We start from the raw sequence: 52,574 nt of genomic DNA, 5'->3' as shown, positions 1-52,574 counted from the left end.
GCCCTCCAGCGCCGATGGTACTGCACTCGGGAGGGTGTGGGAGAGTAGGACGCCGCCGGACAACCATTCCAGTAGGCCCACCCCATCAGGGGTGGGCCTACTGTTTTTATGCATGCGGATCCGGTGCGAATGCACGGACCGTGCGGAGCAGGAAACCGGGGAGCGAGAGCTTCCGGCCGTCTGTCTCCGCGGCCACGTCGATCTCCTCGACCTCCGTGTCGACCCACTCCGGCTCGGCGAAGCTGGCCCGCAGCAGCTCCTCGGTCACGCCCCAGCCGTGCCCCGCCGTCCAGGACACCGCCAGTACGAAGACGGTCGCGCCCGGCGCGGCGAGGCCCGGCAGTAGCGCGAGATATCGGTCCATCTCGTCGCCGCTGCGGCGGTGGAGGCTGTGCAGCAGGCCGGAGTCGAACACCGAGTCGAACGGCGCCGACGGCAACGACAGGGCCGTGGCGTCCTGGACCTCGAAGTGCACGGTCAGGCCCTCGCCGGCGGCCTTGGCGCGGGCCATGTCGATCGCTACGCGCGAGATGTCGACCGCCGTCACCTCGTAGCCGCGGCGGGCGAGGGCTACCGCGAGGTCGCCTGTGCCACAGCCGACGTCGAGCACCTTAGGGCCTCGCACCCCGTCGTCGAGCACTTCGGCGAGTGCCGGCTGCGGACCGCGGATCTCCCAGGGCGGCCCGCCCGAGTCGGCGGTGTCGCGGTAGAGCTCGTCGTAGTCGTGGTCGTAGGGCTCGTCGCCCTTGACCTCGGTATTGCCTGCGGTCACCGCAACCCCCTGGACAACTCGCTCGTCGGCATGAATCTGAGCTCGCCCCACACAGGTCATGCCGTGGCATGACGCGGGTAGGAGACGATCCTACGTCGCACAGGGTGAAGCGGCCCGCCACCTCGGTAGCCGACGCCCGCGCCGGCATCGACGTCCGCGACGTTTCGGTCCGCCGCCCGAGCGGGGCGAGCGGTGGGCCGTCCACATGGGTAGGCTACCCATCGTGATCGATGGGTCCTACGTGGAGCCCGCGGCGTACGCCTTGACGGTAAAGGGAATGGGGTGCCGATCAGGTGAGACCCGTGCCGGCCCTCGCGGCCGAGGTCACCTCCACCGCCATGACCGTGCTCGATCCCGACGGCCGCTGCCTGTGGTCCAACGCGGCCGCCCGACGGTTACGGGTCGGGCCGGAGGAGCTGGCGCGGGCGCGGGTCGAACCCGACGGGTCGGCCGTCGAGGTCCCCTGGCCGGATGCCGACGGCGCGCCCCGCTGGTTGCAGGTGCGTTGCCATGCCATGGACCAGGACGGGCAGCCCGTGCACCTGTACGAGGTGCGCGACGTCAGCGTCGAGCGCCGGGAGCGCGAGTGGGGGCGCAGCTACCGGTGGCGGCTGGCCCACATCGAGCAGCTCGCCAAGGTGGGCACCTGGGAGTGGGACGTGCCGTCCGACACGGTGATCTGGTCCGACATGCTGTTGCAGATGTTCGGCTTCCCGCCGGGCACCGCGTTGGACTACCCGTCGTACCGGCAACTGCTGCACCCCGACGACGTCGGCCTGATCGAGCGGACCCCTGGAGACGGCGCTGCGTACCGGCGCTCCCTTCGCCTACACCCACCGCATGTATCTCGCCGACCGCATCACGCTGCGGGTCTTCGAGTGCTACGGGGAGGTCTTCGTCGACGCCTCCGGCGCCCCGGTACGCGTGCTGGGCACCGCCCACGACATCACCGAGGTGCGCCGGGTCCAGGACGAGCTGACCCGGTTGGCGGAGCGTGATCCCCTCACCGAACTGCCCAATCGACGGGCCCTGCTGGCGCGCCTCGCCGACCTGTTCGCCGGCGGCGAGCCGTCCGGCGCGCTGCTGCTGATCGACATCGACAACTTCAAGGACATCAACGACGTGCACGGGCACGCCGTGGGCGACGACGTGTTGCGCGTGCTGGCGCGACTGCTCGTCCGCCACCTCCCACCCGACACCGTGCTGGGCCGGCTGGGCGGCGACGAGTTCGCGGTGGTGCTGCCCGACACGTCGGCGGCCGACGCGCTCGCCGTCGCCGAGAGCCTCTGCAACGCCGTGGTGCAGACGCCGGTGCCGTTGGCCGGCGCCGGGTTGCGGCTCACCCTGAGCATCGGGGCCGCCTCCGTGGAAGCCGGCGACACCCGCGACGCGGTGCTCGCCCACGCCGACCTGGCGCTGTACGAGGCCAAGGACGCCGGCCGCAACCGGGCCCGGCTCTACCTGCCCGAGCAGTACCGGCACGCGGTGCAGCGGGTCAACGTGGTGACCCGGGTCCGCAACGCGCTCGACGAGCGCCGGATGCACCTCGACGCCCAGCCGATCGTCGACCTGCTGACCGGTGAGGTGGTCAGCCACGAACTGCTCATCCGGCTGCGTGACGGCCGGCAGCCACCGCTGTCGCCGGCCGACTTCCTGCCCACCGTGGAACGCGACGACCTCATCGCCGAACTCGACCGGTGGGTGGTCGCCACCGCCACGTCGGCGCTCGCCGAACCGTCGGCCTGCGCCGCCGGGATGCGGCTGGACGTCAACATCTCCGCCCGGTCCCTGGAGTCGCCCGGGTTCGGCGACTGGGTGGTGGGCCGGCTGCGGGCGGCCGATGTGGACGCCTGCCGGCTGGGCCTGGAGGTCACCGAGACCGCGGCGATCACCAACGTGGCGGCGGTGCGCCATCTCGCCGGCACGCTGCGCGACGCGGGTTGCCGGCTGAGCCTGGACGACTTCGGCGCCGGATTCGGCTCGTTCGCGTACCTCAAGCACCTGCCGTTCAGCACCGTCAAGATCGCCGGGACTTCGTCCGGCACGCCGACCGCGGCGGCGCCGACCCGGTGCTCATCGACGCCGTGGTGCGCGCCGCGCACGGGCTGGGCATGCGCACGGTGGCCGAGTCGGTCGAGCACGGCGCGCTGGTGCCCGCCCTTCGTCGGCTCGGCGTCGACGCGGGCCAGGGCTACCACCTGGGTCGCCCCGTCCCGCTGGACATCCTCCTCGACCGGTTCCGCCACGAGCGGCACCCCTCCGCCGCCGCGGCCGGACACCCCGACCGCTGACCCCTTGGAGACCCAGGTGAACGCATCCCCCTCGCCGGCGGTGCCCGACAGCGTCACGCTCGTCACGGCCGACGTCGACGCCGCCCGCGCCTTCTACGCCGACCTGCTCGGCTGGACGTACACCGACTCGGCCGACGGGACCGCCGCGCTAGCCGGCGGCCAGCCGGCCGCCGAGCTGCGCGTCGGCGACGGGCCGGCGCGCTGGTGGACCACCTTCGCCGTCGACGACGCCGACGTCGTCCGCGACGCGGCCGCCAGGGGTGGCGCGCGCGTCGACGGGGACGACATTCACGACCCGTTCGGCGGGGCCTTCCGGGTCCGCGTCGGGTCGCCGGTCGGCGTGCCGGGGCCGGGACGTCCCTGCTGGTACGAGTACATGACGACCGTCCCCGGCGACGTCGAGCGGTTCTACGCCGACACCCTGGCGCTGCGGGCCACCGTGCCGCCCGGCGCGCCCGACGACTCGTACGCCCTGCTGATCTCCGGCGGCCGCCCGGTCGCCGGCCGGCTGGCGCTGCCGGCGCCGCTGGACACCCTGCTGCCCACCGGTTGGCTGGTCTACTTCGCGGTGGCCGACCCGGACGGTGCGGCCGAGCAGGCGCAGCGGCACGGCGGACGGCTGCTGGTCCCGCCGCGGGACGTGGCCACCGGTCGGGTCGCCGCGCTCGCCGACCCGACCGGCGCGGTGTTCACCGTCATCCGACCGGCGGCCGGCCCGGCGTAGGCAGGACGGCGCTCAGGTCCGGCGCGACGACTACCGCGAGGCGGACGTGATCTTGCGCGAGATCCGATCCGGGGCGGTCGGGGCATCGGTGCGGGGAGCGGTGTCCGCCCCGACCGCGGCGAGGACGCCGTCACCCTGGCCGGTCTGACCGCCGGACGGGGCCTCGCCGATCATGCGTCGGCGCGCTCGTACGACGGCGCCTGCCGCCGCCGCCGCGGCCAGCGAGATCACCGCCGCCTGCAACAGCGGTCCCTTCCTGCTGCGTCGACGCTTCATGTCGGTCACCCTTCTTCCTGTCGCGATCGGTCTCGCTCCCCATGGTGCGAAAACCCGAGGGGCGGCAGACGCTCCTTCCCCGCAATCAACCCGGTCGTGTCGCCGACGCTGGTGTCCGGGTTCACCCGATCGGAGCCGGGGCATCGGCCGTTCGGCTGGTACTCCGGGGTCCTTATGGTCTAGTCTCTGCCTCGACGGATTCCGCTGCGACTGCCGGCGGCGTCCGGCGGGTTGCGGAGGACCCGGCATGACCACCAACATCACGTCCGACGTGTCGCGCGTCCCGGCCGCCGGTCCCCGGGGCGTCCCGGCGGACCTGGTTCGCGCCGCCTCCCCGTCAGGCGCGGCCCGGATGCGGGAATGTGTCGAAGCGCGAGGTCGACGATGAGGTGTGGCCCCGGGTGACCAACCTCAACGAGGAACTGTTCGACGTCGGCAGCGCCACCGGCCGGCTGATGGCCCGGCTCGACTGGTCGGCGACCCCGCTCGGCCCGGTCGAGGCCTGGCCGCAGAGCCTGCGCGCGGCCGTACGCATCGTCCTCTCCTCTCGGTACCCCATGCTGCTGCTCTGGGGGGAGCAGTTCACCCAGCTCTACAACGACGCCTACTCGGCGCTGATCGGCGACAAGCATCCCGGGGCGCTCGGGGACGACGTCCGGACGACGCTCGCCGAGGGGTGGGACGTCCTGGCGCCGTTGATCGACGAGGCGATGGCGACGGGCGTGGCCAGTTGGGTGCCCGCCCTGCAGTTGCTCCTCGACCGGTCCGGCTACCGGGAAGAGGCCTACTTCAGCGTCTCCCATGCTCCCGCGCGGGACGACGATGGCCGTACGGTGGGCATCTTCACCGTGTGCAGCGAGGTCACCGAGCAGGTGGTGGGGGAGCGGCGGTTGCGGCTGCTGCGGGACCTGTCGGTACCCGGCGACGGGCGCACCGTCGACGTGGCCAGCACCTGCACGAGCCTGGTCGAGGCGATCGGCGGGCACCGGCTGGACGTGCCGTTCGCCGCGATCTACCTGCGTGACGGCGCGGCGCTGCACCGGGTCGCCGCCACCGACGACGCCCCGGTGACCGCCGCGCTGCCCGAGGTCGTGCTCGACGGTGATCCCGCCTGGGGGCTCTGGGCCGCCGCCGGTGGCGCCGCCGCCGAGCTGGACCGGGTGGCCGACACGCTGACGTTGCCCGCCGGGGCGTGGGGCGAGCCGGTGGCCGGCGCCTTGGCGCTGCCGCTGCCCTCGGCGGGGGCCGGCCAGCCGCTCGGGGTGCTGCTGGCGGCGGTCAGCCCCAGCCGCGCCCTCGATGAGGCGTACCGGTCGTTCTTTCAGCTGCTGACGCAGCAGGTGGCGGTCGCGGTGCGCAACGCCCGGGCGTACGAGGAGGAGCGCCGACGGGCCGAGGCGCTGGCGGAACTCGACCGGGTCAAGACCACCTTCTTCACCAACGTCAGCCACGAGTTTCGCACCCCGTTGACGCTGATGCTCGGCCCGTTGGCCGACGCGCTCGCCGACGATCAGCATCCGCTGCCGCCGCAGCAGCGGGAACGGGTGGACATCGCCCGCCGCAACGCCACCCGCCTGCTCACCCTCGTCAACAGCCTGCTGACCTTCTCCAGCCTGGAGGCGGGACGCGCGAGCAGCCACGTCCGCCGGGTGGACCTGGCGGAGCTGACGGCCGAGTTGGCCGGCGTCTTCCGATCCGCGGTGGAGCGGGCGGGGCTGCGCCTGGAGGTCGACTGCCCACCGCTTCCCCGACCGGTGAACCTCGATCCGGCCAACTGGGAGCGGATCGTCACCAACCTGCTGTCCAACGCGCTGAAGCACACCTTCGTCGGGGGGATCAGGGTCGGGTTGCACGCCGACCCGACCGAGCTGCGGTTGACCGTGACCGACACCGGTGTCGGCATCGCCGAGGAGGAACTGCCCCGGCTCTTCGAACGCTTCCACCGGGTCAAGGGCGTCCGGTCCCGCAGCCACGAGGGCAGCGGCATCGGGTTGGCCCTGGTCCGCGAACTCGCCCGGCTCGAGGGCGGTGACGTAGGGGTGCGCAGCCGCGTCGGTGCGGGCACCACCTTCACCGTGGCCTTGCCCTGGGCGGCGGTGGCGGCCGGCACGGACAGCTCGGCGCCGGCGGGCGACCTCGGTGACTCCGCCCGGGCCGCCGCCGAGGAGGCCACCGGCTGGCCGGCGGACCACTCCGGCGGGAGCGGGCTCACCGCTGCCGTACCGGGCGGGACGGGTGGTGAAGGCGGCGCCCGGATCCTGGTCGCGGACGACAACGCCGACATGCGCGCGTACCTGACCCGGCTGCTGACCGAGCGCGGGTGGCAGGTGCAGACGGTCGGCAACGGCCGGGAGGCCCTCGCCGCCATCCGGCGGGACCCGCCGGCGCTGCTGCTGACCGACGTGATGATGCCCGAGGTCGACGGCTTCGCGCTCGTCCGCGCGTTGCGGGGTCGTCCGGAGACGCGGGCGCTGCCGGTGCTGGTGCTCTCCGCCCGTGCCGGCGCGGACGCCGCCGCCGAGGGGCTCGACCTCGGTGCGGACGACTACCTGGTCAAGCCCTTCACCGCCGCCGACCTGGTGGCCCGGGTACGCGCCGCCCTGCACGCCGCGGCCCGGCGGAGGTCGGCCACCCCGGCCGATGGCGCGGAACCCCTGTCGCCTCCGGCCGGAGCCCCGGCGGCACCCGCCTCGCCCACCCGGCCGGGCGACACCGGGCCGACCGGGCCGACCGTGACGCCGGCAGGCACGGTGACGCCGACCGTCGAAGGTCAGCAGCTGCCGGGCGCCGGCGCTCCGGGCGCGAGCGGGTCGCCACCGGCCGACACGGTCTGGAGCTACCCCTCGGCGGCAATCTCCGCCTCGGCGATGCGTCGCGACCTGCGTACCCTGCTCCAGACCTGGCAGGTGGATCCGGACGTCGTGCAGGACCTGCTGGTGGCCGCGTCCGAGGCGTTCAACAACGCGGTGGAGCACGCGCAGCAGCCGACCCGACCCGAGGTCCAGGTACGGCTCGAGATGGTCCACGGGACGGCCCGCGTCACCGTCCGCGACTTCGGCACCTGGCGGGACCGGCGGCCGGCGATGGACCGCGGGCGCGGCGCGACCCTGATGAACGCCTACGGCGAGGTGCGACTGGTGCCGGGCGCCGAGGGCACCACGGTGACCATCGAGCGTCGGCTCGTCGCCGACCCCGGCTGACCAGGGCGGGGAGGTTTCGCCACCACGGCGCCGGGTAGCCGTCGCCGGACAGACCCGCCACCGACGGGAGACGACCGTGGGGTACCAGGCGCGCGACGGAGAGCTGCCCGTCGATCCGGAGCATGCCGAGGATGAGGCCGGCCAGGCCCGGCTCGTCCAGGTGGAGGCGGACACCGACATACCGGCAGCCGAGGGCGCCGGGCCGGACGTGGTCACCGAGGACGACGGTTCGGGTGTCCCCGGTGGCGCGTCGGGCGGCAGCGCGGGCGGCTCCGGCATGCCCGGGCATCCGGACGCCGCCCGCTGAGCCGTCCGTGCGCCGGCTCGCCGAAGACAGCCGACGGCGGCTGCGGTGAACGCCCGCCGGCCGTCGTGTCTTCTCCGCCGGACCGGGTAACCGGTCGTCACCCTGTCCTCGGCCGGTGGAGGTCCGATGTCGCAGCAGCCGCACGAGAGCGAACGGGCGATCGCGGATGAGGCGGACGACCTCCGTCGTCGCCTCCCCCGCTCCGGTGAGCGGTCGAACGATGCGCTGACCGACGAAGACGCCCGGACGTCGGACAGGGCGCCGTCGGAGGACGAGGAACAGTAGGAGTTCCTCGCGGACCGCGCATCGGCCGCACGGGACCGAACGGGTCGGCGAGCGCCGCCGGATCGTCGTGGGACACCGCCAGGACGACCGCGCCGACCTGGCTGGTGGCCAACGCCCGTGCGGTGGGATTGGGTACGTAACCCAACTCGCGGACGGCGCGCTCGACGGCCTTACGGGTGGCTCCGCTGACGTACTGCGCGTTGTTGATGGCCCGCGATGCGGCGGAGCGGGACACCCCGGCGCGCTCGGCGACCTCGGCGAGCGTGGCCGTCTCGGCACGGGCCTGTCCATGGACCGGTGGCACCTTCCTGCGGTTCTGGACGAGCCGCTGTTCCGTCGTGGACTCCGCCGCGTTGGTGCCGAACAGCCTAGCGTGCGCTCACCGCCTGCCGATGACCCTCGCCTGTGGGCGTGGAATCCCGCCCCGCTCGCTGCGACCACCAGACGCGGCACCGAAAGTTTGCCGGTCGGGGCCGGGGGAAGACACCGGTGCCGAGCGGGCCGCGCCGCCCGCCCGGCCGCACAGGGACCGGGCCCGCCGGCCGCATCATCGGCGCGGGCTTCAGCAGACACCCGGAGGAGGAGCGACGATGGCCGACGCTCGACGGAGCACGACCGGAGCCGCCAGCCGGCCCACCGGCGCCCGGAAGTCCACCGGGGCGCCCAAGGCCCCGATGAATCGGAAGGCGGCGGCGAAGAAGGTCGCGACCGCCACGAAGCGGGCCACCGGGGCGAGCGCGGCCAAGACGCCGGGGGGAAAGCCCACCCCGACCACGGCGCGCGTGGCCCGCAAGAAGGACACCGCCGCGACGGCGGCCCCGACACGCACCGCGAAGGCGCCCGCGACCAGGGCGCCGGCGAAGAAGGCGCCGGCCAAGAAGGCCGCGCCGGCCCGTGCCCGGACGACCACGGCCACCCGGGCGCCGGCGAAGAAGGCCACCACCATGGAATCCTTCGGCAGCCGGCGGACGCCCCGCACGACCCGCTGACCCCGAGTGGGTCACCCGACACGAAAGGCGGGCAGCGCGCGCGGCACCGGCGGGAACCGCCATGATGATCCGGTGAAGATTCTGTCCATCCAGTCCTCGGTCGCCTACGGCCACGTGGGCAACTCGGCGGCCGCCTTCCCCCTCCAGCGGCTGGGGCACGAGGTCTGGCCGGTACTGACGGTCCACTTCTCCAACCACACCGGGTACGGCGCGTGGCGTGGGCCGCTGCTGGCGCCGGCCGACGTGGCCGACGTGATCGCGGGCATCGCGGACCGCGGGGTCCTCGGCAGCGCCGACGCGGTGCTGTCGGGCTACCAGGGCGACCCGGCGATGGGCGCGGTGATCCTCGACGCGGTGGACAAGGTCAAGGCGGCCAACCCGGACGCGGTGTACTGCTGCGACCCGGTGATGGGCGACGCCGGCCGGGGAATGTTCGTCCGGCCGGGCATCCCGGAGTACCTGCGGGACACCGTCGTCCCGCGCGCGGACATCATCACCCCGAACCAGTTCGAGCTGGAATTCCTCGCCGGCCGTACGACGAACTCGCTGCCCGAGTTGCTGGAGGCGGTCGACGTGGTGCGCGAGACGGGCCCGCGGCACGTCCTGGTCACCAGCGTGCTGCACGGCGACGTCCCGGCGGGGTCGCTGGAGGTGGTGGCCGTCTCGGACGAAGGCGCCTGGGCGGTGACCACGCCACTGCTGCCGATCAGCCCGAACGGCGGCGGCGACGTCACCGCGGCGCTGTACCTCGCGCACCTGTGCACGACCGGCTCGCCCGCGACGGCACTGGAACGCACCATCGCCTCCGTCTTCGCCGTACTCGAGGCCACCCTCGCGGCGGGCACCCGGGAGATCCAGCTGATCGCCGCCCAGGACGCGATCGCTGAGCCACCAGCCACCTTCACCGCCCGACGGCTGCGCTGACGCGACGTCCCGCGGGCGTTGCCGACGCGCTCAGGCCTTCCGCATTGCCGGCGCGTTGCGGGTGCGTTGGATCAGTACGACGCAGGCCAGCACCACCAGTGCCGCCGCGATCGAGGCTGGGGTGACGACCTCGCCGAGCAGCAGCGCCGACCAGACCAGGGTGAGCACCGGCTGCGCGAGCTGGATCTGGCCGACCTGCGCGATGCCGCCCCGGGCCAGCCCTGCGTACCAGGCGAAGAAGCCCATGAACATGGAGACCACGGTGAGGTAGGCGAACGCCGACCAGGCGACGGCGTCGGCGTGCGGAGGCTCGGCTACCGCAGCGACGACCGTGACAGGCACCGTGACGGGCAGCGAGAGCAGCAACGCCCAGCAGATCGTCCGAGCGCCGCCAAGCTCGCGGGCGAGTGCGCCGCCCTCGGCGTACCCGAGGCCGCAGAGCACGACCGACGCGAGCAGGAACAGGTCGGCCGGGGACAGGGCACCATGGACCGCGCCGCTGACGCCGAGGAACAGGAACACCGCCAGCAGCCCCCCGGCGCTCGCGGCCCAGAACAGCAGCGGCGGGCGCTCGCCGGCCCGCAGCACCGCGAACACGGCGGTCATGGCGGGCAGCATCGTGATGACGACCGCATTGTGCGCGGAGGTCTGGGTGACAAGCGCCAGCGAGGTGAACAGCGGGAAGCCGACGACGACACCGAGGGCGACGATCGACAGCCTCCGCCACTGACCGGTGGGCCGCGGCGCGCCGGTGAAACGCAGGTATGCACATGCCAGTAGCGCCGCGCCGGCGGCCCGACCGAAGGCGACGAACCACGGGTCGAGCTGCTGCACGGCGACGCGGGTGGCGGGCAGCGACATGCTGAAGGCAAGCACACCAAGCCCGCCGAGGGCGAGGCCGCCCGTCCGATCCACCGTTACTGGGATCTTGACGGTAGCGCTACTCTGGACACTCATGAACTACGGTAGCGCAGCTGAACGCGTTGTCCAAGATCTGCGTCGGCTCGTGGCTGTCGCCGACCCCGGCACGCAGCTGCCCTCGGTGCGCGAGATGACTGCCCGGCACCAGGCCTCACCGGTCACCGTTGCTGAGGCGCTCCGGCAGCTCGTGGGGGAGGGGCTGATCGAGACACGCTCCGGCAGAGGCACCTTTGTGGCCGCCCGGCCGGACGAGCGGCGCGCCCCCGACCTGTCCTGGCAGACCGTCGCGCTCGGTCCCCGCCGATCCGGCGAGGATGAGATGCAGGCGTTACTGGCGTTACCGCCCGCAGGGGCGATCCCCCTGTCCGGCGGCTACCTGGACTCAGACCTGCAGCCGGCCGCCGCGCTCGGCGCCGCGCTCACCCGGGCCGCCCGGCAGCCCGCGTCCTGGCAACGCGGACCGGCCGAGGGACGCGAGGACCTGCGCGCCTGGTTCGCCCGCGAGGCCGGGATCGGGCTGCGCGCCGACGACATGGTGATCTGCCCGGGCGGACAGGCCGCGCTGTCGTCGGCGCTGCGGGCGCTCGCCGCGCCTGGCGACACCCTGCTCGTCGAGTCGCCGACCTACCTGGGCGCACTGGCCGCGGCTCGGGCCGCCGGTCTACGGGTGGTGCCCGTGCCCGCCGACGCCGACGGTGTACGGCCCGACCAACTCGCCGCCGCGTTCGCCCGCACCGGCGCGCGGCTGTTCTACTGCCAGCCGCTCTACGCCAACCCGCACGGCGCGACACTGGCAGCACACCGCCGGGCCCAGGTCGCGGAGGCCGTACGCCACGCCGGGGCATTCCTGATCGAGGACGACTACGCCCGCGACCTCACCATCGATGGGCAGGCCCCGCCACCATTGGCCGCCGACGACCCCGACGGGCACGTCATCTACCTGCGCTCGCTGACCAAGTCAGCCGCTCCCGGGCTGCGCGTCGCCGCGATCGGCGCCCGAGGCCCGGCAGGCGCCCGGTTGCGGGCGGCCCGGCTACTCGACGACTTCTTCGTCGCCGGCCCACTGCAACAGGCCACGCTCGAGTTCGTCACCGCCCCGGCGTGGGCGCGTCACCGCCGCGCCCTGCGTACCGCGCTCCGGACACGCCGCGAGGCGCTACTGACCGCGCTCCGCCGGCACCTCCCACAACTCGCCGGGCAGGCCATCCCGCACGGCGGCATGCACCTCTGGTCCCGCCTGCCCGAGGGCACCGACGACGTCGCGTTGGCTGCCGCCGCAGCCGCCGAAGGCGTCATCGTCTTTCCTGGCCGTCCCTGGTACGCCGCCGAACCCCCGGCCCCACACCTCCGCCTCACCTACGCCGCCGCCCCACCCGACCTCATGGACGAGGCCGTCCGTCGCCTCGCCCGTGCCTTCCATAAGGGAACCGCGCCTTAGCGCTGGGTAGCGCCGCACAGGCCGTCGTGACGGAAATCCAGGCTTCAGCCGCCGACGGGCCAAGCGCCTGGCGGGGATGGCGCGACGCCGATGCCGGTTCTCCCGCAGGGGGCCGCCGTACGCAGGTCCGGCGGCCCCGTCACGGACGGTCAGTACGTCAGGCCGTAGCCCTGTGCGAAGAGCGGCAGTTGCCCGTCGCCGGCGTTGATCGGCTGTTGGCTCACCGAGTTCATCCAGGTCATCGGGAGTTTGCCGGTCGGTGCCGCGGCGCCGAACAGGACGTCCGCGACCCCGTCACCCTCCGTGCCGGGCAGCCAGGACGCCAGCAGCGCGTCCCAGCGGGGCAGCTCGGTGGCGATGTCGAGCGGGCGGCCCGACACCAGCACCACGATCACCGGGACACCGGCGTTGCGCAGCGTCGAGATGGTCCGCAGATCGTCCCGGTCCAGGCTCATGCTGCCGGTCCGGTCGCCCTGTCCCTCCGCGTACGGTGTCTCGCCGACCACCGCGATGGCGGCCCGGTAGGTGCGGTCGATGCCGGTGCCGCGCTGGTTGTAGGTGACCGTCGTGGTCGGACCGACCGCGGCTCGGATGCCCTGCAGGATGGTGGTGCCGGGGGTGATGTTGCCGGAGGACCCCTGCCAGGAGATGGTCCAGCCGCCGCTCTGGTTGCCGATGTTGTCGGCGTTCTTGCCGGCCACGAAGATCTTGTTGTTGTCCCGGGCCAGCGGCAGCACTCCGCCGGCGTTCTTCAGCAGCACCTGGGACTCCCGGACCGCCTGGCGGGCGAGTGCCCGGTGCGTCGTGCTGCCGACGCTCGGCGTCCAGCTCCGGTCGGTGTACGGGCGCTCGAAGAGGCCCAGCTCGAACTTCTTGGTCAGGATGCGCCGGTTCGCGTCGTCGATCCGGCTGAGCGGGACGTGGCCGTTCTGCACCTCCGCACGCAGCGTGCTGATGAAGGTCTTCCAGGCGGTCGGCACCATCACCATGTCGATGCCGGCGTTGACGGCGGCCGTGACCTCGGCGGCGGTGAAGCCGGCGGCGCCGTCGATCTGGTCGATGCCGTTCCAGTCCGAGACGACGAATCCGGTGAAGCCGAGCTCTCCCTTGAGCACGGTGCTGATCAGGTACTGGTTGCCGTGCAACTTGACGCCGTTCCAACTGCTGTAGGAGATCATCACCGAGCCGACGCCGCGCTGCACCGCTGCCTGGAACGGCGGCAGGTGGATCGCCCGCAGCTGCGCCTCGGACAGCTCGGTGTTGCCCTGGTCGTCGCCGCCGGTGGTGCCGCCGTCGCCCAGGTAGTGCTTGGCGGTGGCGAGCACCGACGTGGGCCCGTTCAGAGTGGTGCCCTGCAGGCCGGTGACCATGGTGGTCATGTCCGACGGGAGGTCCGGAGTCTCGCCGAACGACTCGTACGTACGACCCCAGCGGTCGTTGCGGGCCACGCAGAGGCAGGGCGCGAAGTCCCAGTCGATGCCGGTGCCTGAGACCTCCTCGGCGACCGCCTGGCCGATCCGCTGCACCAGGGCCGGGTCGCGGGTCGCGCCGAGCCCGATGTTGTGCGGGAAGATCGTCGCGCCGACGACGTTGTTGTGCCCGTGCACGGCGTCCACGCCGTAGATCATCGGGATTCCCAGCGGCGTGGCGAGGGCGGACCGCTGGAACGTGTCGTACATGTCCGCCCAGCTGGTGGCAGTGTTGGGGGAGGGTGCGGAGCCGCCGCCGGAGAGGAGCGAACCCAGCCGGTAGGTCGTCAGGTCGGTGGCGGTCACCGATCCGCGCTCGGCCTGGGTCATCTGGCCGATCTTCTCGTCCAGGGTCATTCGGACGAGCAGGTCGGTGACGCGGGTGGCGACGGGCAGCGTCGGATCCTGGTAGGGGTAGGTCGCGGCGGTGGCCGGCACCGGCACGGCCAGCGCGGTGACCGCGACGAGGAGCAGGGCGAGGCTGAGTGGACGGCGGACGTGGCGGTGGTGGGTCACGGGTCACTCCTCTCGGAGGAACGTTCATGCCGTTGATCGGCACCCTAGGCCACCACGACAGCGATCGACACCGCTGATTGGTTGGAGCTGTGAACAATCCTTCCCGGTTCCGGGTAACGCAAGGTCCGATCGCCGCCAGCAGCCGTCGCCTGATTCGGGGAGAGTCGTTTACGGCTCGCGCACCTCATGGCGGGTCTGTTCCGCTCACATCCCGCGAAAGGCTGACGAATGCACGTGGTCCCCGGGCTCAAGGTGTTGTACTTCGGCACGCCGGTGGTGCTGATCAGCTCGTGTAACGAGGACGGCACCGCGAACCTCGCACCGATGTCCTCCGCGTGGTGGCTGGGTCAGTCCTGCATGCTCGGTCTCGGCAACAGCGGCCAGACGACCGCGAACCTGCTGCGCGAACGCGAGTGCGTGCTCAACCTGCCGTCATCGGCGATGGTCGACGCCGTCGACCGGATCGCCCTCACCACTGGCAAATCGGCGGTGCCGGAACACAAGGTGGCGCAGGGCTACCGGTACGAGCCGGACAAGTTCTCGGCCGCGCAACTGACCGAGCAGGCATCAGAGCTGGTCCGGCCGCCTCGGGTCGCGGAATGCCCGGTCCAGCTGGAATGCAGGGTCGTCTCGACGTACCCCTTCGGCAGTCCCACCCCTGATGCCACCGCGTTCCAGGTCGAGATCCTTCGCGCCCACATCGAGGAGGACCTGGTCATCCCGGGGACGCACTACGTCGACCCGCTCGGCTGGGACCCGCTGATCATGAAGTTCTGCGAGTTCTTCGGCGGCGGACGCAACGTGCACCCGTCGAAACTCGCCGAGGGCTGGGACATGCCCCATCAGCTCCAGCCGGCGGCCGTCTGAGCTGGTCGTCCCGGCCCGGGGTCCGGGCCGGGACGACCGCTCGGCGGTCAGAAGGTGGCGACGTTGAGCAGCTTCTCCTGGATGCCGTCCGGGTCACCGGCCGGCCAGCTGTAGCTGGTGGTGCCCGCCGCCTGGAGGGCCGACTTGACGGCGCTCGGGGTGGCGGTGGGGTGGGTCGCCTTGTAGAGGGCGGCCCCACCGGCGGCGTGCGGGCTGGCCATCGAGGTGCCGGAGATGGTGTTGTAGCCGCCGCCCTTCCAGGTGGAGTAGATGCAGACACCCGGCGCCATCAGGTCGACGTCGGCGCCGAAGTTGGAGAAGTCGGCGATGGTGTCGTCGACGTCGCTGCGGCAGGTGGGCGCCGCGCCGCCACCGGGGAGGCCGTTGAAGTCGGCGAGGGCGCTGACGGTGATGACCTCGTCGTAGGCGGCGGGCACGTGGTTGGCGGCGTTGTCGGTCTCGTTGCCGGCCGCGACGACGTAGGTCACGCCGGAGGCGACGGACCTGCAGATCGCCTCGTGCATGGCGTCCTTGTTGCTGCCGCAGGCGCTGTCGGAGCCGGACCCGCCGAGGCTCATGTTGGCGACCTCGATCTCGCTGGCGTGCGCGGTGACGTAGTCGATGCCGCAGATGATGTCCGAGAACGTGCCGCTGCCGGCGTTGTTGAGGACCCGGACGGGCCAGAGCCGGGCGCCCGGAGCCATCCCGACGACGCCGATGCTGTTGTCGAGCGCGCCGATCGTGCCGGAGACGTGCGAGCCGTGGCCGTTGCCGTCGTTCGCGCTGGCGCCGGTGGAGCAGTTCTTGGCGCCGGCGGTGTAGACGTTCAGGTCCGGGTGGGTGAGGTCGATGCCGGTGTCGATGACCGCCACGTCGACGTTGACCCGCTCGTCGGCACCGTTGATCTTCGCGGTCGGGCTCAGCTCGGCGTCGGCCCGGTTGATGCCGGTCGGCGTGGTCTGGGCGTCGGCCGTCGCCACCCCGTCGGGCTGGACGAAGAGCACTCGGGCGTCCCGGGCGATGCGGGCTGCGGCGGTGGCGCTCATCCGCGCGGAGTAGCCGCGCAGCGCGTGCTCGTAGACGTGGCCGACCGTGGCGCCGTTGGCCCGGGCCTGTTCGGCCGCGACCGACGACGAGTTGGCGTCGGCGCGGAGGACGACGATGTAGCCGCTGTCCGACTCGGCGCGGGGGGCGGCGGTGGCGCCGGTCGCCGAGGCGGCGACGACGATGCCGGTGAGCATCGCGACGCCCAGTGTCTTGCGCATGGGGGTTCCTCTCCACGTGCGGTTGGGGCGGTTGGCCCATGCCGAGGCTGTCGCAGCCGGAGCGTCTCAGCCAGGGAGAAGAAACATTCGTTACTAGAAATATATAAATATGGACAAAGTGGCCCACGGCACCGGACCCGCCGTGCGGCGGGCCGGGTGGACGGGGCACTCTCGCCTCTCTCGTCCGGGTTATCGGCGGATGTCGCCGCGGTGTTACATCAGCGACCTGTTGGCGGCGGAACCTGAGACAGCTACCGTCGACCCAGCTGCAGCAGAAGGGCCAGCGACCGCGATGGACACACCGCCTCCCGACGTCGTGCGCCGCGCCGCCGCCGGTGACCCGGCCGCCGTCGCCGAGGTCCTGACCCGGATCAGGCCGATCGTCGTGCGCTACAGCCTCGCCCGGCTGGGACATGTCGGGGCCGGTAGCGCCACCGCCGAGGACGTCGCCCAGGAGGTCTGCCTCGCCGTGCTGGGCGCCCTGCCGCGCTTCACCGATCAGGGTCGTCCCTTCCTCGCCTTCGTCTACGGCATCGCCGCCCGCAAGGTCGCCGACGCCTACCGGGCGGCGAGCCGGGACCGCGCGGAGAGCGTCCCCGACGTCCCGGACGTTCCGGACCCCGCCCCCGGCCCCGAACTCCGTGCGGTCACGGCCGACCTGGGCGTCAGGCTCAGCGGACTGCTGGCGCAACTGCCGGCGACACACCGGGAGATCCTGGTGCTGCGGCTGGCGGTCGGCATGACCGCGGACGAGGTCGGTACGGTGCTCGGTATGACCGGAGGTGCCGTGCGGCTGGCGCAGCACCGCGCCCTGACCCGGCTGCGCGCCGTCGCCGGCACCCTCGCCCAGGTGGTCATATGAGCGACGTGCCCGCTCCGCCGCCGTCGGACCCGGTCTCGCGCGACGACCGCCTGCTCGACGCGCTCGCCCGCGGCGAGCAGCCACCTCCCGACCACTCCGCCGACGACCCGGTGACCGCGCTGCTGGCTGACTGGCGCGCCGAGCTCGTGGCGAGCTCGGAGCAGGTGGAGCAGGCGCTGGAGCAGAGCCAGCCCCGCGGGGACGTACCGACGGCACCGCCCACCACGCCACGCCCGGCCCGGCCGGTGCTCCGGCGGCGCAGCGCCGCGACCGTCGGACCTGCCACGCCGCGACGCCGGCGGACGGCGCTCACCGCCGCCGCCCTCAGCGTGCTCACCGCCCTTGGCGGCCTCTGGCTGGGCGCGGCCCGGGCCCAGCCGGGCGGCCTGCTGTGGCCGGTCGCCGAGCTGGTCAACGCCGACCGGGTCCAGTCGGTGCGCACCGAACAAGAGGTTGGCCGGACGCTCGACAAGGCCCGAAAGGACCTCGCGGACCGCCGGTACGCCGAGGCCCGGATCCACCTGGAGCGCGCCGTGGCGCTGCTGGGCACCCTCGGCGACGACCAGAGCGTCACCCGGCTGAGAGCCGACATCGACGAACTCCGGCACCTGCTGCCGCCCGCGGCCCCGGCCACCCCGTCGACACCCGACGCCCATGCTTCCCCCGGCGCCGTGCCGGTGCCGCCCGCCCCGGGCCCCGCCATGTCCACCGCTCTTGAGCCCGCGTCGGTCCCACCCACCTCGGCCCAGTCGACACCGACCGGGCCGGCACCGGCGGGCCGGTCGCCGAAGTCGCCAACCGGGGCGTCCGCCGGTCTGCCGAGCACCCCGTCGGCGGCCCGGCGCGGGCAGCTGCCTTCGTCGCCAACTCCCACCGCCCCGGAGCCGACCGCGAAACCTCAACGGGACGACAGCGCCGCAGCCCGCCCACCGGCGCCCGGTCCCCGCTCCGCCGGCATGGCCGGCAAGACCCGTCCGCGCCGGGACGCCGCCGACCGAATCGGACCCGGCCAACCGGCCACCGTCGACCCGGGCCGCCGAGCCGCCGACACTCAGGACGAATCGGCGGAACCCGGGGCTTCGACCGCGGGGTCGGAACTCGGCTGAGCGACGGACGACCCGTCCGGTCGGCCGCCGGGCCGTCCGCAACCCTTGCGCCACCGGCGTACGCTGCCGCGATGAGCGCGCCGTCCCGCATCCTGATCTACGGGGTGTACGGGTCCGGCAAGTCCACCCTCGCGGCGCGGTTGGCCGAGCGCCTCGGGTTGCCGTGGCATCCGGTCGACGAACTGCTCTGGCAGCCCGGCTGGGTCGAGGTGCCGGTCGCGCAGCAGCGCAGCCGGATCGAGGCGATCTGCCGACGCGATCGCTGGATCCTCGACGGGGCGTACCACGGATGGCGGGACGTGCCACTGGCCCGCGCCGACCTGGTCGTCGGCCTGGACTACCCGCGCTGGCGCTCCTTCGGCCGGCTGCTGCGCCGCACCCTCCGCCGGCTGTGGACCGGGGAGGAGATCTGCAACGGCAACCGCGAGTCGCTGGGCAGTGTGCTGTCCCGGGACTCGATCCTGCTGTGGCACCTCACCGCGTTCGGCCGGGCCCGCCGCCGGATGCGCGCCTGGCAGGCCGACCCGTCCGGGCCGCCGGTGCTGCTGTTCCGCACCCCGGCCGCCCTGGACCGCTGGCTGGCCGGACCGCCCGGTCGGTGAGATGTTCGCTCAGGCGTTGCCCTGCCGCTGGACGCGCCCCTCGCGGTCCACCTTGGAACGGTCCTGGTCGCGTTCGGTGCCCGACGTCCCGGTCGCTGTGCGATCACGCCGTTGATGCGGGGAATGCTCGACCGGGGAGCCTTGGCGGCCTGCCGCGCCGCTGCCCGAGTGCCGCCCCGCACGGGCCGACTCGCCGCCGCTGTCGTGCTTGTTCTGCTTGTGGCTACCCATGCGCCGCGGGTACCCGGGCAGTGCGGAGATAGTCACGGCACCATCGTGGGGGCGGTGGAGTTTCCGCGTGTCGATAACGGTGTGCCCCGGATTGCATCGTTCCGTCTGGTTGCCCCTGGACCGTGGGCCGGATGCGCCGCGGACCACTAGGCTCGGTGCGGAGGTGCCGACAGTGAAGCTCGGGCTGCACTACTGGACATACTCGACGCCGGCGGACCCGGCGGCGATCGCGCCGACCCTCGCCGAGACGGCCGTCACCGCCGAGCAGGCCGGTGTCGCGTCCTTCACGGTGATGGACCACTACTTCCAGATGGACGCGCTGGCTCCGGCCGAGGAGCCGATGCTGGAGGCGTACGCCACCCTGGGCTATGTCGCGGCGAAGACCGAGCGCATGACGTTGGGCGTGCTGGTCACAGGGGTGATGTACCGGCACCCGGGACTGCTCGCCAAGATCGTGACCACGCTCGACGTGCTCTCCGGCGGCCGGGCCCGACTGGGCATCGGCGCCTCCTGGTACGAGCGGGAGCAGCGCGGCCTCGGCGTACCCGTGGTGCCGATGGCCGAGCGGTTCGAGCGGCTGGAGGAGACGCTGCGGATCTTCCGGCAGATGTGGAGTGACGACGACGGTCCGTTCGACGGGCGGCACTACCAGCTCGCCGAGACGCTCAACTCACCGCAGCCGTTGAGCCGTCCGCACCCGCCGATCATGATCGGCGGCGGCGGTGAGAAGAAGACCCTGCTCCTGGTGGCCAGGTACGCCGACGCCTGCAACCTGTTCGGCACCAGCCCCGCCGAGGTGGCGCACAAGCTGGACGTGCTGCGGAGGCACTGCACCGCCGAGGACCGCGACTACGACAGCATCGAGAAAACCGTCATCGTGTCCCGGCCGGCGCTGGCAGACGTCGACGGGTTCCTCGCCGAGGTGGCCGAGTACGCCGCGCTCGGGGTGACCGAGGTGCAGGTCACGCCGGACCGCCACCCGGTGGAGTTCACCCGGCGGATCGCCGACGAGGTGCTGCCGAAACTGGCCACCATCGGCTGAGCCGTGTCTCGACCTCGGGGGAGCGCCGTCAGCTCTGCTGGTAACAGACGGCGGCGAGGCCGCACGGGGCGTGCAGTTGCAGGTAGTAGGCGCCCTCGCCGAAGTCGAGATCCGCGCCGCCGACCAGGGCGACGTAGTCCATCGGCTGGCCGCATGCCGCGCAGTCGGCGTGCTCGGCGTCCTGGATCCACTGGGGGTGGCCGCCGAGCGTGGAGCCGCCCTCGTCCCACGCGCTCGCCTGGTACGGGGTGGCCCGCGGCTCACCGATGGTGGGCAGCAGGGCCGGCGGGTCCTCGGTCGAGCGCGGCAGGTAGCTCGGCGGCGAGTTGTGCGGCGACCAGACCGACCCTCCGTCCGGCGTGACCCGGCTGTAGAGCGTGGTGTAGCAGGCGCAGAGGGAACAGGTGGTGACTCGCAGGCGTCCCTGCCAACCGGTGTGGGCCAGTGCCTGGGCGGCTCGCGGATCGTCAGTGTCGAGGTTCAGGATCGGCCACAGCGGCGAGTCGCACCATGGGCACGTCGCACCCCCTGCCGCCTGCGGTGCGGCTATCGGGATGAGGCGATAGGCGACCGGGCCGCACAGCTCCCGGCGGGTGCCGTCGGGGTGCAGCGTCCAACCGCCCTGCCTGGCGTACTCGAGCGGCCCGACGTGGAGCTTGTCCGTGCCGGGCGGGGGAACCGTGGACCAGCGTCGGAACGCGGCCTCGGCGAGCGGGTCACGGGTGTGGGCGAGAACGAGCAGCAGGTGGTTCAGGTCGGCGTCATGCCGGCCGCAGTCGATGCGGTCGATGACGCGCTGGACCACGCCGCTGTCGGCCGCCCGGAACAGCGTCGGCGGCCACACGATGCCGAGATCCAGCAGCTGGTGCAGGTGCGGGGCCAGCCGGTCGGGCCCAGCGGCAGCGATCTTCTCCAGCTCGTCGATGGCGTCGTAGTCGCCGTGTGCCGCAGCCGTCAGCAGATCCTGGATCATGCGCCGGATCGTAGCCGCGCCGCCTGACATGGCCTCCTGCGAGCCGGCGGGTGGGCGTCACCTCTCGGAAGAGACGACGTGGTCACGGCAGGCGCGGCCGGCTGGGCCGCCGCCGTCGCTGCGGTGGGGCCGTGTCGTCCTCCGACGGTTGGGGACGTTCGACGCGGGTGGGGTTGCCGCGGACCAGCTCGTCGTGGATGTGCCATCGGGCGGTGGTGACGGCGCGCCGCGCCGCCTCGTCGCCGTCCTCGATGCGCTGGCGCAGCAGGTGCAGGGCGATCCGCCGGTTGAGGCTGAACTGCCGCTCGGTGTCGACCACGACGACGAGGCCCGAGGGACGGTGGGTGGCCCGTACCGCCGTGCTGGCCTTGTTGCGGTGCTGACCGCCGGGCCCCCCGGTACGGCAGCCGACGATGTCGACGTCCGCCTCCGCGAACGTGGTGGCCGGGATGTCGACCTGGCAGGGTCGGGCGGTGACGTACCAGTTCTTCCGGCCGGTGCTCGTCCGGTAGGGGCTGGCGGCCTGCCAGCACAGGGTTCCCGTCCACGAGGCGGCGAACGCCTCGGCGTCGGCACCGGCGATCCGGATCAGTGCGGATCGGTAGGTGTCGGGCCGGTCGCCGGGAACGCTCTCGACACGATCGGTCGTCAGATCCCGACGGGCGGCGTCGGCTTCCAGGCGGTGCAGCAGCCGGGCCAGCGCCCAGGCGCACTCCTGCGGGCCACGCCCGGCCGACATGAGCAGGTGGACGGTCACGGCCGCCCTCGCCTGCGGCGGGGCTCCCCGCGGTCGGGGCGGGGCGTGGAGCCGACGTCCGGCGTCTTGTAGGTCACCAGGGGAACCGTGGTGGCCACGGGCGTGGCCAGGTCGTGGTCGACGAGGTCCGTGATCACCTGCTCGATGCGTTTGTAGGCCGTCGGCGCCTCCTCGAAGAGCAGCTGGCGGTCGCCGCACACCACCAGCGACCCCACCGGCGTGCGGCGCAGCTCGTCGACGGTGTGCTTGGCCCGGCCCCGGCGCAGGGCGTCGGCGCGCGACATCTTGCGGCCCGCGCCGTGCGCCACGGAATGGTTGGCCTCCGGGCCGGCGTGGGCGGCGACGAGGTAGGAACGGGTGCCTCGCGTACCGGCGATGAGCACGTCGCGGCCGTCACCCGGCGCGGCGCCCTTGCGGTGCAGGTAGCTCCCGTCGCGGAGCTCGACCAGGTTGTGGCACTGGTCGACGATCGGCTCGGTGGGTTCGGCCCCCAGGGCGTGGGCGACCCGGGCGGCCATCAGCCGTCGGTTCAGCGATCCCCAGCGTACGGCGTCGTCATGCGCCGCCAGGTACGCGGCGGGATCGGCGGCGGGGCCCGCGCCGTGGACCTCGGTGTGCGCCCGCAGGATCCGCTCGCCCAACCCGCGGGAGCCACTGTGGACGATGAGGACGAGGTCACCGACGTCGAGCCCGAGACGGCTCGCGTGACTCGCCTCGAAGACGGTCTCGATCCGCGCCAGCTCGACGAAGTGGTTACCCCGGCCGACCGTGCCGAGGCCCTCGAGGTGACCGGCGGGCACATCGCCCTCCACGACGGCCCAGGCCGGGTCGTCGGCGTCCCGTTCGGGGTCCAGCGCGCGGTCGAGGTCGGGGAACCGGGCGGCCAGCCGCTCGGGTACGGCGCGCTTGAGCCTGATCGGGAACACCGCGATGCCGCAACCGATGTCGGATCCCACCAGGAACGGATACAGCACGGTCGACGCCATGGCGGCGCCGATGGGGGCGCCCTTGCCCGGGTGCAGGTCCGGCATCGCGGCGACGTGGATCATGCCGTCGAGGGCGGCCACCTGCTGGCACTGGGCGAGGGCATCGGACTCGATCCAACTGGTGGGGGAGGCGAACACGGTCACGGTGGCCGGGGTGGACTGCGGCAGGGACTCCTGCCGGGAGTGCTGGGGAGACAAGGACGCTCGCTTCTCGCGGAACGGTATGGACGGACGGCATGACGGCACCGGCCGGCGCCGTGGAGCCTGGGAGCTACGGGGTGCTGTCCATCAGAACGTCATGGACACACCCTCCCGGAGCCCGCCGTACCCGGCAAGCGACTTTCGGCCGTGGAAGCCCGAACCTGACCGTGAAGGACGTCGCCGGGATCGGCTACCCGTCTCGTCCGGTGTAGAGCACGCGACCATCCGCCGCGACCGAGCGCCGTTGCCGCTTCACCCGGTAGAGGCGCTGGTCGGCGACCTGCATCAGGGTGTCGAGGGTGTTGCCGTCGTGCGGGGCGGTGGCCGAGCCGATGCTGATGTCGGCGTGCTGGCGTACCGCCGCGTCGATCCGCGTCGTGACCGTCCGGGTGGTGGCCTCGTCGGCGTCAACCAGGACGACGACGAACTCGTCGCCGCCGATGCGGGCGATGGCGTCCCCGGCGCGCAGCACCTCCCGCGTCGCCGCCACCGTCCGCCGCAGCAGCTCGTCGCCGGCGGAATGCCCGAGGCGGTCGTTGACCAGCTTGAAGTCGTCGAGGTCCAGGCAGAGCAGGGACGGGCCGGGGCGGCAGCCGTTGCGAAACAGGTGGGTGGTGAACTCGGCGAGGCCGCGCCGATTCAGCGCCCCGGTGAGCGGGTCCAGCGACGCGAGGGCGCGCAGCTGGGAACGCTGCCGTGCCAACACCCGGGTCTGCGTGGAGCAGACCGAGATCAAAACCACCATGCCCGCGACGTAGATGAAGACGTGACCCGGCGGCGCCGGGCGGCCGGTGGCGGCGACGGCGAGGTACGCCCCGAGGGTGAGCGCCTCGAGCCCCATCATCAGCCGCAGGTGCGGGGTGTGGCTGGCCACGAAGACGGTGGTGGTCACGAAACCGAGGGCCGCCGGTGAGGCGGCACCGCCGTCCCAGTACGCGCCGATCGCCACGATGAAGAGCGCGATCAACAGGATCGTGAACGAGATCCGGTACCCCCACGCCTTCGTGGTCACCCGCTTCGCCGCCCACAGGCCCGCGATGCCGCACCCAATGCCAGAGCCGTAGGCGGCGAGCATGGGAACCCGGTGTCCCTCGCCGAGGGTCAGCAGGCAGTAGACGACGGCGACCCCGTTGGAGACGACGTGCAGCGCCGCGCCGAACAGCATCCGTCGGCGCCGCTCGTTCATCACACTGTCCATCGCACGCACGGCACCCTGACCACTGCTCCAGGCGGCGCTAGGGAAGATCGGCTGACGTGGCCCTGCCGGCGGTCCGTGTCCGGGGACGCTCCGGCGAGGCACCTCGCCATCCCGTCATTGAATGTCGTGCATCACACCTAGTCAACACCCGAACCGCACCTTGGACCCGCCCGTCACCAGGCGAAACGTGGACGTGACGGATGGTGGCGGAACCGTCCATCCCGCGGGTGTACGGGCGGCGCGAGCGGGTAAGGACGCCTGTCCGACCGGCCCGCGGCCGGGCCGTCACCGCAGATCAGGGGGTGCCACCGATGCCACTCGCGCAGGCAGCACCCGGTCACCGCGCCCGGGCCGCCCCGGTCGACGTGCCGTCGCGCCGGCCGCGCGGCCGATGAGCGGGGTCCGGAACCTGCGCGTCCGCCCCGATCTGCTCTACGTGGCGAGCGGGTGGAGCACCCTGGTCACCGACGTACGCGGCCGGATCACCGGCGCCGACCCGCAGGGCTTCTTCGCCCGCAACACCCGAGTGCTCAGCGCGGAGCGGCTCACGATCGACGACCGCGAGCCGGTCCCGTTCAGCACGGCCAACGTGGGGGCACACGCCCAGCTCTCGTACGCCGAACTCGGCGACCGTGAGGTGCTGCCCGGCCGGGCGGCCTACCTGCTGACCGAACGCTTCGTCGGCGAGGGGCTGCGGACCAGGCTGACCGTGGTCAGCTACGCCCAGCAGCCGCTGACCCTGCGGATGCGGATCCACCTCGCCGCCGACTTCGCCGACACCAGCGAGGCCGAGACGGGACACCGCCTCCAGCGCGGCGACACCGCCGCCGGCTGGGACCCCGAGCGCCAGGAACTTTGCCTGACCTACCTGCGTGACGACCTCGACCGGGCCGTCGCGATCCGGGTACGCGCCGACGCGCCGGTGCGGTACGCGGATCACGCGCTCGCTGTCGAGATCGCGGTACCGCCCGGCGGGAGCAGCCGGGTGGAACTCGTCGTCGAACCCGTCTTCGACGGGCAGCGGCTGGCCGCGCCCCCGCCCACCTTCACCGAACCCGACGACGTCGCCGCCACCGCCCGCGCCCGCCTCACCCGCGAACTCACCCGGCTGAGCAGCACCAACTTCGACGTCACCGCCGCCTGGCGGTGCGCCGTCGACGACCTGGCCGTCCTCCCGCTCGGCGAGCCGGCCGGGCCGACGGCCCCGATGGCCGGGCTGCCGATCTACCAGGAGATCTTCGGCCGGGACACGATGACCGCATCCTGGCAGGCCCTGCTCGCCGGGCCGACGATGCTGGGGGACAGCCTGCGGCTCAACGCCCGCCACCTCGGGCAGCGCGTCGACGACCGACGCGACGAGGAGCCGGGCAAGCCGCTGCACGAGGCCCGCCTGGGGCCGGTGTCCGTGCTCGGCATCAACCCGTTCACCCACTACCACGGCGACTGGTCGACGGCCCCGGACTTCCTGGTCTTCCTCGGGCAGTACCTCGCCTGGACGGGGGACCTGGACACAGTCCGGGAGCTGCTGCCGACGGCCCGTCGCGCCCTCCACTGGATCGACCGGTACGGCGACCTGGACCGCGACGGCTTCCTCGAGTACCACTGCCGCGCCCGCTCCGGCCTGAAGAACCAGGGGTGGAAGGACTCCGACACCGCCATCGTCGACGAGCACGGACAGGTGGTGGCGAACCCCATCGCCAGCAGCGAACTCCAGGCGTACTGGTACGCCGCGCTGCGGCACGCCGCCGTGGTGTTCGCCGCGACCGGCCACCCGGCCTTCGGCGCCACCCTGCTGGCCAGGGCACGCGCGTTGCGCCGCCGCTTCCACCGCGCCTACTGGATGCCCGATCAGGGCTGCTACGCGATGGCGCTCGGGCCGGACAAGCGGCAGGTGCGGTCGGTCAACTCCAACGACGGCCACCTGCTCACCACCGGCATCGTGCCGACCCGGATCGCTCCCGTGGTGGCCCACCGGCTGCTCGCGCCCGACATGTTCAGCGGCTGGGGGGTGCGTACCCTCTCGGCGGCCCATCCGGCGTACAACCCGTTCAGCTACCACCGGGGCAGCGTGTGGCCGGTGGAGGCGGGCACCATCGGTCTCGGCCTGGCCCGGTACGGCTGCTGGCCGCAACTGCACCGGCTGGCGGAGGGAATGTTCGCTGCGGCGGCGCTCTTCGAGGACCACCGGCTGCCCGAGGTGCTCAGCGGCCTGCCCCGCGACGCCACCCATCCGCACCCCGGCATCTATCCCGACTCCTGCTCGCCGCAGGCGTGGTCGGCCAGCTCGGTGATCGCGCTGATCCAGGCCCTGCTGGCGCTGCGCCCCGCCGCGACGCTGCGGACGATCTTCGTGGACCCGCACCTGCCCGAGTGGCTGCCCGACCTCACCCTGGAGGGCGTACAGGTCGGCCGGGCCACCGTCGACCTCACCGTCCGCCGCCGACGCGGCGGCCGGACCTCGATCCGCGCCCGCGGCGGCCGGATAGCCGTGGTCCGGCGCCCCACGCTGCAGGCGATGTCCGCCGCCCGGCACCGTCACTGACCCGGCGGTACGCCGTCGACGCCCTCGGTTGGGTGTTGTCGCCGGGCAAAGGTGTAGCGACGACGTCAGGGGGAATCCGCGCCCACCTGGGGGGAGACTGGAGGACTGCAATGGAAAGCCGCGCCAAGGCGATGGGTCACGGGATCCACCCGATGCTGATCGTGTTCCCGCTGGGGCTGCTCGCCACCTCGGTGATCTTCGACATCCTCTACCTGATCACGGATCGGGTGGGTTTCCAGATCTCGGCGGCGTACACGATCGGTGCGGGCGTCATCGGCGGTCTCGTCGCCGCGGTCTTCGGCCTGATCGACTGGCGGTCCATCCCCGCGGGCACCCGCGCGAAGCGGGTCGGCGCCGTGCACGGCGCCGGCAACGTCGTCGTCGTGGCGCTGTTCGCCGTGAGCTGGCTGCTGCGGGCGGCCGCGGACAACTGGGATCCGAACGCCCTCGCCCTGATCTGCAGCTTCGCCGGCATCATCCTCGCCGGGGTGACCAGCTGGCTCGGGGGTGAACTGGTCGAGCGGCTGGGCGTCAGCGTGAGTGACCAGGCGAACGTCAACGCGCCGAGTTCCCTGTCGCGCCGGGGGGCCACCCGTCAGGCGCCGTCGCGGGGCGTCTGACCGGTCACACCGTCCCTGACGGGCGACACCGGCCGTCTTCATGGGGTCGGTGTCGAGGCGCCGAGGACGCTGCCGAAGAACATCATCACGGTGAGCGTGATCATCGGAACGACGAAGACGTAGCCGAGGACCAGCCCGGCGACGGCCATGCCGCGGCCGGCCTTGCGACCCTCGCGGGTCTCGTGCAGGCCGACGTGGCCGAGGATGACGGCGAGGATGCAGGGCAACCCGAACACGCACCAGCCGCCGAGCACCCCGATGATGCCGAGCACCATCGCGGCGGTGGCGGTGCCGGACGTGGGCGCCGCCGTGATCACGACAGGTGGCGGATAGTGCAGGGCGGGCAGGTACGGGCCGGCGGGCGCGGCGGAGAGCGGTGGCAGTGGCCGGGTCGGCTCGTGGCGCGGCTGGGGGTGGGTCATCGTCGGGTTTCCTTCTCCGTGAACCCCGGCCCGGGTCCGATCCTGACGGTGCGTTCCGGGATCAGCTCGACCAGGGGAGTGGTGGGCTGCGGGTGCTGAGTCATGGTCGTCTCCAGGCGCGTGTGTCCGCGGGCCGACCGGCTGGTCGGCCCGCCCGGGTGAGCGGTGGATGTGCGGGGCGGAAGCTTGTCGGGTCAGACGGTGGCGTTGCTGTGCCAGTCGCGCAGGAACGCGTCGACCAGGGCGTACGCGCGCGGGCGCAGGTCGAAGGACTCCTCGCGCCGGCGGCGGGCCATGTGGGACAGGCCGTCGGCGGCCTCGTTGAGCGCGTGCCCGGTGTGCCCCTTGACGTGGGCGAACCCGAGATCCGGGCGGCGGGCCACCAGCTCGGCGAGCCGTACCAGGGTGGGCTGGGCGGACCAGCGGCGCTGCCGCAGGCTGTAGCCGGACGGCATCGCCGCGGCGTCACCTGCCTGCCAGCGGTGCAGGTAGCGCAGGGCGCCGAGGCTGTCCAGCAGCACGGTCATGCCGGCCGGCGGCTCGTCGGAGGCGGTCAGCAGGTAGTCGACCGCCCGCAGCTCGTCGACCAGGACCCGGGAGGCGCCGGTGGGGTCGAGGCGGCCGGTGCCACGACCGAGCAGTCCGTAGTGGCCGTCGCTGACCACGTACCCGATGCCGCCGGCGCGACCCTTCCAGCTGGCGTCGGTCGCGGCCACCAGCGGCGCGGACGTCCCCGTCCAGCGGGCCACCCGGCCCCGCCCGCGCTGCGGATCCAACCCGGCGTGCTCGCCGTGGTCGGCGGCGAGCTGCTCGGCCGTGTGGAGCAGCTCGGCGGCCGAGGCCAGCTCGTCGTAGTGGGCGGCGGAGAGGGCCAGGTTCACGGCGTCGCCGATGCGCTGGCAGTCGTCGCAGCCGGTGCGCCGGGTGTGGGCGCGCAGGGCGACGGCGCGGTCGTGCAGGGGAGCGGGGAGCTGGGACAGGGCGCGAAGGAACTCATCGGGACGCACGACGCCTCCTGACGTCTTTTCGATCAACTGAGGGGTTCGGAGCGTCGGCATCACCGGACGGGGCGCCACTCACCGCACCGCTTGGAGCTGAAGGCGTAGTCGGAGGAGCGGATGGTGACCTGGACGCGGCGCGCGCCGTTGGTGAAGTAGTTGTCGATGATCCCGCCGGAGCTGTTCTGCCGCTCCCAGTAGCACCCGTCGACGTCGGTGGTGACGTACGTGCCGGGCTTGATCTCCTTGCCCACCCGGAACGTGCCCTCACCGAAGAGCCGGCCCTGCGCGGTCAGGTCCGCGTCGGCCTGGCCGCGCTTGACCGCCTGCCGCCACTTCGCGGCCTGCGGGTGTTTCGGGCAGAGGACCAGGGCCGCGTTGATCTCCGGGATCTGTGTGGGGCTCGCCGCGAATCCAGCCTCCGCATAGGTGTCGTCCGGGTCCGCTCCGGCACACATCTCGTAGAGGGTGGCGATGTCGTCCTCGTCGTACTTCGAGGTCTTGAATGCGGTCTTCTCCGCCTTGGTGACGGGGTGGATCGCCATCTCGGTGTCGCAGGACACGGGCTTCCTGGCCCAGATCGGGGTGAAGTCGGCGCGACCCTCGGAGCCCGTCGTGGTGATGGTGTAGGCGTCGCTTTCATTGAAGGCGTCGGTGAGGTAGCAGGTCAGGGTGAAGGGTGCCTGCTGAGGGGTGTTCTTCGGGTCGTCCGGGTAGGTGTCGGCGGAGTCGGCGATGCCGTCACCGTCCCGGTCGGGCTCGGGGGTGGGGCTCGGGGTCGGCGAAGGGCTGGGGGAGCTGGACGCGCTCGGGGAAGCGGATGCCGATGCGGCAACTCGTTCGTCGTCGCCGCAGCCAGAGAGTGCCGGCGCCAGCAGGACGGTCGCGAGCAGGGCGCCGGACACGCGGACCGCCGGGCGCGGGTGGAGGGCACTGATCGCGGGGCGGCGGGTGCCGTGCGGGTGGGCGAGGGACATGGTCGTCTCCAGGCAGGGGAGGTTCCCGGACCGTGGGCAGCCGGACCGGAGAGGAACGGGATTCGGAAGCTACGAACTTGATGACGTGAACGAATCAGTCGGAGAGGGTCAGGATCATCTGCAGGCCGCTGTCCGGGTGGTAGCTCCAAGACGCGTGGATGTCACCCCAGGCGCCGGCCTGCCGCCCGTCGAGGGCCCGGGTGGCGCCGACCTCGGCCTTCACCGAGTCCGGCATGTCGAGCTCCGACCAGTAGCACTCCAGCGTGGAGTAGCTGAGACCAAAGGCCTCCTTGCCGTCGCCGCGCAGCGTGAGGGTCTTCCCCTCATCGCCCAGTTCTGCGCCTCCGGAGGCGGCGGTCCCACACTTCTCCTTCGCCATCACGAACGGCTGTTTCGCTTCGGCGGAGGCGGGGGACGGTTCATCGCCGCGAGTAGCTGCGAAGACACCGAGACCGCCCAGGAGAAGGGCGACAGCGCCGGCCGCGCCGATCAAGGGGAGACGCCGCCGTCCACTCTCGGACCCTTCGGCATTCAGCTCTTGCGGCCCGCTTTGAACGGTCTGCTCGTCTACCGGAACAGCCGACAGGTTCGTGGTGGGATGCGCTGCCTGGTCCTGTGGCGTCGGGGTGTTCTGGTCGGTCATGGCGGCGCTCCTTCTGTGAACAGGTGGGGGTGTGAACAGCCGGGGCGGACGGGTCGGCGTCCGCCCCGGGAACGGAGTGGGGGAGAGGTCAGGCGAGGGAGACGGTCACGCCGCCGGAGAACGCCGAGTCGTGGAGCTCGAGCTTGGTGAGCTTCACGTTCTTGGGGATGTCGAAGACGAACACCCCGGTCACCTGGTTGCCGGGGTTGATCTCCTCGAAGAAGGTGCTCTGGTCCTGGTTGGCGTAGAGGCCGGCCTCGGTGTCGGACGAGTACTCGGTGCCGTTGGCGGCGTAGGCCTTCTGGCTGCTGCCGTCGAGGGTCTGCGCCTCCTTGCCGATGTTCTTGACGTTGACCGTGATCAGGCAGAACTGGCCCTGGGCCTTGTCGCCGAGCATCGAGGTGCCCACCTTCGCGACCCCGCACTTCGACGACTTCACCGTGAACTCGAACTTCCCGTCCCGGGCCGCCTGGCCGATCTTCGCGGTCTTCGCCGGCTTGTCCTCGCTGGTGCCGCTGGCGTCGGCCTTGCTGCCGGTGGCGTCGTCGGTGGCGCCGGAGCCGCAGCCCAGGGCGACGAGGCCCGTGGCGATCAGGGCGAGGGTCGTGGTCTTGCGCATCGTTTCCTCCTGCTGTGACGTGGCGGCGTCAATGAGAGCATCATCTGTGAACGCTGTCAACACACATGATGCTTGACGGGTGTGACACACTCTGGAGGTGCAGGAGACACCGACCATCACGGCTGCGGAGATCGCCCGGCTCGCCGGGGTCGGTCGGGCCGCGGTCAGCAACTGGCGCAAACGGCACGCCGACTTCCCCACCCCGGTGGGCGGCACCCCGGCCAGCCCCGAGTTCGACCTGATCCAGGTCGAGCAGTGGTTGCGCGGCCAGGGCAAGCTCCCAGAGGTTTCTGCCGCCGACCGGCTCTGGCGACGCCTCGCCGCCGCCAGCGACTCACCGGCCGCCGGCCTCGCCGGCGTCGCCGCCCTGCTGCTGGCCCGACAACGCGGCGAACGCCCCGACCCCCGGCAGGCCGACCCACACCTAGCGCCGCTGCTGCCCGACGTCGACGCCCTGGTCGACGAACTGGGCCCACAGCGCGCGTTCGACGAGCTGTGGCAACGGTTCTCCGCCCCCGGCCCCGGCCGGCCGTTCGCCACCCCCGACGAGCTGGCCGACCTCATGGTCGGGCTCGCCGGCGTCGGCGGTGGCGCCGTCCTCGACCCCGCCGCCGGCTCCGGCGCCATCCTCCGGGCCGCCGTCCGCGCCGGCTGCACCTCCGCGTACGGGCAGGAACTCGACCCGGACCTCGCCCGGCTCGCCGGGCTGTGGCTGGCCCTGCGGGACGTACCGGGGGAGGTGCGCGTCGGTGACTCGCTGCGCGCCGACGCGTTCGCCGGGCGCGCCGTCGACGCTGTGGTCTGCCACCCGCCGTTCGGCGTCACCAACTGGGGCGACGAGGAACTCGGGCACGATCCGCGCTGGATCGTCGGCACCACCCCACGTACCGAACCGGAGCTGGCCTGGGCGCAACACGCCCTCGCCCACCTGCGGGTCGGCGGGCACGCCGTACTGCTGATGCCACCCACGGTGGCCAGCCGGCGCGCCGGCAAGCGGATCCGCGGCGAGCTGCTGCGCAAGGGCCACCTGCGCGCCGTCATCGCACTCCCGTCGGGGGTGGCCGCGCCGCACGGCGTACCCCTGCATTTGTGGGTGTTGCGGCGGGCCGCGACCGACGCGACTGCGCCGACCCGGGCGCTGCTCGTCGACGCCGCCGAGGGTGACCTCGGCGCGCTGTCCGCGCGGATACTCGCCGCCTGGCGGGCCTTCACCGCCGCGCCCGACGACGAGCTGGAGGAGGTCGGCTTCGCCCGGGCGGTACCGGTGATCGACCTGCTCGACGAGGAGGTCGACCTCACCCCCGCCCGCCGGCAACCCGCCGTCGGGGGCGAGGCGACCGGAGAACATCTGGTACGCACCAGAGAGCGGCTGGCCGCCGTCGTCGGCGACCTGTCGGCGCTGATGCCGCAGGTCACGCCCGCGCCCGACGGGGTGGAAGGCCTGTATCTCACCGTCGGCGAGCTGGCGCGCGCCGGCGCCTTGCAGTTGATCGGGCCGGTCCGGGCCGGCACGTCGGAGGCGTCGCCGGACGGGCCGCCGGTGCTCACCGTGCAGGACGTCCTCGCCGGCGCGGAGGCGTCCGGTCGGATCGACGACCGGTTCGGGCAGGAGATCCCGCTCGCCGTGGGGGACGTGGTGGTGCCGATGATCGCCCGGCAGTTGACCGCCCGGGTGGTCACCGCCGAGGGGGCCCTGCTCGGGCGGAACCTCCATCTGCTGCGGCCCAACCCAGCTGCCCTCGATGCGTGGTTCCTGGCGGGGCAGTTGCGGACGTCGGCGAACGAGAAGCAGGCGTCAAGCCTGTCCGGGACGCTGCGGTTCGACATCCGGCGGGCGCAGGTGCGGCGGCTGCCGCTGGACGAGCAGCGGGCGCACGGAGAGGCGTTCCGGCGGCTCGACGCGTTCGAGTCGGCGATCCGGCAGGCGGCGTCCCTGGGCGCCGAACTGGTCCAGCTCACCGCCGACGGCCTGGCCCGGGGAGCAATCCGCCCTGACCGGGAGACGCGGTGAAGTCAGACCTCGACGATCGGCCAATCGTCGCCGAGCACCTTGCGGACCTGATCGGCCCGAGACGTGATGAAGCCCGCAGCGCTGCTGATCGCCACGAACGCGGCATGACCGGCGCCGAGCCGGCCGGTCTGCCGCGCCATGCCCCCGATGACCGGGCAGTCGTCGGCCCGGTCGACGCGCAGGGCCGGCGTGACGACCCGGACGGACGGGTTCCGACGCAACATCCGCAGGAACTCGTGCTCGGCATGGTCGAGCAGGCTGTACGCCTCGAGCAGGCAAACCAGCGGCACGGCCACCGTCGCGCCAGCGTCGGCCGCCTCCACCACCGCCTCACCGACCGCGTCAACGCCCTGGGCATAGGCCATCAGCGCGCCCGTGTCGAGCACGTAGACCGGTGCGCTCACGCGGCGTTCGGCCGGTCGAAGTCGGCACGGACCTCGTCGACCGGGCAATCCAGCAGCTCCGCCACGCGGGCGATCGCCGCGTCGCGCATCTCCGGCGTTACCTGGCGGGCCGCCAGCCGCCGCATCGCGCCCTCCGGGTCGTACGGGAACTCGCGGTGGCCGGCAGCTCGCAAGGCGGCACGCATGTCGTCGGATATCCGACGCCGGCGCAGAGCTTCCGTGACATACGCGGAAACCTGGCGGGCCGGGAGGGCGGCCAGCTGCTCGGCCACGTCATCAGGGACGGAGATCGTCACACGCCGACTCATACACCGGAGCCTAGCGAAGTATGAATCTTCCGTGGGCGACGACCCGCTGACGCTCGGTTGATCATCTTGCCCGACCGGGGGACCACAGCGTTGTAGAGCACCGGCCATACTGCTTGACTTAAGGCAATCGAAAGGAACCTGGTGAGTACCAAGCACCAAGAGCTCGCGGACTTGATCTGGAACGTGGCCGACCTGCTGCGCGGCGACTACAAGCGCTCGGAGTACGGCCGCGTGATCCTCCCGCTGACCGTATTGCGTCGGCTCGACTGGGTGCTGGAGCCGACAAAGGACGCGGTCCTCGCCCGGCACCAGCAGCTCAAGGACATGGGCGTGCAGAACATGGACCCGGTGCTGCGCAAGGCCGCCGGTCTGTCGTTCTACAACACCAGCGAGATGTCCTTCCGCAAGCTTCTCCGTGACCAGGACCACGTCGCGCTCAACCTGCGCGCCTACATCGGCGGCTTCTCGCCCGGCGCGGTCGACGTGCTTGAGAAGTACGCCTTCGACGCCCAAATCAGCCGGCTCGCCGAGGCCGGGCTGCTTTACCAGGTGGTCGCCAAGTTTGCCGACGTCGACCTGCGCCCAGCTGTGGTGTCGAACCATCAGATGGGCTACGTATTCGAGGACCTGATCCGCCGCTTCTCCGAAATCAGCAACGAGACCGCCGGTGAGCACTTCACCCCGCGCGAGGTCATCGAGCTGATGGTCAACCTGCTGCTCGCGCCCGATGGGGACGACCTGGTCACCCCGGGCATCGTCCGCAAGGTCTATGACCCAGCCTGCGGCACGGGCGGCATGCTCAGCGAGGCCCAGGACCACATCCAGGAGCACAACCCGCACGCCACCGTCGAGGTGTACGGGCAGGAGCTGAACGGCGAGACGTACGCGATCTGCCGCTCGGACATGATGCTCAAGGGCGGCGATCCGACGAAGATCGCCTACGGCAACTCGTTCAGCCAGGACGGCCATGAGGGCGAGCGCTTCGACTACATGCTCGCCAACCCGCCGTTCGGCGTGGAGTGGAAGAAGGTCGAGAACTACATCAAGGCCGAGGCCGCCCGCGGCCACGCCGGCCGGTTCGGCGCCGGCCTGCCCCGGATCAACGACGGCTCGCTGCTCTTCCTCCAGCACATGATCTCCAAGATGAAGCGCCCCGAGGACGGCGGAAGCCGCCTCGCGATCGTCTTCAACGGCTCGCCGCTCTTCACCGGCGCCGCCGGGTCGGGGGAGTCGGAGATCCGCCGCTGGATCCTGGAGAACGACCTCCTCGAAGGCATCGTCGCCCTGCCCGACCAACTCTTCTACAACACCGGCATCTCCACGTATTTCTGGATCCTCACCAACCGCAAGGACCCGGCCCGCGAGCGCAAGGTCGTGCTGCTCGACGGCCGCGACTACTGGACCAAGATGCGCAAGAGCCTCGGCGACAAGCGCAAAATGCTCACCGACGAGCACATCGCCGAGCTGACCCGCGCGTACGTCGATGCGCTGTCCATCGCGGACAACCCGGAGCACCCGCACCACGCCAAGGTGAAGGTCTTCAAGACCACCGACTTCGGCTACCAGCGGATCACCGTGGAGCGCCCGCTGCGGCTGCGCTTCGAGGTCACCGAGGAGACGGTCGGGCTGCTCGCCGAGGCGCGGGCGGTCCTCAAGTACGCGGAGCGGGAGTCGCTGCTAGCGGCGGCGAGATCACTGATTGGGCTGAAGTCCGCAGCCCGGGGCGAGTTCGCGATGAAGCTGAACCGGCTCGGGAAGTTGCCGGCGGCGGTGGAGAAGGCGGTGTGGGAGGCGTTCTCGGTCAGCGACCCGGCGGGGGAGGTGCAAACCGACCGCAAGGGCAAGCCGCTGCCGGACGTCGACATGCGCGATAACGAGAGCGTCCCCCTCGACGAGAACATCCACAACTACCTCAAGCGCGAGGTGCTGCCGCACGTCCCTGACGCGTGGATTGACGAGAGCAAGACCAAGATCGGTTACGAGATTCCGTTCACCCGCCACTTTTACGTTTACCGGGCACCGCGGCCCTTGGCGGAGATCGATGGCGAGATGAAGGCGCTTGAGGCGGAGATTCGGAACCTACTCGGCCAGGTGGCTGGTTGATGGGCGGTTGGAGTTCAGTTCCGCTGTGGTCGCTGGCATCCGAAGTGCGATCTGTTGTGGATCCAATGAATCTTGGCCCTGAGGTTTTCCATTACAGCATCCCAGCGCTCGAGGCGACGGGCGACGGGCAGGTGGAGGACGCGGCAGAAATTCGTTCTGCGAAGCTTCGCCTTCGAGGCGACGAGGTGTTGATTAGTAAGCTAAATCCGCGCAAAAGCCGAGTTCTTATCGCGAGGACTTCGGACAGGCCGGTTGTTGCATCCACCGAGTTCGTAGCCCTGAGGCCACGCGGCGTCGATCCTCGGTTCTTGTTCTACCTGCTTTGTGCGGAGAAAACCCGTCAATCGCTCGACGCCCAGGTGCAGTCTGTTACTAGAAGTCACCAGCGAGTGAGTCCTGAGGACATTCTGAGATTGGTCGTCTCAGTGCCGGAGCTTGAGGAGCAGCGGCGAATTGCCAACTTCCTTGACTCCGAGCTGAGCCGCATGGACCGCCTGAAAGAAGTAAAGGAATCCCAGGTCCGACTATTGCGTGAGCGGGCTGAGGCGAGTGTTGCGTCCAAGGTTTCTAGTCTGTTCGAGGAGTGTGGAGCCATTCCTTTGCGGCGCATCTGGACTGGTGTCGAGCAAGGGTGGAGCCCTCAGTGCGAGGATGCCGAGGCGGAGCCGGAGAGCTGGGCAGTATTGCGGACGAGTGCCGTTAGTTCCGGGGTCTTCAATCCGTTGGCACACAAAAGGCTTCCGGCAGACGTTGAGCCGGACCTCCGCTACGCCATCCATGATGGCGATTTGCTGCTGACGCGGGGGAGCGGCTCGCCTGCCATGGTTGGGATTGCCGCGGTCGCCAATACTGGAGGTAGGCGCCTCTTGCTGAGTGACTTACTTTACCGCGTGCGGCTCCAACCGGAATGGCCGGTGTCGTTTGCGGCATCCATCCTCGCTAGTCGTCCGGTGAGAGATCAAATCTCGCTGCTATTGCGAGGGCAGTCCGGTCAGACAATCAAGCTTCGCGGTCAGGACATTGGTGAAATCACGGTGCCTCTAGCCCCGTCGGATCTCCGGGTTTCTCTAACGGTAGATATTGAATCTATCTATGCAAGACACCGTCATGTAGCTCGTAGGATTGAGGGCAGCCTACTTCTAATGCGGGAGCGCCGGCAGACGTTGATAACGGCGGCTGTGACGGGCAAGATCGACGTCACGACGGCGCGGAGGGTGGAGGCATGAGCTTCGTAAGCCAGGAGCAATCGTTCGAGGGGGCTATCGAGCGGACCATGCTCAGCTCCTACTGGTTGCAGGGCGCGCCCAGCCACTACGACCGGCAACGCGGGCTAGACACCGCTGAGTTGTTCGCGTTCATCGGCGCCACCCAGCCCGACGAGTGGGCGAAGCTGCTGGCGTACCACGGTAACAATCCGGATGAGGCGCAGCGGCAATTCGCTCAATACCTCGCAAAGCAGATCGACGAGCGTGGCCCACTCGACGTCCTCCGCCGTGGCGTCAAGGACAAGGGTGTTCTGATCCGCCTCGCCTACTTCAAGCCCGCTCACGCCATCACCGAAGACGCGCTCAAGCTTTACCGCGCCAACCGTCTCACCGTCACCCGCCAGCTCGCCTACTCGACCAGCAACAACAACACCCTCGACCTGGTCCTCTTCGTCAATGGCATCCCCCTCGCCACGGCCGAGCTGAAGAACCCGCTCACCGGCCAGACCGTAGAGGACGCCAAGAAGCAGTACCGGGGGACGCGCGAGCCGAAGGAACTGCTCTTCGCTCGGCGTACCCTCGTGCACTTCGCCGTGGATCCCGACCTGGTCTTCGTGACGACGAAGCTGGCGGGAGAGAAGACCCGGTTTCTGCCTTTCAACACCGGCTCCGACGGGCCGGGCGTCTCCGGTGGCGCCGGAAATCCACCCACCGGCGAGAGCGGCTACCGCAGCTCCTACCTGTGGGAGCAGATCTGGCACCCGGACACCTGGATGGACCTGGTCCGGCGGTTCCTGCACACCGACAAGGAATCCAAGGCGCTGATCTTCCCGCGCTACCACCAGTGGCACGCGGTCACCCAGCTCACCGACCACGCCGCCCGCAACGGTTGCGGGCACAACTACCTGGTCATGCACTCGGCTGGGTCGGGGAAGTCGAACACCATCGCCTGGCTGGCGCACCGGCTTTCCAGCCTGCACACCGCGCCCTCCCTCGACGAGGACGCTCGGGCCAAGGGGCTGCGCCCCAACGAGCCGGTCTTCGACAAGGTCATCGTCATCACCGACCGGGTGGTGCTGGACCGACAGTTGCAGGACACCGTCTTCCAGTTCGAGCACGTGCCCGGCGTGGTGCAGCGGATCGACAAGGACTCCGCCCAGCTCGCCGCCGCCTTACAGGGCGAGACGGCCAAGGTCGTCATCACCACCATGCAAAAGTTCCCCTACATCCTCAACCAGGTGCAGGGGCTGCGCGGTAAACGGTTCGCGGTCATCGTCGACGAGGCGCACTCGTCGCAGTCCGGCGACTCGGCGGCCGCGCTGAAGAAGGTGCTGCTCAAGCTCGGCAGCGACGATGTGGACGAGTTGGGCGACCTGCTCACCGCGTCGGCGCTGGCCCGCGGCCGGCACGAGACGCTGTCGTACTTCGCGTTCACCGCCACCCCGAAGCCGAAGACCCTGGAGCTGTTCGGCACACCGCACCCGGTCACCGGCAACCCGCAGCCGTTCCACACGTACTCGATGCGGCAGGCCATCGACGAGGGATTCATCCTCGACGTGCTGCGCAACTACGTGACCTACAAGTCGTACTGGAAGCTGGCCAACGCCAACCCCAACGACCCGGAGGTCGACCCGAAGAAGGCCGGCGCGCAGCTCGCCCGCTTCGCCAGCCTGCACCCCACCATGCAGGCGCAGAAGGCCGAAATCATCGTCGAGCACTTCCGCAAGCACACCGCGCCGCGCCTCGGCGGTCGCGCCAAGGCCATGGTGGTCACCGGCTCCCGCGAGGCCGCCGTCCGCCTGCACACCGCCATCAAGAAGTACGTCGAGATGCAGGGTTACGTCGGCTGCGACTCCCTGGTCGCGTTCTCCGGCGACCTGGAGGTCGACGGCGTCGAGCACACCGAGGCGCGGGTCAACGGGTTCAGCGAGGGTGAGCTGCCCGAGCGGTTCGCCTACACCGCTGCCGATGACAAGCACGCCGGCACGCCGCACGCCAAGCAGGACACCGAGTACCGGATCCTGGTCGTCGCCGAGAAGTACCAGACCGGCTTCGACCAGCCGCTGCTCACCACCATGTACGTGGACAAGCTGCTCAAGAGCGTCGCGGCCGTGCAGACCCTGTCCCGGCTCAACCGCACCCACCCGCTCAAGGCCCAGGGTGACGTCTTCGTCCTCGACTTCGTCAACGAGGCCGGCGACATCGCCGAGCAGTTCAAGCCGTACTTCGAAACCGCCGCCACCACCCCCACCGACCCGAACCTGCTCTACACCGCCCAGAACGCGGTGACGGGCTACCCGGTTCTGGTCGACTCGGAGATGCAGGCGTACGCCGACGCGCTGCTCGCCGCGGAACAGAAGGCGACCAGCGACACCGCCCTCCAGCGGGCGCACGCCGCCCTCTACCGCTTCACCGAGCCGGCCGTCGAGCGCTTCACCGCCCTGGCCGCCCACGACCCGGAGGCCGCGGACGGCTTCCGGTCCGCGCTGCGCGACTACACCCGGATGTACGCGTTCCTCAGCCAGGTCGTGCCCTACCACGACGAGGACCTCGAACGGCTCTACCTCTACGGGCGAGCGCTGCTCAACCGGCTGCCCCGCCGGCAGGACCCGTCCGTTGACATCGGCGAGGTGGAGCTGACCCACCTGCGGGTCAGCAAGACCGGCGAACACGACGCATCGCTGTCGCCCGAGGGCGAGCAGATGCTCCCTGGCTTCGTCGGCGGGGGAGCGGGCAAGCAGCACGACCTGGAGAAGGTGGTGCTGTCCGAGCTGATCGACGCGTTCAACGACAAGTTCGGCATCGGGCTGGGCGAGTCCGACAAGGTCTGGGTCGAGCAGCAGATCGTCGCCCTGGCCGAGGACGGCACCCTCGAGGCCGCCGCCATGGTCAATGACGAGAGCAACTTCGGCGTGGTCTGCGACAAGCGGATCGAGGACGTGATCCTGTCCCGGCACGACGACAACGGCAAGCTGATGCAGCGCTACCTCGACGACGAGAGCCTGCGCTCCCAGCTCAACCAGTTCGCGCGCCGGCAGGCGTACCAGATGATCCGCCGGCGCAAGGGCATTGCCTGAGCAGCCAGTCCCAGCAACATTGGCAACTGTAAGTGACCGCGACGCACAGTGGGGGCTTGATGCGGGCGCAGGAGCGCGTCGCCGACCGGTACGAGCTGACGTATCCGGTTGGCCACGGCGGCATGGGCGAGGTGTGGGCCGGCTTCGACGAGAAGCTCGACCGACCTGTCGCCATCAAGTTCCTCCGCAAGGTCTCCATTCCGGAAAGCGAGCGGGAGAACGCGGTCGAACGGTTCATGCGGGAAGCGCGGGTGACGGCCCGGCTCGATCACCCCGGTGTGCCGAGCGTCCATGATGTCGGTGTCCAGGGCGACGATATCTACATCGTCATGCAGCTCGTGCCCGGCATGGTCCTCTCCGACCTGATCGCCGAACGCGGTTGGCTCTCCGTGCCGTGGGCCGCGGCGATCGGGGCCCAGATCTGCTCGGTGCTGGCGGCGGCTCATGCCGCCTCGCTGGTGCACCGTGACCTCAAGCCGCAGAACCTGATGGTCACTCCCGCCGGATCGGTCAAGGTCCTCGACTTCGGCGTGGCCGCGCTCCTCGGCCCCGCCGACGTACCCCGGCTGACCGCCACCGGCCACACCCTCGGCACCCCGACCTACATGGCGCCCGAGCAGGCGCTGAACAGCACGGTGGGCCCGCGGGCCGACCTGTACGCGCTCGGCTGTGTGCTGTTCGAGCTGCTGACCGGCAGCCCGCCCTACCGGGCGGACAACCCGCTCGGCATGTTGCACCGGCACATGAACGACCCGGTCCCTTCGGTCACGGACCACCGCGCCGGCGTGCCCGACGCGCTGGTGCAGCTCGTCGTGCGGATGCTCGCCAAGGACCCGCAGCACCGTCCCCGGTCCGCCTCCGAGGTGTACGAAATCCTGATGCCCTTCGGTGCCGTGGAGCCGGAACTTGCCGCCGACCTGGCGATGACGGTCGCGGAGGGTCAACCGGTCGATCCGACCATGCCGTACCGGTATCCCTTCGGACCGCTGCCGCCCCGGGCGCCCCTCGCCCCCACGAAGATCGATGTGGTGCGGCCCCGCAACGCTCCGGAGGTCATCGACGTGCCCTCCTTCGATGAGTTGGCGGAGGTCGAGGAACGGGCGTGGGAGCTGGCCGAGGAGGAGCGGTTTACCCAGGCAGCCGAGCTGCTCGAAACCGCGCTCCGGCCGGTGAGGAAGGGGCACGGGGCCAAGCAGCCGAGGATCCTGGAGCTGCGGCTGAACCTGGCCAACCTCTACGTCCTCGCCGGTGCCTACCGACAGGCGCTTCCGGAATTCACCCGTCTCGTCGCCGACCTGTCCGAGCGCCCGATGCCAGACCAGGAGCTGATATGGCACTGCCGCCAGCAGGCAGCGGTGTGCCAGGCGGAACTGGGCCAGGGCAGCATGGCGTTGGCCGAGCTGCGCGCATTGCACAGCGAGGGGCGGAGGCTCATGCCGCCGGACTCACCGCACCTCCTCGATTTGCGTCAGCAGATTGCGATGCTCACCGCTGGAGTAGGTGAGCTGGCGGACGCGCAGCGTCAGCTCGGCGAATTGTTGTCGGACATACGCGAGTTGCACGGGAGAAACTCGCCAGCTGCAGTGGACGTAGAGAATCTACTGGTCCACCTTGGACGCCTTGTTGGTACGGGCGGGTAGAAACTGGGGTGACCTAAAGGCGACTAGAACGACGCTTAGTCTCACACGGCACTGAAAATATCTCTCATGAAGGGTTTGCTCAATGCCCGCTCTCCCTGATGAATCCCGGCAGATCGGCATCATCCGCGCCTCCATCGTCCGCGACTTTGAGCCTTGGCTTGATAATGGTAGCTTTACCCACCCGGATCCCGCGCAACGAGCCGCAAACCTTGCCTCACGATCTCTCGCCGGGCTTATCGCACGGGATCGCATGAACTGCGATGCGGAGCGCGCCGCCACCATGGTGACGGACGGCGGTCAGGACTTCGGCATCGACGCGATAGCCATCAGTGACGTGTCTCCCCGTGTCTGGCTCATCCAGTCTAAGTGGAGTGACAAAGGCGCGGCACGCTTCGGCGAGGCCGACGTCATGACGATGGCCGACGGCCTCGTACGTATCGATCAGCGCTCGTTCGACCGCTTCAACGCCAAGCTGCGGGCGCACACTGCGCAGTTGGCGGCGATCTGGCTCAGCCCGCAGTTGAAAGTAACTCTCGTGCTTGCATTGATGCGGCGTGACCCTGTCCACGACAATGTCAGGAATCGGCTGGACGAGTTACGCGACAGCTTCAATAGGCACGGCACATACCTCGACTACGAGATCCTCTACCTACCGGAGATCTGGGAGCTGGTCAGGCGCGGTGCCGATCCGGTGCCCATCGACCTATCCCTCACGCTGGACCGATGGTTCGACGTCAGCACCCCGATGCGGGCTGCCAACGGGATCGTGGGAGTCACCGAGGTCGCAGAATGGCATGCACACCACGGCGACCAGTTGTTTCGGAAGAACATCCGGGAGTCGCTTGGCGTCACTCCTGTGAACGCCGACATCGAACGCACCCTGGTCGACGACCCGCACAGTTTCTGGTACCGGAACAACGGAATCACGATGCTCTGCGACTCGCTGAAGATCACACCCGTAAGCCGGAGCGCTCCGCACGGTGTCGCCAGAGTCGATGTGCGCAACGCCAGCATCATCAACGGAGCCCAAACAGTGGCGTCGATAGCCTCGGCGATGCGCGCAGACAGCGAGGCCGCAGGGCAAGCCACAGTCGGGATCCGCATCATCGAGAGCGGCGAATCGGACACCAGCAACGAGATAACCAAGTCGACGAACACGCAGAACCATATCGAGCGCCGGGACTTCGTCGCGCTGGATCGAGTCCAGATTGAGATTCGCGAAGACTTCCGTCTCACATTGGGCCTCACCTACGCGATCCGGCGTAGCGAATTCGAACCATCGCCGGAGAGCGGTTGCACGGTCCGGGAGGCGGCAGTGGCGCTGGCCTGCGCCCATCCCAACGCCGATCTTGCCACCCGGATCCGCCAGAACGAAGATCTCCTTTGGGAGGAGGGTGCAGCCGGCGCCTACAACCTGCTTTTCGGTGAGCGACCGACGGCGGTACAGATTTGGCGCTCCGTTCTGCTGCTCCGCGAAGTGCGCGACTCCCTGCACGAGATCACCGCCCGGCTCGAGGGGCGAGCGGCTGCCATCGCCGAGCAGTCGACGCTCATTGTCGCCCATATCATCTTCCGGCAGTTGGGCCGAGAGGGGGTGGAGGATCCGGACGTCGACTGGCGTCCTGTCCTCGACCAAGTGCCCGGCCTTACAAATCGGGCGATCCAATGGATGATTTATGAGGTCGACAAGAATTACGGAAAAAATAGCTTCATTGCCGGCACTTTCTCGTCGGCGGATCGCGTGCGATCGTTGGTGGCCGAGGTGATTCAATTGATCGAGTCCGACGCGCGTGTTCCTGAGCTGCCGGTAGAATATGTACCGGTCCCGCGGCAGCGAACTGCGCGCCGAGCCAACTCGGTGCCCTTGATCGTAGACGCGGGACGGATCAAGGACAGCACGCAGTTGGTTTTCGAGGCCCAGACGGGACCGGAGCGGCTGGCGCTAGAGAAATGGTTGGCGGAGGATTCTCGACGTGGCATCGCCACGTGGGTTAACAACCGGTCGAAGCCGCTGGTCTGGTCCTTCGACGGCAAGAGGTATTCCCCCACCGGGCTTGTAAAGAAAATGTATGCTTTGGCCGAGTGGGCGGGGGCGCCGGTTGCGGTGCAAGGGCCAGCCCGCTGGTTCATCCGGGATGAGGGGAACCTAGTGTGGATAGCCGAGGCGATAGCGGCAGAGTCAGCCAGCACCGACCTTGACGAGGGAGCCGCATCGTGAATCTGGCTGCTTAGACGGAGCCAGCGTTCGGAGTGGTGATCGAGAGTGAAACGCTCGGCACGGCTGGCACCCCGCTCTGTAACCGGTCCTGCCGTTCTGACCGCCCGCCGGGCCCGCGTCTTGGGGGTTCATAGCCTGAGTGCCCGCCGATGAGCCTCTTGCGCCGCACGCGTAGGGGTCGTGGGTTTGATCGGTCAGGGAGGTGTGTTCGGCAAACGAGCGGCGCGTTGACGTACACCAGCACCGTTGCAGCCGGAATTCGGTCATCAGCACCTTCTACCTGCGTAGCTGAGCGAGATAGCCTTGCCAGGCGCTGCGGTCGTTGGCATCTGGCGTGGTGCCCGGCGGAAACCAGGTGAGTCCGAGGACGGGGTCCCAAGCCGCGACTAGGGTGTCGAGCCCAGCTACCAACACCGCCGGCCACATCCGTGCTGCGGAGAGCTGCTCGAAGGCGCGGCGGGCCTCCGTCAGTTGGACATCGCGCTTGCGGCCGGTGTATCCGAAATCCCAGAGGATCTCGTATGCGTCGAGGAGGGACTGCTCCTCTGGGATTTCAGACGGATACGCCAGGTAATTGCGAGCGACCTCGCCTCCCACCTCCTTCTCCGGGTCCGCCTCAGCCGGGCGGCCCAGGTAGATCCCGTTGTCGGGGCCGGTCGAGGTCTTCATGCCCAGGGCGGAGGAGATCCGGGCGGCGACGTCTTCGGGTGAGTCCTGCGTGTGGATGAATATGTGTTCCAGGGTGGACATGAAGGCACCGTGACTATTCGTGAAGGGTGATGATTCGGTTGTCACCGAGAATGATACGAACCTGCTCGGGCAGGCTGCTTCCGTGTTGTCGATGTTGCCCGAGTGCGCGCGCGAAGCCTCTCCGCGCGTCCTCCTCGCTCAGTCCGGCCGTGCGTCCGTCGATGATCAAGTCGCCTCCGCCCGTCTGAGCGACCTGCTTGCCAGCGGTCAAGATGTTACGGCGGACTGCTTCGCTGCTGGACCCATCGAGAGTCTTGAACTCGGTCACCACCCCGGGATCCTCGGGGCCGGATCTGACCATCGCGTCAGGGTTTTTGATGCCGTAAAGATCATCTATCCGTTCTCTTGGGTGCACCATGTCGCCGTCCCCGGCAACTCGATCAGCGATAGCCCGTTCCTTCGGCTCGAACAGACTGCGTGGATCCTCGACCCCGGGGCGGAAAGCTGCCCCGAGCGGCCCCTTCTGCGTGCCCGGGTCGAAGTCGGGTCCCTGCCCGTGTTCTCGGGAAGGTGGACCCTTCTCTGCTGGCGATGGCCCTGGTGCGTCCCGTGACCCGGTAGCCAGCAGTCGCCCCAGAGCCTGCTTCAGCTTTTCGATGAGGTCGCCGAGCCGGCGGATCTCCGGCATCAGCCGCCGCAAGCTCGCCAGCAACCCCCGCAGCAGCCGCGCGATCCGCGCGCCCCACGACGCCACCAACGTGGTCACCTGTTCCACCACCAGCGGCGCGGCGAACCCGCCGGTGATGACCAGTTCGCCCGCGTACACGATGAGGCGGGAGACGCAGGCGGCGACGGCGTCGCGGACGAGGAGCCGGACGGCCGCGACGAGACCGGCGGCGCCCTCGGTGGCGGCGGCGAGGGTGTCAGCACCCTGGGCGAGTCCGGTGATGGCCTGGTGCTGTTCTGTTGCCCAGCCGCGGTAGGCGGGGCCGGCGCTGCCGCCCCAGCTCGCGACGTCGGTGCGGACGGCGGCGGCCAGCTCGGCTGCTTCTTCGCGCAGGGAAACAGCGACATTGCGCCAGGTCTGTGCGTGGGCGGTGATCTGTGCCGGGTCGCCGGCGAGCCAGTCGAGGGCTTCGCTGAGGGGTTTGACGTGTTCGATGAGCCACGCGATGCCGTACTGCAGGAGGGCGCCGACCGGGTCGGAGACGAAGGCGAGGGCGTCGAGGCCGGCGCTGACCACGCCGAGACTGCCGTCGATCCAACTGCCAGTGCGGATGCCCTGGGCGATGAGTTCGATGTCCTCGCAGATCCACACTCCCGCCCACGGCGTGGGTGCGGTGTCGGCCGCGGTGGCCACGAGGGGGTTGGCCGTCACCGCCGGTCCCCGGCCTGGCGGAGCTGCCGCTCGGCGCGGTCGTCAGTGCGCCGGTAGTTGTCGGCGCTGGTGCGCAAGCGGCCGGCGGTGTCACGCACCGACCACGCGGCGATGCCGATGCCGGCGACGAGGGTCCGCTGGAGGCCGTCGAGCAGCACCGGCACGATGACGCACAACTGCCCGTACGCGCCGTCGCTGAGCTGGATGTGCTGGCCGGCCTGCTTGGCGGTGTCGAGGCTGTCGGCGCTGCGGTCGAGGCGCGCTGCGTGCCGGGTCAGGTCGTCGGGGTCGACCAGGATGCCGTCAGGCATGGGCCTCGCCCGGGTCGGGCCGCAAGCGACTGCGGTACGACTCGACGATGGCCTGGCCGGTCGGGTCGTCCCGGTCGAGTGTGCCGGTGGTCGCCTCGGTGACCTGCCGAAGCAGGTCGGCCCGCGCGGCGCGGGTGGTCTCCAGGATCAGCCGGGCGGTGTGCGCGGCGGAGTGCTGCCGGACGCGTTCGTCGAGCCGCAGGTCCAATAGCCCGCCGGTGGCATCGACGGTGACGGTGACGGCTCGGTCGGTGCTGGTGGCGGTGCCGGTCAGCGCCTGGACCCGCGTCGACAGGCTCTTCGCCCGCGCCGCCCGCTCGGCCAGGTCGGACTCCCATTGGCCGAGCCGGCGTTCCGCCGCATCCAGCGCGGCCTCATCCGTCCACATGCGATCCTCCCGGGAACCCTTGCCGGCGCGAACCGTCGTCACGTTACCAACCGGTGGCGCTCCGTGCTCGCCCGTCAGCGCCGGCGGGAGAGGGCCCGCATCTGGCGGCGAACGCAAGAACCCGTCAGGTGGTGATCGTCAGCGGCCAGTCGGTGGGACGGGCGCGGGTCGCGGCGACGAACGTTGACCAAGCCGAGGGCGTGAAGACGAGCATGGCGCCGGCCGGGTCCTTCGAATCGCGTACGGCGACGATGCCGGGAAGGTTGTCGGCGACCTCGACGCAGTCGCCACCGTTGCCGCCACTGCGTGTGCTCTTGCGCCAGATGGCGCCGGTCAGGTCAGTCATGCTGTAGCTCCCCGACGATCCTTTTGATCATGTCTCTGGATTCTCCCTCACTAAGCGCCAAGGCTGCTACGCCCTTCCAGGCGTCCTCGTAGGCGCGCAGCTCATCGGGCTTGTCGAGGTAAAGCGCTCCCGTGAGCGACTCGCTGTAGACGACAGACGGTTCGGGTGCCGCGCGGCCGCCCTTGGTGGCGGGGAAGTCGAGGATCACGAAGGAGCCGGCGACCGCCCCCGGCGGCGGCCCGGCGGACAGCGGAAGGATCTTGACTGACACGTTCGCCAGATCGCCTACTTCGAGTAGGCGCCGGAGCTGGGCCGTCATGACCGCCGCCCCACCGGCGACCCGTCGCAGAACTGCTTCGGAGAGGATCTGCTCCACCCGTGGAGCCGCTGGAAGTCGCCGCTGCAGGAGGGACTGCCGTTGCAGCCTGACCTCGACGGCTCGTTCCCGGTCCTCTTCACTAGAGGTGGGTCGATCAAGCCGATAGATGACCTGCGCGTATTGCCGGGTTTGGAGCAGCCCGGGGATCAGGGACTCGTCGTAGCGGCGAAGCCTGGCGGCAGCTGACTCCAGCCCCACGTACAGCTCGAACCAGCTCGGCACCGCGTCCCCGTACGCGTGCCACCACCCCTTGGACTTCGTCTCGGCCGCCAGCCCACGCATCGCCTCGGTCATCTCCGCCGACACGTGGTAAAGCTCGCACATCGCCTTGACGTCGAGCACCCGCACCGGCCCGAGGCCGCTCTCGATCCGCCAGATCTTCTGCCGGCTGTATTCGAGCGCCTCGGCGGCGGCGTCCAGCGTCACCCCTGCCTCGGTCCGGAACTGCCGCAGCAGCCGCCCGAGCTGTCGCCGCGGCACGGTCGATCCGACGTCCTCTGTCACCCGAAAACTCCCTGATTCCATCCCGCAACACTGCGTTAAGTGGCCATGTAACAGCTACCGGTAGCGGTAAAGAAAGTCAATGCCTCTGGCAAGAATTCTGCTGTGGAACGTTGCGTCTCCGCTGCACACCGTCACAGGATGACTACCAAGACCTGGTGCCGTACCGCTGATCGAAGCTGCGGTGGCAGGGCGGGGTGGGCCCGCACGCGCGGGGAGGGCGGGCGGTCCCACCCCTTCCAGTCCACGAGAGAGGCAGCCGGCAGATGAGCGTCCACAACCAGCGATCGGCCCGGGGGAGCGCAGCGACCTACCGCTCCTTCGCGTACACCAGTCTGCTGCCGTGGCAGGTGCGCGAGCGGCGCTTCAAGCCGGCCGGGCTCGGACGCCGCGGCCTGGCGCCCGACGACGTGTACGCCTTCCTCGACCGCGTCGCCGGCGATCTGGCCGCCGTCTTTGCGGCCCTGGCCGCCAGCCGCCGGGAGACCGCCGTCGTCAAGGACGCGCTGCGCCGCTGGCAGTCCGACCAGGCCCGCGCCCGCGACGCCCGGGGACGCACCCGGTGACCCAGCGGTACGTCATCCACCTGCCGGTCGTCGCGAACGACCTGCCCGCCGCGCAGCGCCTGGCCCGGGTGGTCGGCCGCTGGCTGCTCGTCCTGCCGCAGACCGACCCGGGGGAGACCACCGTGTCGGCCGAGGACGACCAGAACGTACGCCATCGGGTCTTCTGCGACCTGCTGATGCCCGGCGGCCGGCGCTGCCTGCTCCGCGCCGACCACGACGGCCCCTGCACCCGCCGCCTGCGCCGCTGAGCCCGTGAAGAGGGACGGGTGTCGGCAATCCGTCACTGTGGCGTCAGCCCCGCGGCGGCTTCGGCGAGCACGGCGTCAACACCATCCGGCCGACGCTGGACCGCGCCGACGCCATCGACGTCGGCCGAGCGGCCAAGACGTACAGCCGGGTACGCGGTGGCTACCTGCAGACGTACGCGGGCATCGAAGTCGTGCTCGGTCTCACCGACGGCGGCCGAATGCCGCGGCCGGGTCCGGCCGCCGACGCCGGTCGGCTCTCCGCTCTGGACGACGTGCTGACGCTGGCGCAGCGGGACACGATGCTGTCGACGGTCGACCTGGACGCGCTCCGGCACCTGTGCCTGTGCGCTGTCGGTGACGCGCCCTACGGCAACTGTGTGCGCCGGGCGTACTTCACCGACCATGGTGGCATCCCGCGTACTCGGAGACCCATCGCCACAGCGCCGCCCTGCTCAAGACATCTGTGGAAGCCAGGTAGCGGCGTCTTCGGCGGGGGTTTGAAGGACGACCGCCTCGATGCCAGAACCAGAACTGCATACATCAACAGCGATCAAATCTGCCGGGCGGACGGAACCGGCGTCAGGCGCGAATTCTCGAGGCTAAGCCCGTCCAACTGTCCGGTCAGTTTGGTCGTGCTCAGGACGTCGGCTGCCTGGGCTGGACCGTTGCGCTGTCCTGGGTGACAGCTCTCCAGGATCACCGCCATCGGGCCGGGGCTCGTCGCGCCACCGATCGATGGTCTGCACCATCCAGAACACGGCAAAGAACGCGGCGACGACGATCTCGAGCAGGAACAGGCTGATCCAGCCGACAAGCCACAGCAAGATGCCTACGCCGGCAGCCCCTAGCAGGATCCGCGCGAACCATGCGTAGAAATCCGTGGAGCGGGCTAGCGCCCCGGGAACGGCGTTTAGAGTCTCCTGCCGCCCCTGGTCGCGTCGAAGTGCGTTGGCCACCGCCACGACGATGATGCACGCAAGCAGACCGACGGCGGCGATGTAGTGGGCGTTGTCGATAAACCATGCCCTTGACGCTGCGAAAGCACCGGCACAGCCCCCGTACACCACCAACGTCGCCACGAATGCCCACCGAGGGAACTTTGCCCCAGGCGTCCTCCGGTCTTTCAACGAGTAGAAGAGCACGGCGGCGAGGAGAGCCAGCGCGCCCACAAACAGCAGAGCAACCGTGCTGTTCTCGACGTTCGCTTTGGTGGCCTCGGCCAACGTCCGGACCGTGGGGCAGTCCAGCCTTTCGAGCGCCGGACTGTCCGCCTGCTCGCAGGCACGAACCGCCGTCCTATAGTCCGCGCCGCGCGACGTGGGAACGATCGCGACCACGGCCGCAAACATGCCGCCGAGGTTGAGGAATACGTCTTCGACCTCGTTCGTCCCTTTCAGAGCGATCATGCAGGCTCCGAGAGCGATGAGGGCGCCGACGAAGATCGTCTGCGCAGGGGTGTAGTAGTAGGCACTAACGGATGCGAGGAAAGCGCCCGCTTGCAGGCTGTGGTATACGACCGCTGCTCCTAGGCCCAGCAGCAAAGCGACCATCGCCGTTCGCAGGTAGCGATAGGATTTCACCTCGATGTCGGACATTTCGATGCTCCTCGACCGCAGTGAGCGTGCCCTTGTGTACGCATCGTGTACTGACAAAGTCCGCCTGGCGGGCACCGGCGTCCAGCGTGGTGTCGTCAGGCCGACAGCCAACGAAGTGCGATTGGATACAAGCGGGAGCGGTGTTGCCGGCCCGGCAGATCGACGGCGAGGCGGAGTGCACTGCGTCAGCTGTCGCCGTCGAGGATCTCGCGCATCTTGCGCGCGAAGGCCTCGGGTTGGCCGGGGTATCCGAGCTCGCCACCGAGGAAGCCGCCGACAGATTCGCGCCTCCGACCATCCGCTCTTCACCACGCGGTCGTGGCGGTTACCGCGCGGCCGCGGCCCGTCGACGCGCCACCCCGGATGAGCTCCTTGTCCGTGCTTCCGGAACACTGCGTACCCCCCCGCCAGCTCCAGACCGAAACCACTGCCCGGCAGGCAACCGCCGGCGGGGGTGCGGCGTGACTAGGGGTACGACCCGGCGGGGAGGGAGGGGACGCATGTCAGGCGAGGAGAGCTTTGACGCGTTCTACCGAGGTAGCAGGCAGCGGCTCTACGACTGCCTGTACGCCCTCACGGGCAACGCCGCCGAGGCGCAGGACGTGGTGCACGAGGCGTACGCCCGGGCCTGGCAGCGGTGGTCGACGGTCGGCGAGTACGCCGATCCGGAGGCCTGGGTACGGACGGTCGCCCGCCGCGTCGCGGTGAGTCGCTGGCGGCGGGCCCGTTCGGCGCTGCATGCCTACCGTCGGGCCGGCCCGCCGCAGGACGTGCCCGGCCCCAACCCGGACAGCGTCGCGCTGGTCCGCGCGCTCGCCCAGTTGCCGCCCGCTCAGCGGACCGCCCTGGTGCTGCACCACCTGGTCGGCCTACCGGTGGCCGAGGTGGCGCGAGAGACCGGCGTGCCCGACGGCACCGTGAAGGCCCGACTGTCCCGCGGCCGGCGAGCGCTCGCCAACCTGCTCGAGGCGACACCTTCGGAGGCGCACAATGTCTGACGGATTCGAGAGCACGTTCGCGCCGCTGCAGGGGCAGCAGCCGCCGGCGCCGTTCGCGTTTCCCGAGGCGGTCCGCCGACGCGGACGGCAGCGCTCGCAGCGCCAGGCGGTCCTCGCCGGCCTGGCCGTCGTCGCCGTGGCGGGTGCGGGGGCCGGCTGGGCCGCGAACCTCGGGCCGGGCGACGGCTCGCCAACCCCCGGCGCCAGCCGGACGACCGTGGCGCCGAGCGGCACCGGGTCGCCGAGCGTGGCGCCGAGCCCGACGACCCCGGCAACGAGCGCCCCGCCGAGCCCGAACGGCAGCGGCAGGCCCGACCCCGGCGTGGCGGACCTGGGCACCCTCATGCTCCGGCCAGCGGATCTCGGGCCGGGTGCGTGGCGGAAGCAGTTGCCCAGCGAGCCGTTCTCCGGCGACACATGGCGCTGGGTTGATCTGTGCGCGGCCTACCGCAGCTCCGACTACCAGTCGCTGCGCCGGCAGGCGGACCTCGACTTCACCGGGTACGCCACCGGCTCGGCCGGGTACGTCTACGAACACCTGCACCGGTATGCGGGCGGGTGGGGCCCGCGGGCGCTCGACGACGTACGTCACGTGCTGGCCACCTGCGCCGGCACGGCGACACCGTCGACCGCGCCCGGAAGTCCGGCGCCCCGCAGGTTCACCGTCGTGGGCACCGGCTTCGCCGGGGACGAGGCGCTGCTCGTCCGCGAGGAGCAGTGGCATTACGAGGGTGAGACGCTTGCCGCCGATCCGATCGTGACGCTCGTCGCGGTGGTCCGGGTCGGCGACCTGGTCGGCACCGTGATGTTCTCGCCCGACCGGGACGAGCCGTACGCGCGGATGGTCGCCACGGCGGCGGCGGGCCGGCTCGCGGCGGGGTAGCCGACGGCGGACGCGCGTGGCGACAGCTCGGGCCGGGCGGGTGCGCTCGCTTCCGTGGTGCACCGCACCCGGAACTTCTACCACCCGCGTCGCTGTCCCGGGTGGTAGTGGCTGCTCGCCGGCTTCGCGACCACGGGGTGTCGCTGGCGGCGAACTGCTGATGGCGCGATCAGCGCATGGCCGCTCAGTCACTCCCCGTAGACCCTGATGGCGACGGCGATGGATGAGCCGACGCGCACATCTGGCTCCCCTCTGTGTCATCCATGAAGGAGCGGGGCCGGTCAAGGCTGGGGGTTTGACCT

The 52,574-nt window shown here is 70.6% G+C and carries 49 protein-coding genes and 2 pseudogenes; 24 read left to right on the top strand and 27 right to left on the bottom strand.

Going from position 1 to position 52,574, the window contains the following annotated elements; all coding sequences use genetic code 11:
* Window positions 1-106: 106 nt before the first annotated feature.
* Window positions 107-772 (bottom strand): class I SAM-dependent methyltransferase, encoded by a 666-nt coding sequence (locus tag V6U81_RS21580; RefSeq protein WP_334491691.1) that lies wholly within the window; start codon window positions 770-772, stop codon window positions 107-109.
* An 840-nt stretch (window positions 773-1,612) separates the two neighbouring features.
* Here V6U81_RS21580 and V6U81_RS21575 point away from each other — a divergent pair.
* Both V6U81_RS21575 and V6U81_RS29225 read left to right on the top strand, forming a co-directional pair.
* Window positions 1,613-3,063: pseudogene (locus V6U81_RS21575) on the top strand (putative bifunctional diguanylate cyclase/phosphodiesterase).
* A gap of 16 nt (window positions 3,064-3,079) precedes the next feature.
* Complete coding sequence (locus V6U81_RS29225; RefSeq protein WP_420884054.1) at window positions 3,080-3,787, top strand: VOC family protein; 708 nt, start codon at window positions 3,080-3,082, stop codon at window positions 3,785-3,787.
* 30 nt (window positions 3,788-3,817) lie between these two features.
* On the opposite strand, the gene V6U81_RS21570 is transcribed toward V6U81_RS29225, so the two are convergent.
* Window positions 3,818-4,063 carry a hypothetical protein gene (locus V6U81_RS21570; protein WP_334491689.1) on the bottom strand — a complete coding sequence of 82 codons (246 nt, stop codon included), beginning with the start codon at window positions 4,061-4,063 and terminating at the stop codon, window positions 3,818-3,820.
* 362 nt (window positions 4,064-4,425) lie between these two features.
* On the opposite strand from V6U81_RS21570, the gene V6U81_RS21565 reads away from it, so the two are divergent.
* The 3 genes from V6U81_RS21565 to V6U81_RS21555 all read left to right on the top strand — a co-directional run bounded on the left by V6U81_RS21565 (window position 4,426) and on the right by V6U81_RS21555 (window position 7,855).
* Window positions 4,426-7,263, top strand: a complete 2,838-nt coding sequence (locus tag V6U81_RS21565) for an ATP-binding protein (RefSeq protein WP_334491688.1) — start codon at window positions 4,426-4,428, stop codon at window positions 7,261-7,263.
* Between the two features lie 76 nt (window positions 7,264-7,339).
* Window positions 7,340-7,570 carry a preprotein translocase YidC gene (locus tag V6U81_RS21560; RefSeq protein ID WP_334491687.1) on the top strand — a complete coding sequence of 77 codons (231 nt, stop codon included), beginning with the start codon at window positions 7,340-7,342 and terminating at the stop codon, window positions 7,568-7,570.
* A gap of 126 nt (window positions 7,571-7,696) precedes the next feature.
* A complete protein-coding gene (locus V6U81_RS21555) occupies window positions 7,697-7,855 on the top strand; it encodes a hypothetical protein (protein ID WP_334491686.1) in 159 nt (52 codons plus the stop codon).
* 139 nt (window positions 7,856-7,994) lie between these two features.
* Here the strand turns inward: V6U81_RS21555 and V6U81_RS29220 are convergent.
* Window positions 7,995-8,159 (bottom strand): annotated as a pseudogene (locus V6U81_RS29220) (LacI family DNA-binding transcriptional regulator); the annotation flags it as partial.
* Between the two features lie 258 nt (window positions 8,160-8,417).
* Window positions 8,418-8,834 (bottom strand): hypothetical protein, encoded by a 417-nt coding sequence (locus V6U81_RS21550; protein ID WP_334491685.1) that lies wholly within the window; start codon window positions 8,832-8,834, stop codon window positions 8,418-8,420.
* A gap of 82 nt (window positions 8,835-8,916) precedes the next feature.
* Here V6U81_RS21550 and pdxY point away from each other — a divergent pair, with 82 nt between their 5' ends.
* The gene (gene pdxY, locus V6U81_RS21545) at window positions 8,917-9,768 is read left to right on the top strand and encodes a pyridoxal kinase PdxY (RefSeq protein WP_334491684.1); all 852 of its coding nucleotides are present in this window, start codon (window positions 8,917-8,919) and stop codon (window positions 9,766-9,768) included.
* Window positions 9,769-9,798: 30 nt separating this feature from the next.
* On the opposite strand, the gene V6U81_RS21540 is transcribed toward pdxY, so the two are convergent.
* Window positions 9,799-10,683, bottom strand: a complete 885-nt coding sequence (locus V6U81_RS21540) for a DMT family transporter (protein WP_334491683.1) — start codon at window positions 10,681-10,683, stop codon at window positions 9,799-9,801.
* Between the two features lie 40 nt (window positions 10,684-10,723).
* Between V6U81_RS21540 and V6U81_RS21535 the strand changes: the two genes are divergently transcribed.
* Entirely contained in the window at window positions 10,724-12,127 is a 1,404-nt protein-coding gene (locus V6U81_RS21535) for an aminotransferase-like domain-containing protein (RefSeq protein WP_334491682.1), read from the top strand.
* A 149-nt stretch (window positions 12,128-12,276) separates the two neighbouring features.
* Here V6U81_RS21535 and V6U81_RS21530 read toward each other — a convergent pair whose 3' ends face one another.
* Window positions 12,277-14,112 carry a glycoside hydrolase family 3 protein gene (locus V6U81_RS21530; RefSeq protein ID WP_334491681.1) on the bottom strand — a complete coding sequence of 612 codons (1,836 nt, stop codon included), beginning with the start codon at window positions 14,110-14,112 and terminating at the stop codon, window positions 12,277-12,279.
* 228 nt (window positions 14,113-14,340) lie between these two features.
* Between V6U81_RS21530 and V6U81_RS21525 the strand changes: the two genes are divergently transcribed.
* Window positions 14,341-14,979: a flavin reductase family protein gene (locus V6U81_RS21525; protein WP_334491680.1), complete on the top strand. Its 639-nt coding sequence runs from the start codon at window positions 14,341-14,343 to the stop codon at window positions 14,977-14,979.
* Window positions 14,980-15,026: 47 nt separating this feature from the next.
* On the opposite strand, the gene V6U81_RS21520 is transcribed toward V6U81_RS21525, so the two are convergent.
* Window positions 15,027-16,244 (bottom strand): S8 family peptidase, encoded by a 1,218-nt coding sequence (locus V6U81_RS21520; RefSeq protein WP_334491679.1) that lies wholly within the window; start codon window positions 16,242-16,244, stop codon window positions 15,027-15,029.
* Between the two features lie 292 nt (window positions 16,245-16,536).
* On the opposite strand from V6U81_RS21520, the gene shbA reads away from it, so the two are divergent.
* The 3 genes from shbA to V6U81_RS21505 all read left to right on the top strand — a co-directional run bounded on the left by shbA (window position 16,537) and on the right by V6U81_RS21505 (window position 18,814).
* The gene (shbA, locus tag V6U81_RS21515; protein WP_334491678.1) at window positions 16,537-17,106 is read left to right on the top strand and encodes an RNA polymerase sigma factor ShbA; all 570 of its coding nucleotides are present in this window, start codon (window positions 16,537-16,539) and stop codon (window positions 17,104-17,106) included.
* On the top strand, window positions 17,103-18,212 hold the full coding sequence (locus V6U81_RS21510) for an anti-sigma-D factor RsdA (protein ID WP_334491677.1): 1,110 nt from the start codon (window positions 17,103-17,105) through the stop codon (window positions 18,210-18,212). The genes shbA and V6U81_RS21510 overlap by 4 nt, the downstream gene beginning before the upstream one ends.
* A 71-nt stretch (window positions 18,213-18,283) precedes the next feature.
* On the top strand, window positions 18,284-18,814 hold the full coding sequence (locus tag V6U81_RS21505; RefSeq protein WP_334491676.1) for a P-loop NTPase family protein: 531 nt from the start codon (window positions 18,284-18,286) through the stop codon (window positions 18,812-18,814).
* Between the two features lie 9 nt (window positions 18,815-18,823).
* Here V6U81_RS21505 and V6U81_RS21500 read toward each other — a convergent pair whose 3' ends face one another.
* The gene (locus tag V6U81_RS21500; RefSeq protein WP_334491675.1) at window positions 18,824-19,081 is read right to left on the bottom strand and encodes a hypothetical protein; all 258 of its coding nucleotides are present in this window, start codon (window positions 19,079-19,081) and stop codon (window positions 18,824-18,826) included.
* Window positions 19,082-19,208: 127 nt separating this feature from the next.
* Between V6U81_RS21500 and V6U81_RS21495 the strand changes: the two genes are divergently transcribed.
* Window positions 19,209-20,087, top strand: a complete 879-nt coding sequence (locus V6U81_RS21495) for a TIGR03560 family F420-dependent LLM class oxidoreductase (RefSeq protein WP_334491674.1) — start codon at window positions 19,209-19,211, stop codon at window positions 20,085-20,087.
* A 28-nt stretch (window positions 20,088-20,115) separates the two neighbouring features.
* Here the strand turns inward: V6U81_RS21495 and V6U81_RS21490 are convergent, their stop codons facing one another.
* The 4 genes from V6U81_RS21490 to V6U81_RS21475 form a co-directional block, all read right to left on the bottom strand.
* Window positions 20,116-21,060 (bottom strand): hypothetical protein, encoded by a 945-nt coding sequence (locus V6U81_RS21490; RefSeq protein WP_334491673.1) that lies wholly within the window; start codon window positions 21,058-21,060, stop codon window positions 20,116-20,118.
* 82 nt (window positions 21,061-21,142) lie between these two features.
* Window positions 21,143-21,817: a peptide chain release factor H gene (gene prfH / locus V6U81_RS21485; protein ID WP_334491672.1), complete on the bottom strand. Its 675-nt coding sequence runs from the start codon at window positions 21,815-21,817 to the stop codon at window positions 21,143-21,145.
* Window positions 21,814-23,001 carry an RNA ligase RtcB family protein gene (locus tag V6U81_RS21480; RefSeq protein ID WP_334491671.1) on the bottom strand — a complete coding sequence of 396 codons (1,188 nt, stop codon included), beginning with the start codon at window positions 22,999-23,001 and terminating at the stop codon, window positions 21,814-21,816. Before V6U81_RS21480 ends, prfH begins: the two co-directional genes overlap by 4 nt.
* 193 nt (window positions 23,002-23,194) lie before the next feature.
* A complete protein-coding gene (locus V6U81_RS21475) occupies window positions 23,195-24,202 on the bottom strand; it encodes a GGDEF domain-containing protein (protein ID WP_334491669.1) in 1,008 nt (335 codons plus the stop codon).
* Between the two features lie 391 nt (window positions 24,203-24,593).
* On the opposite strand from V6U81_RS21475, the gene V6U81_RS21470 reads away from it, so the two are divergent.
* Window positions 24,594-26,744 (top strand): amylo-alpha-1,6-glucosidase, encoded by a 2,151-nt coding sequence (locus tag V6U81_RS21470; protein ID WP_334491668.1) that lies wholly within the window; start codon window positions 24,594-24,596, stop codon window positions 26,742-26,744.
* Window positions 26,745-26,854: 110 nt separating this feature from the next.
* Window positions 26,855-27,364 carry a DUF2231 domain-containing protein gene (locus tag V6U81_RS21465; protein ID WP_334491666.1) on the top strand — a complete coding sequence of 170 codons (510 nt, stop codon included), beginning with the start codon at window positions 26,855-26,857 and terminating at the stop codon, window positions 27,362-27,364.
* 38 nt (window positions 27,365-27,402) lie between these two features.
* Here V6U81_RS21465 and V6U81_RS21460 read toward each other — a convergent pair whose 3' ends face one another.
* From V6U81_RS21460 to V6U81_RS21440, 5 genes are all read right to left on the bottom strand, one after another.
* Window positions 27,403-27,786, bottom strand: coding sequence for a DUF4190 domain-containing protein (locus tag V6U81_RS21460; protein WP_334491665.1), 384 nt, complete (start codon window positions 27,784-27,786; stop codon window positions 27,403-27,405).
* A 194-nt stretch (window positions 27,787-27,980) separates the two neighbouring features.
* Window positions 27,981-28,793, bottom strand: coding sequence for a ribonuclease HI (locus V6U81_RS21455; RefSeq protein WP_334491663.1), 813 nt, complete (start codon window positions 28,791-28,793; stop codon window positions 27,981-27,983).
* A gap of 50 nt (window positions 28,794-28,843) precedes the next feature.
* Window positions 28,844-29,761 carry a hypothetical protein gene (locus V6U81_RS21450; RefSeq protein WP_334491662.1) on the bottom strand — a complete coding sequence of 306 codons (918 nt, stop codon included), beginning with the start codon at window positions 29,759-29,761 and terminating at the stop codon, window positions 28,844-28,846.
* A gap of 94 nt (window positions 29,762-29,855) precedes the next feature.
* Complete coding sequence (locus V6U81_RS21445) at window positions 29,856-30,404, bottom strand: flagellar basal body-associated FliL family protein (protein ID WP_334491660.1); 549 nt, start codon at window positions 30,402-30,404, stop codon at window positions 29,856-29,858.
* Between the two features lie 88 nt (window positions 30,405-30,492).
* Window positions 30,493-31,023, bottom strand: coding sequence for a DUF4352 domain-containing protein (locus V6U81_RS21440; protein ID WP_334491659.1), 531 nt, complete (start codon window positions 31,021-31,023; stop codon window positions 30,493-30,495).
* A 97-nt stretch (window positions 31,024-31,120) separates the two neighbouring features.
* On the opposite strand from V6U81_RS21440, the gene V6U81_RS21435 reads away from it, so the two are divergent.
* On the top strand, window positions 31,121-33,034 hold the full coding sequence (locus V6U81_RS21435) for an N-6 DNA methylase (RefSeq protein ID WP_334491658.1): 1,914 nt from the start codon (window positions 31,121-31,123) through the stop codon (window positions 33,032-33,034).
* Between the two features lie 2 nt (window positions 33,035-33,036).
* Here V6U81_RS21435 and V6U81_RS21430 read toward each other — a convergent pair whose 3' ends face one another.
* Window positions 33,037-33,438 carry a hypothetical protein gene (locus tag V6U81_RS21430; RefSeq protein ID WP_334491657.1) on the bottom strand — a complete coding sequence of 134 codons (402 nt, stop codon included), beginning with the start codon at window positions 33,436-33,438 and terminating at the stop codon, window positions 33,037-33,039.
* Window positions 33,435-33,734, bottom strand: a complete 300-nt coding sequence (locus V6U81_RS21425; RefSeq protein WP_334491656.1) for a hypothetical protein — start codon at window positions 33,732-33,734, stop codon at window positions 33,435-33,437. Before V6U81_RS21425 ends, V6U81_RS21430 begins: the two co-directional genes overlap by 4 nt.
* Before the next feature lie 153 nt (window positions 33,735-33,887).
* On the opposite strand from V6U81_RS21425, the gene V6U81_RS21420 reads away from it, so the two are divergent.
* The 5 genes from V6U81_RS21420 (at window position 33,888) to V6U81_RS21400 (ending at window position 43,989) form a co-directional block, all read left to right on the top strand.
* Window positions 33,888-35,849, top strand: a complete 1,962-nt coding sequence (locus V6U81_RS21420; protein WP_334491655.1) for a type I restriction-modification system subunit M — start codon at window positions 33,888-33,890, stop codon at window positions 35,847-35,849.
* Window positions 35,849-37,075: a restriction endonuclease subunit S gene (locus tag V6U81_RS21415; RefSeq protein WP_334491654.1), complete on the top strand. Its 1,227-nt coding sequence runs from the start codon at window positions 35,849-35,851 to the stop codon at window positions 37,073-37,075. Before V6U81_RS21420 ends, V6U81_RS21415 begins: the two co-directional genes overlap by 1 nt.
* Window positions 37,072-40,131 carry a type I restriction endonuclease subunit R gene (locus V6U81_RS21410; protein WP_334491653.1) on the top strand — a complete coding sequence of 1,020 codons (3,060 nt, stop codon included), beginning with the start codon at window positions 37,072-37,074 and terminating at the stop codon, window positions 40,129-40,131. The genes V6U81_RS21415 and V6U81_RS21410 overlap by 4 nt, the downstream gene beginning before the upstream one ends.
* A 59-nt stretch (window positions 40,132-40,190) precedes the next feature.
* Complete coding sequence (locus V6U81_RS21405; RefSeq protein ID WP_334491652.1) at window positions 40,191-41,771, top strand: serine/threonine-protein kinase; 1,581 nt, start codon at window positions 40,191-40,193, stop codon at window positions 41,769-41,771.
* Window positions 41,772-41,853: 82 nt separating this feature from the next.
* A complete protein-coding gene (locus V6U81_RS21400) occupies window positions 41,854-43,989 on the top strand; it encodes an AIPR family protein (RefSeq protein ID WP_334491651.1) in 2,136 nt (711 codons plus the stop codon).
* 276 nt (window positions 43,990-44,265) lie between these two features.
* Here the strand turns inward: V6U81_RS21400 and V6U81_RS21395 are convergent, their stop codons facing one another.
* The 6 genes from V6U81_RS21395 to V6U81_RS21370 form a co-directional block, all read right to left on the bottom strand.
* Entirely contained in the window at window positions 44,266-44,739 is a 474-nt protein-coding gene (locus tag V6U81_RS21395) for a hypothetical protein (RefSeq protein WP_334491650.1), read from the bottom strand.
* 13 nt (window positions 44,740-44,752) lie between these two features.
* Entirely contained in the window at window positions 44,753-46,057 is a 1,305-nt protein-coding gene (locus tag V6U81_RS21390) for a WXG100-like domain-containing protein (protein ID WP_334491649.1), read from the bottom strand.
* Window positions 46,054-46,368, bottom strand: a complete 315-nt coding sequence (locus V6U81_RS21385) for a type VII secretion target (RefSeq protein WP_334491648.1) — start codon at window positions 46,366-46,368, stop codon at window positions 46,054-46,056. Before V6U81_RS21385 ends, V6U81_RS21390 begins: the two co-directional genes overlap by 4 nt.
* Window positions 46,361-46,756 carry a YbaB/EbfC family nucleoid-associated protein gene (locus V6U81_RS21380; protein ID WP_334491647.1) on the bottom strand — a complete coding sequence of 132 codons (396 nt, stop codon included), beginning with the start codon at window positions 46,754-46,756 and terminating at the stop codon, window positions 46,361-46,363. The genes V6U81_RS21385 and V6U81_RS21380 overlap by 8 nt, the downstream gene beginning before the upstream one ends.
* A gap of 124 nt (window positions 46,757-46,880) precedes the next feature.
* The gene (locus V6U81_RS21375; protein WP_334491646.1) at window positions 46,881-47,102 is read right to left on the bottom strand and encodes a DUF397 domain-containing protein; all 222 of its coding nucleotides are present in this window, start codon (window positions 47,100-47,102) and stop codon (window positions 46,881-46,883) included.
* Complete coding sequence (locus V6U81_RS21370) at window positions 47,095-47,985, bottom strand: helix-turn-helix domain-containing protein (RefSeq protein WP_334491645.1); 891 nt, start codon at window positions 47,983-47,985, stop codon at window positions 47,095-47,097. The genes V6U81_RS21375 and V6U81_RS21370 overlap by 8 nt, the downstream gene beginning before the upstream one ends.
* A 263-nt stretch (window positions 47,986-48,248) precedes the next feature.
* Here V6U81_RS21370 and V6U81_RS21365 point away from each other — a divergent pair, with 263 nt between their 5' ends.
* On the top strand, window positions 48,249-48,548 hold the full coding sequence (locus tag V6U81_RS21365) for a DivIVA domain-containing protein (protein ID WP_334491644.1): 300 nt from the start codon (window positions 48,249-48,251) through the stop codon (window positions 48,546-48,548).
* Window positions 48,545-48,796: a hypothetical protein gene (locus V6U81_RS21360; RefSeq protein WP_334491643.1), complete on the top strand. Its 252-nt coding sequence runs from the start codon at window positions 48,545-48,547 to the stop codon at window positions 48,794-48,796. Before V6U81_RS21365 ends, V6U81_RS21360 begins: the two co-directional genes overlap by 4 nt.
* A 32-nt stretch (window positions 48,797-48,828) precedes the next feature.
* Here V6U81_RS21360 and V6U81_RS21355 read toward each other — a convergent pair whose 3' ends face one another.
* A complete protein-coding gene (locus V6U81_RS21355; RefSeq protein ID WP_334491642.1) occupies window positions 48,829-49,200 on the bottom strand; it encodes a hypothetical protein in 372 nt (123 codons plus the stop codon).
* A gap of 195 nt (window positions 49,201-49,395) precedes the next feature.
* Window positions 49,396-50,391, bottom strand: a complete 996-nt coding sequence (locus tag V6U81_RS21350; protein WP_334491641.1) for a hypothetical protein — start codon at window positions 50,389-50,391, stop codon at window positions 49,396-49,398.
* A gap of 500 nt (window positions 50,392-50,891) precedes the next feature.
* On the opposite strand from V6U81_RS21350, the gene V6U81_RS21345 reads away from it, so the two are divergent.
* Both V6U81_RS21345 and V6U81_RS21340 read left to right on the top strand, forming a co-directional pair.
* Window positions 50,892-51,389 carry a SigE family RNA polymerase sigma factor gene (locus tag V6U81_RS21345; protein ID WP_334491640.1) on the top strand — a complete coding sequence of 166 codons (498 nt, stop codon included), beginning with the start codon at window positions 50,892-50,894 and terminating at the stop codon, window positions 51,387-51,389.
* The gene (locus tag V6U81_RS21340) at window positions 51,382-52,272 is read left to right on the top strand and encodes a hypothetical protein (protein WP_334491639.1); all 891 of its coding nucleotides are present in this window, start codon (window positions 51,382-51,384) and stop codon (window positions 52,270-52,272) included. The genes V6U81_RS21345 and V6U81_RS21340 overlap by 8 nt, the downstream gene beginning before the upstream one ends.
* Window positions 52,273-52,574 lie beyond the last annotated feature (302 nt).

It is taken from the genome of Micromonospora lacuserhaii (assembly GCF_036902735.1).
Taxonomy (GTDB): domain Bacteria; phylum Actinomycetota; class Actinomycetes; order Mycobacteriales; family Micromonosporaceae; genus Micromonospora.
The sequence above is the reverse complement of the archived record's forward strand: the minus strand, read 5'-3'. Positions and strand labels throughout refer to the sequence as shown.

Coding starts and splice junctions, on each gene's coding strand:
- V6U81_RS21475 (WP_334491669.1), bottom strand. CDS start 24,202: ATGGACAGTGTGATGAACGAGCGGCGCCGACGGATGCTGTTCGGCGCG.
- V6U81_RS21465 (WP_334491666.1), top strand. CDS start 26,855: ATGGAAAGCCGCGCCAAGGCGATGGGTCACGGGATCCACCCGATGCTG.
- V6U81_RS21395 (WP_334491650.1), bottom strand. CDS start 44,739: ATGTCCACCCTGGAACACATATTCATCCACACGCAGGACTCACCCGAA.
- V6U81_RS21340 (WP_334491639.1), top strand. CDS start 51,382: ATGTCTGACGGATTCGAGAGCACGTTCGCGCCGCTGCAGGGGCAGCAG.
- V6U81_RS21350 (WP_334491641.1), bottom strand. CDS start 50,391: ATGTCCGACATCGAGGTGAAATCCTATCGCTACCTGCGAACGGCGATG.
- V6U81_RS21510 (WP_334491677.1), top strand. CDS start 17,103: ATGAGCGACGTGCCCGCTCCGCCGCCGTCGGACCCGGTCTCGCGCGAC.
- V6U81_RS21365 (WP_334491644.1), top strand. CDS start 48,249: ATGAGCGTCCACAACCAGCGATCGGCCCGGGGGAGCGCAGCGACCTAC.
- V6U81_RS21535 (WP_334491682.1), top strand. CDS start 10,724: ATGAACTACGGTAGCGCAGCTGAACGCGTTGTCCAAGATCTGCGTCGG.
- V6U81_RS21440 (WP_334491659.1), bottom strand. CDS start 31,023: ATGCGCAAGACCACGACCCTCGCCCTGATCGCCACGGGCCTCGTCGCC.
- V6U81_RS21445 (WP_334491660.1), bottom strand. CDS start 30,404: ATGACCGACCAGAACACCCCGACGCCACAGGACCAGGCAGCGCATCCC.
- V6U81_RS21415 (WP_334491654.1), top strand. CDS start 35,849: ATGGGCGGTTGGAGTTCAGTTCCGCTGTGGTCGCTGGCATCCGAAGTG.
- V6U81_RS21460 (WP_334491665.1), bottom strand. CDS start 27,786: ATGACCCACCCCCAGCCGCGCCACGAGCCGACCCGGCCACTGCCACCG.
- V6U81_RS21380 (WP_334491647.1), bottom strand. CDS start 46,756: ATGTGGACGGATGAGGCCGCGCTGGATGCGGCGGAACGCCGGCTCGGC.
- V6U81_RS21375 (WP_334491646.1), bottom strand. CDS start 47,102: ATGACTGACCTGACCGGCGCCATCTGGCGCAAGAGCACACGCAGTGGC.
- V6U81_RS21470 (WP_334491668.1), top strand. CDS start 24,594: ATGAGCGGGGTCCGGAACCTGCGCGTCCGCCCCGATCTGCTCTACGTG.
- V6U81_RS21345 (WP_334491640.1), top strand. CDS start 50,892: ATGTCAGGCGAGGAGAGCTTTGACGCGTTCTACCGAGGTAGCAGGCAG.
- shbA (WP_334491678.1), top strand. CDS start 16,537: ATGGACACACCGCCTCCCGACGTCGTGCGCCGCGCCGCCGCCGGTGAC.
- V6U81_RS21400 (WP_334491651.1), top strand. CDS start 41,854: ATGCCCGCTCTCCCTGATGAATCCCGGCAGATCGGCATCATCCGCGCC.
- V6U81_RS21405 (WP_334491652.1), top strand. CDS start 40,191: ATGCGGGCGCAGGAGCGCGTCGCCGACCGGTACGAGCTGACGTATCCG.
- V6U81_RS21505 (WP_334491676.1), top strand. CDS start 18,284: ATGAGCGCGCCGTCCCGCATCCTGATCTACGGGGTGTACGGGTCCGGC.
- V6U81_RS21410 (WP_334491653.1), top strand. CDS start 37,072: ATGAGCTTCGTAAGCCAGGAGCAATCGTTCGAGGGGGCTATCGAGCGG.
- V6U81_RS21355 (WP_334491642.1), bottom strand. CDS start 49,200: ATGGTCGGTGAAGTACGCCCGGCGCACACAGTTGCCGTAGGGCGCGTC.
- V6U81_RS21570 (WP_334491689.1), bottom strand. CDS start 4,063: ATGAAGCGTCGACGCAGCAGGAAGGGACCGCTGTTGCAGGCGGCGGTG.
- V6U81_RS21520 (WP_334491679.1), bottom strand. CDS start 16,244: ATGCGCAAGACACTGGGCGTCGCGATGCTCACCGGCATCGTCGTCGCC.
- V6U81_RS21385 (WP_334491648.1), bottom strand. CDS start 46,368: ATGCCTGACGGCATCCTGGTCGACCCCGACGACCTGACCCGGCACGCA.
- V6U81_RS21555 (WP_334491686.1), top strand. CDS start 7,697: ATGTCGCAGCAGCCGCACGAGAGCGAACGGGCGATCGCGGATGAGGCG.
- V6U81_RS21450 (WP_334491662.1), bottom strand. CDS start 29,761: ATGTCCCTCGCCCACCCGCACGGCACCCGCCGCCCCGCGATCAGTGCC.
- V6U81_RS21490 (WP_334491673.1), bottom strand. CDS start 21,060: ATGATCCAGGATCTGCTGACGGCTGCGGCACACGGCGACTACGACGCC.
- V6U81_RS21525 (WP_334491680.1), top strand. CDS start 14,341: ATGCACGTGGTCCCCGGGCTCAAGGTGTTGTACTTCGGCACGCCGGTG.